This is a genomic window from Erythrobacter sp. SN021 (genome assembly GCF_021864455.1).
This window is the reverse complement of the sequence record NZ_JAKKUW010000001.1, coordinates 510,779-567,877: the sequence shown is the minus strand read 5'-3', so window position 1 is coordinate 567,877 and position 57,099 is coordinate 510,779. Positions and strand designations below refer to the sequence as shown.

The window sequence follows — 57,099 nt, the reverse complement described above, 5'->3', positions numbered from 1 at the left end:
AATGTCACCATTCTGGGCGGTGTTGAGATCGGCGACGATTCCGTCATAGGAGCGGGGTGCGTGGTGACGCGGTCCTTCCCCAAAGGAAGTGTGATCGTGGGCAATCCGGCGCGAATGATAAGAAATCGCTTTGACGACAAGACCGAGCTCGGCCCGATGGCTAAAGACTAACGAAAGACAGGGGTTCCCTCAGAATGACCAAAAAGGCAATCATAACCGGCATTGCCGGCCAGGACGGCGCTTATCTGGCCAAGCTCCTACTCGAAAAAGGATATCGTGTCCTGGGCGGCGATCGGCGTAGCTCCAGGCAGTCCACCCGGCTCGATTACATGGGAATTGCGGACGACGTCGAACGTGTCGACTTCGAACTCAGCGAATTCACCAACATTGCCCGGCTGATTCAGAACGAGCAGCCCGACGAAGTGTACAATCTCGCGGCGCAGAGTTTCGTGGGCACTTCCTGGGAACAGCCGCTGACCACCACGGACGTCAATGCGAATGGCGTACTGCGCTTGCTTGAGGCGATCCGGACTTTCAGCCCCCACACTCGCTTCTATCAGGCGTCGACTTCGGAAATGTTTGGCGCGATCGAAGCTCCGCAGCGTGAATCGACCCCGTTCTATCCGCGCAGCCCCTACGGAGTATCCAAGCTTTTCGCGCACTGGATCACCAAGAACTATCGGGAATCCTTCGACCTTAAGGCGAGTTCGGGGATCCTCTTCAATCATGAGTCCCCCCTGCGCGGACGAGAATTCGTGACCCGCAAGATCTCGCTGGCCATGTCGCGCATCGCTCTCGGGGAACAGGACGTGCTCGAACTCGGCAATCTCGGCGCGCAACGCGACTGGGGGTTTGCGGGCGATTACGTTGAAGGAATGTGGCGCATAATCAATGCTGAGCCGCGAGACGACTATGTTCTCGCTACCGGCGAAACCCATACGATCAGGGAATTCGCCGAGCTTGCGGGGGCTCAACTCGGGATGGAGCTCGCTTGGGAAGGCGAGGGGGTCGATGAAAAGGGTATCGATACCAAGACCGGCAAGACGATTGTCCAGGTCAATCCGAAATTCTTCCGGCCCGCCGAAGTGGACCTCTTGCTGGGCGATGCGAGCCGTGCAGAGAGCGAACTGGGATGGGAGCGCAAAGTCAGCTTCCCGCAACTGGTCGAGATGATGGTGCGCGAAGACTACGACCTGCTCAAGGCCGGTCGGCTTAACCACTGATTGTGGTCGCCGCCGGAGCATGCTCCGGCGGTCCGGAAGGAAGACTAGGGTTCGATGGTGATGCCGACGATAATGGTCGATGGGCATGTGCTCGATGGGTCGCCGCAAGGAAGCGGCGCCTATCTTGCCGGTCTGTATGGGGAATTGTCGCGCGAGGGATTGGCACGAGTGGTGATGTGCTGCCACGACGAAGACAGTCTGGCGCGCTGGTTCCCGGATGCGCCCGGCATCGAGTGGCAGCCGTTGCATTCGACCGGCCGGTTCAAGCGACTGGCCGTGGAGCTGCCACGGCTCCAAGCGAGGCTGAAGCCCGATTTCGCGCATTTCAACTATATCTGCCCGCTTCGAAAGACCGGTCCCTGGATCAATGTGATCCATGACCTGCTCTTCCTCGACCACCCGCAGTACTTTCCTCTGAGCTATCGGCTCAAGAACGCCACCCTGTTTCGCATCAGCGCGATGCGTAGCGAGAAGGTCATTACCAGCTCGCATTATTCACGCGACGCGATACATCGCCACTTCGGGATACCGCTTGAGCGCGTCCATGTCGTGCCGGCGGCGCCCGATGCCTTTGTCGATGCGGCAGACGCGGCGGTTCCCGACCTGACGCCCGGGCGTTTCGCCGTCTATGTCAGCCGTTTCGAGCCGCGTAAGAACCAGCACGCGCTTGTCCAGGCCTTTCACGATCTTCTGGACGAGCTCGATCCGGACCAGTCGCTGGTGCTGGTCGGATCTCCCGCGCTCGAATATCCGGAGCTGGAGGAGGCCTTGGCACTTGCGGGAAATCGTGTGCGCCACCTCTCCAACATCAGCCACGCGCAGCTCACATGGCTCTATCGAAACGCATGCGCGTCGATCTATCCTTCGCACGCGGAGGGCTTCGGCATGCCAATCATCGAAGCGGCTGCGGCCGGAGGTATATCCTACTGCGCCGACAACACGGCGATGTCCGAACTGGTTCCTTACGTCCACGGGAGCTTCGAGGCCGATGATCCGGAGCAAATCCGGGCGGCTGTGAGGCGCGCATTCGACGGGAGCTGCCAAGGTTCGGACGATAAAGTTCGCGAGCGGATGCTGGATACGTTCTCGTGGAAAGCATCCGCGCATGCTCTGATCGAAGCGCTCCGTGCCTGATCGCGTCAAGCACAAGGCTGCCATCCTCGGCACCGTCGGCGTTCCCGCAAATTATGGCGGGTTCGAAACGCTTGCGGAGAACCTGGTGAGCTATCATGAGGAAACTGGCAAAACGCTCGACCTGACGGTCTACTGCTCTTCAAAAGGGGCTGCCTTGCAACCGGCGCGTTATCGAAGTGCAGCGCTGCAATACGTCGGGTTCGATGCGAATGGTGTGCAGTCGATCCCCTATGACATCGTCGGTTTGCTCGACGCCGTGCGAAAGGGGCATGACAGGCTGCTGCTGCTGGGCGTTTCGGGAGCATTGATCCTGCCCTTGCTCAAGCTTTTTTCGCGCGCGCGGGTTATAACCAATGTCGACGGGATCGAGTGGAAACGCGAGAAGTGGAAAGGCCTGGCCAAGCATTATCTCCGTTTTGCCGAGATGATCGCCGTCAAGGCATCGGACGAGGTTATCGCGGACAATCAGGCGATTGCCGACTATTTGAAGGAGGCCTATGACTGCGAGGCGCACGTAATCCCCTACGGCGGAGATCACGCGGTGGAAGCCGATCCCGATCCCCGTGCAGTGGCGGATCTGCCCGCTGGATACGCGTTGGGGCTTTGCCGGATCGAGCCCGAAAACAACATCGCCATGATCCTCGAGGCTTTCGACGGGCTGGGCATGCCGCTGGTTTTTGTCGGCAATTGGGACAAAAGCCGTTACGGTCGTGAACTCAAGCACGAGTATGCCGGGCACCCCACCATCACAATACACGATCCGGTTTACGATCCGCGCGGCCTGCGGGCCATTCGCGACGGGGCGTCGCTATACCTGCACGGTCACTCGGCCGGCGGAACTAATCCAGCGCTGGTTGAAATGATGCACTTCGGGATTCCGATCGCGGCTCATGGCTGTGCCTTCAATCGCTACACAACCGAAGACCGCGCACTCTATTTCAACAGTGCAGAGGAATTGCGTACGCTGGTCTCGCAAATGACTGCTGCAGAGGCCAAGGCAATCGGCGAAACCATGTGCGAGATATCCTCGCGGCGCTATACCTGGGCCACGATCGGACGGGCTTATTTCGAATTGTTGGAGGCATGATGCTGGAAGTCGAGGCCACGCAACTTCCCGATGTTCTCATCCTGAAACCAAGACGGTTTGGCGATGACAGGGGGTGGTTCTGCGAAACCTGGAATGCAGGCCGGATGCGCGAGCACGGACTCGATCTTGCTTTTGTGCAGGATAACCACTCCTTTTCGGCCGATGTCGGGACGCTCCGCGGGCTGCACTACCAGTCGCCACCGCACGCCCAGGACAAGCTTGTTCGCTGCAGCCGCGGGGCAATCCGCGACGTCGTGGTCGACGCTCGCAACGGGTCGCCCACATTCGGGAAGTGGATAGCGATCGAGATTTCGGCGGAAGACGGGCGACAGATACTGGTGCCCAAGGGCTTCCTGCATGGCTTCGTTACGACGACGCCCGATACGGAAGTGCAATACAAGGTGACCGACTTATACGATCCCGAGTGCGACGGATCGGTTGCTTGGGATAGTCTCGATATCGACTGGGGACTCGATGGTTCGCAGCCGATCTTGTCAAACAAGGACGTCGTGGCACCGGACTTCTCAGACTGGCACTCACCCTTCGATTACGAGCAGGCGTCATGAAAATTTTGGTTACCGGCGGTGCCGGCTTTATCGGTTCGGCGGTCATACGTCTTGCCATCGCCCGCGGTAATAGCGTGATCAATGTAGACGCGCTGACCTACGCCGCCTGCCTTGAGAATCTGGCTTCAATCGCCGACGATCCGGCTTATGCCTTCGAACATGCAGATATTCGCGATCGGGAGGCGCTCGACCGGATATTCGCTGAATACTGCCCCGATGTAGTGATGCATCTTGCGGCGGAAAGCCATGTGGACCGTTCGATCGATGGGCCAGGCGAGTTCATGGAAACCAATATTCTCGGCACGTTCAACATGCTCGAAGCCGCGCGGAAATATTGGGTTGAGCAGGGGGAACCCGCTGACTTCCGTTTCCATCACGTCAGTACCGACGAGGTATACGGCTCCTTGCCGGTCGATCCCGAGGTTCAGTTCACCGAAGACACGCCCTACGATCCGCGTAGCCCATACTCGGCCTCCAAAGCCAGTTCGGACCATCTTGTTCGGGCCTGGGCGGAAACTTACGGCCTTCCCGTTCTGGTGACCAATTGTTCGAACAATTACGGCCCGTACCACTTCCCGGAAAAGCTCATTCCTGTAGTCACCATCAATGCGCTTCATGGCAAACCCCTTCCGATATACGGTGACGGGTCGAATGTGCGCGATTGGCTCTATGTTGAAGACCACGCGGACGCATTGCTGCGGGTGTTGGAGAGGGGAGTAGTTGGCCGCACCTACAACATCGGAGGAGAGAACGAATGTTCGAACCTATCCTTGGTTACAACGATCTGCGGAATTCTCGATCGGCTTCGTCCGCGTGAAGACGGCAGGCCTTACGCCGACCTGATCACTTTCGTCGAGGACAGGCCGGGGCACGATGCTCGATATGCTATCGATCCATCCCGCATTCGCGAAGAACTCGGCTGGCGGCCATCGGTAACGATCGAGCAAGGCCTGGAGCGGACTGTACGATGGTACCTCGAAAATGTAGACTGGTGGCGTCCTCTGATGCAACGCCAGGGTGTGGGGCAGCGCCTGGGTTCAGGGAAACCGTAATCTCTATGTCAATCCTCGTTTTCGGCAAGACCGGCCAGGTCGCGCGCGAGCTTCAGGCACGCGCGCCCGTCGTAGCGATAGGGCGCGACGAGGCCGACTTGTCGGATCCGGCAGCTTGCGCTGCGGTAATCGCTTCGCGATCGCCCGGCGCGGTGATCAACGCGGCCGCATACACCGGCGTGGACAAGGCTGAGGAGGAGGAAACCCTTGCTACCCTCGTCAATGGCGAAGCTCCGACGGCCATGGCGAAAGCTTGCGCTGTCCTCGACATTCCGTTCGTCCACATATCTACAGATTATGTATTCGATGGCTCGGGACACCGGCCATGGCAAACGAGCGATCCTCGCCATCCGTCCAATGCATACGGACGCAGCAAGCTGAAGGGCGAACGAGGCGTGGAAGAGGCGGGAGGGCGTTTCGCAGTCCTGCGCACCAGTTGGGTCTTTTCGAGCCACGGGAATAATTTCCTTAAGACAATGGTGCGCCTTTCCGAGACTCGTTCGGAACTAAAGGTGGTCGATGACCAGATCGGCGGACCGACGCCGGCAGCCGATATTGCCGATGCGTGCCTCACGATCGCGCGAGCATTGCAGCAGGATGCCGGAAAGTCGGGCCTGTATCATTTCAGTGGCACGCCCAATGTATCCTGGGCGCACTTCGCCCGTACGATCTTTGACGCCGTGGGCAGGGAAGTGTCGGTTCTCGGGATACCGACCAGTGAATATCCGACGCCAGCGGTGCGGCCGCTGAATTCGCGGCTCGATTGCAGCGCAACCGTGGAGGCGTTCGGCATCGCGCAACCCGACTGGCGTGGGGCAGTCAAACAGATATTGGACGAATTGGAGATTGCACCATGACGATGCAGCGCAAAGGCATCATTCTCGCTGGAGGGTCCGGTACCCGGCTCTATCCCGTAACATTGGGTGTTTCGAAGCAACTCCTTCCAATCTTCGATAAGCCGATGATCTACTATCCGCTCAGCTTACTCATGCTGGCGGGTATCCGCGAAATCGCGGTTATCACGACACCGGAAGATCGGGCGCAATTCATCCGCACTCTCGGCGATGGCAGCCAATGGGGTATAAGCTTGACATTTATCGAGCAACCGAGTCCGGACGGTCTGGCACAGGCGTATCTATTAGCGGAAGAGTTTCTGGATGGCGCCCCGTCTGCCATGGTGCTCGGGGATAACATTTTCTTCGGGCATGGCCTGCCCGACCACCTCTCGGCCGCTAGCGCTCAGACTGACGGCGGCACGGTCTTCGGATACAGGGTGGCCGATCCAGAGCGGTATGGCGTGGTCGATTTTGCCAGTGATGGTTCGGTCCGGTCGATTGTCGAGAAGCCTGAAGTGCCTGCATCCAATTTCGCGGTGACCGGTCTTTATTTTCTGGATGGAAGCGCTCCCCAGCGCGCGGCAAGCGTGAAGCCGTCTGCCCGCGGCGAACTTGAAATCACATCTCTTCTCGAAAGCTACCTCAACGATGGTCTGCTCAAAGTCGGGCTTCTGGGGCGAGGGTACGCTTGGCTCGACACGGGCACTCACGCCAGCTTGCTGGATGCGGGGAACTTTGTGCGCACGATCGAGGAGCGGCAGGGTCTCCAGACCGGCAGCCCCGACGAGATAGCCTACCGTCTGGGGTGGATTTCCGCGCAGCAACTGGCTGAACGGGCGGAGATTTTCGGGAAGAATGCCTATGGCCGCTATCTTGAGGATCTTCTCGGAGAGAGTGTCTCGTCCCAGACTTGAGGCACTACCCGCATGACTAGCGAAGAGCAGAGCTCGGTTGCGGTATTCCGACCCCTTGTCAGAAAACGCCGAATGGGCGATGTCACAGCATCAAACATTCAGGCAGCGGTGAGGGTCTCTTCCATTTTCAGCCACGCTTCAGGTTTGCAAAGCCAGTGAAATTTGGGGATTGGATTGGTAGGCAAGGTGCGGCTGCGAGCAATGAAAAATTACACCTGTGGATAGCAAGATGAGGTTATCGGTCGACTACATACCCAGATCGTCGACGAACTCTAGATCGCGCAGGCCGCGCCAAACGGGATGGGCAACATTGCATGGATAGTGGTAGCGTTCCGGTCCGCCGGACAGGAAAAAAATTTAGTAGCGGTCCAGTGCAAGGTTGGCTCATATTGAGCCTCTTTGCCGCTTTGGTCGCCCTGACCGGCGGTGCGTCAAGATATGACGCGATCCAAATCGTACCGCTGCGAGCATTTTCCGCGCTCTTTTTGATTCCTGCGTTCTACTATCTCACGCTGGAAGGCATGAAGGCACAGCGCGCGTTGTTCCTTCTCTTTGGCTGCTATGCGCTGCTAGTCTTGGTTCAGCTGGTACCTCTTCCACCTGGGTTGTGGCAGGGACTTCCGGATCGAGGCGATCCGGCGCGGTTGGATTCGGTTCTCGGTTTCCAGGACGTTTGGCGCCCCCTCACATTGACCCCGATGCGCAGCTGGAATGCCTTGGGGAGCCTCGTAGTCCCGGCGGCTGGCCTGATGCTTGCAGTTGCCCTACGCGTGTCGGCGCGCGTGATTTTGCGTGTGATCGCAGGGCTTGGTGTCCTGAATGGCGTTCTGGGGCTGCTTCAGATCGCTACAGGGAAGTCCAGTGCCTTCTATTTTTACGAGCTCACCAATAAGGGTTCTCCGGTCGGTATTTTCGCGAACGAGAATCATGCGGCTATCTTCGCCGCCTGTTCACTATTGGTTGTCACGTCGCTCGTCTTGAGGGCGCGTGAAGCGCAGAGTGCGACCTGGGAGCGTTTGGTCTACACGGTCGCTTTCGTCTTTATCCTCCTGACATCTCTGGTCGGTGCTTCGCGTGCCGGCCTCGCCGCCACCTTCGGAGCGATCATCGTCTCGCTTGTTATGCTTTTTCTCTCGCCGCGAACCAATCGAGGTCAGTCGGTGAACGATCCTGTGAGGCGGTGGCTCGATAAGCATCCGGGCCTGGTGTTGGTTGTGCCGGTCGTCGCCATATCACTCACTGCGGGGGCCTTCTTGCTGCTCGACCGTACGCCAGCGTTTCAGGACATGCTTTCACGAGACAGTTTGGCAGATTTGAGGTGGTCCCTATGGCCAGTCATCGCGGCGATGATTGCAACTCACTGGGGACTAGGCACGGGGTTTGGATCTTTCGAGCAAGTCTACAAGATCTATGAGCCATCGGAATTGCTGATGCCACACTACGTGAACCAAGCGCACAATGACTGGGCTCAGTTCGTTATTGAGGGCGGGATTCCCGGAGTGCTGATTCTAATCGCGCTTTTCGTTTGGATGGCCTGCGCAATCGCGAGGATTGCCGCCAAGAATTTGGTGAATGTAAATGCGCTTTTTTGGGTGAGTATTTTCGCTATCATTGGGGTTGCTTCGTTGGTTGATTACCCCCTAAGGACGCCGCTCTTCCAAGTGGTTGCGATTTGGCTTCTCGTGGCACTCTCACGAGACATGCGTGGCCGGAATGGGAGATGATTGAATGCGGCAAAAAACCGTGTGCCTTGATAGCTGTCGTCGTTTCGGAGTTGCGCTGAGGCGCTCATCATGAAGAAAATCAACTCGGTGAAGAAATTCAGAGCGGTCATAAGTGGCCTCGCGCTCGTCCTCGTTTTGTCGGGATGTGCTACGGATCGAAGCTATGGCGGGGCGCCGGATATCGAGATTGCAGAGCTCGAAGAATTGCCAGCGCCAGGTGTTGAAAATCTCTATGTTATCGGTCCGCAACAAAGGTTGGAGGTGGACGTCGTGGGGGCGGAGCGTCTGAGCGGTACCTACCTCACGGACGGTCAGGGACGGATCACCTTCCCGCTCGTAGGCATTCTCGATCTCAATGGCCTTGCGCCCAGCGATGCCGCAGAAATGATCGCTAGAGTTCTCGAGGGGCGGTATCTTCTCAATCCACAAGTAAGAGTGATTCCGTCAGAGCTTCCCCTGCCCACAGTCTCTGTGGGGGGGCAGGTCAATAAGCCGGGGGAGTATCCGGTCCTTGGCCGGCAAACGCTTCTGCGTGTCGTCAACCAAGCGGGGGGTCTCGCGGAATATGCCAAGCTGGACGATGTCCTGGTTCTGCGAACGGTAGATGGTCAGCGCTATATTGGCGCGTATAATATCCAGGCTATTCAGCGCGGAAATTATGGAGATCCCGCCGTCTACTCCAACGATATCGTCATTGTTGGGGATTCGCCAAGTCGAAGGCGTCTGGATAGTATTTTACGATTTGCTCCGCTACTTTCGACTTCTGCCATTTTGATTGATCGGATCGGACGTTGAACACTCTTAATCTTGGTTCGCCCGAGCTTGCCAGGCAAGATGATGGATATGCTCTTACCGACAATGTCGACGGCAACGGTTCGTTTGCTCTCGATGTCGAGCGCTATTGGCACGAGGCCGTCAGCCTAAAGTACTGGCTTGCTGGTATCGTTGCGCTTGGCATTTTGCTGGGCGTTCTCGTTACATTGCTGGCCACGCCCCTCTATCAAGCGAGCGCGCGCCTCGAAGTTTCGCAGGTTACGGCCGATGTGACCAATCTTGATTCTCTCGACGTCGATAGCAAGGTTTCCGAACTCCAATACCTCAATACCCAGTACGAGCTGCTTGTGTCGAATTTCATGGCCAAGCGGGTCGTGGAGGCCGGCAACCTGACTCGCGACGAAGCATTTCGTGATGCGTTCGCACTTGAGGACGGCGCCGATCTTGAGGCGAAGATCGAAGGGATACTGTTCAACAATATAAGTATCAGTCCGATTACACAGTCGAGTCTGGTGGATGTGAAATTCTCCAGTCCTGACCCAGTCGTTTCGGCCGAAATTGCCAATCTGTGGGTCAAGGAGTTCGTGGCGGCAAACTACGAAAAGCGCTTTGGTGCAAACATCGAGGCGAGAGAGTTCCTCCAAAGGCAGATTGCAGAACTTCGGGAGCGCCTGGCTCGATCGGAGCAGGAACTCGTAGAGTATGCAAATGCGAACGGGATTCTTGTACTCAGCGCAGGTGAGCAATCGGGTTCCGAATCGGCAGCCCAGACCTTGATTGGCGCCGATCTGCAGGCGCTCAACACTGCCTTGGCTGCAGCCGTTGCGGATCGTATCAATGCTCAAGCGGCGGTTGTCGGCGGCAATTTTCCCAGTACGGACCCCCGCAACGAATTGCTGACGAACCTGAGCACGGCCGAGGCCGAGCTGGCGGTTCTTCGTTCGAATTTCGGTCCGGATTATCCGCAAGTTCAGGAAAAGCGGGCCGAGGTGAATTCGCTTCGTGCTGCTATTTCGGGAGGTGCACAGGATCTTCTTCGGTCGGCCAGAGTCAGAGAAGCACAACTGCGCGAACAGGTCGAGCAGGCGAAGCAGCGCTTTCTCGGGCAACAGGGTCAGGGAATTCGTTACGGGATCCTGAAGCGCGAAGTCGAGACCAACCGCCAGATCTACGATGCGTTGCTTCAGCGCTTTAAAGAACTGGAAGCATCTGGTGCTGGTGAGAACAACATTCAAATCATCGATTTGGCTGATGAACCGGGCTCGCCATATGCCCCCTCGCTGCTGCTTAACCTTCTGTTCGCGCTCATCGGGAGCGTGGCCCTGGCAATGGCAGTGGTCTATCTGAAGGTTACCCTTAGCCAGACTTTGCAGGATCCCGAAGATGTGCGCAGACGTCTTGGCCTGCCTCTGTTGGGCGCCATTCCTCGCGAGACGAATGGCGACTTGGTCGAGTGCCTCACGGAACGTTCTTCTGAGATCAATGAAGCGTACACGACGGTTCGAACAAATTTGAGCTTCCTGACGCCAAAAGGGGCGCCGCAGGTCCTCATGTTAACTTCCTCGGTGCCTGCAGAAGGAAAGAGCATCTCATCCGCCGGGGTTGCCGCCAGCTTTGCGCAATTGGGGAAGCGTACCTTGTTGATCGATGCCGACCTGCGCAATTCAAAGCTAAGGGACACCCTAAGTCTGCATGGCTATGAGAAAGGCGGGCTGGTTCCTCTATTGGCCAATCAAGAGACTGACATGTCGTCTCAGATTGTCACGCTCGACCAATTTGGCTTCGACTTTTTGCCTATGGGGCGCACTCCGCCGAACCCGGTGGAGCTTTTGGCAGGTGAGAGATTTGCTGAGATTGTAGAGACTGCCAGGGCGACCTACGATCAGGTCCTAATCGACGGGGCTCCAATGTTGGCTTTGGCCGATGCGGTCGAAATGTCGAAAGTTGTGGATGGCGTAATCTTCGTGATCGAGGCAGAGCGGATCAAGCTCAGGGGCATCGAGAATGCGATCAATCGCCTGCGTCGCTCGGGTGCGCAGGTGCTTGGGGCAATAGTTACCAAGGTGAGCCAGAAGAACTCCGCTTATGGTTACGGCTATGGCTACGGTTACGGCTATGGCTACGGGGAAGATAAACGCGAGGAACAGGTTTAAACGACCTGCTCGAGACCATGAAGCCGGCACGCCCACTCCGTCTAATTCTCTCGGCAATAGTCGGTTTGGCGCTTGCGATTGGCCTTGCGGCACAATCTGCGGGTCTTGCCTTGACGCGCAAGGCACCCGCCACTGCATTGTCGCTGTTCCCACTGAACGGTCCGGCTCAGGAAGAACTCGCGACCTTGATCTTCATTTCGGCAGCCGAAGGGGATGACGCCACGCAGCTTGGAGCACCCAGAGCCAAAGATAGGGCACTGGCGGCGTACCGGAGTGAACCCCTTAGCCCGGATGCGCATGCAATCCTTGCGTTGGCCGAACAGAATGAGAAGGTTCGGTCGGACATCGTGAGCCTTGCCGCGGGATTGAATCGAAGGAACTCGAGGCTCCAAGCGGTTGTCCTTCAAGGACAAGTAGCCAACCAGGACTATCCGGGAGCCATCGCGACGTTGGACCGGATTCTGCGTGTCCGACCTTCACGATCCCCCGAGCTGTTTCCGACATTACTGCCAGTCTTTGTAAGAGAAGGGGCAGTCGACGAATTCGCTCGAATTCTCGACGGCACATCGCTGTGGCATGAAGCTTTCTTCCGCTATGCGGTAAGGCAACCTGCGGCACTTTTAAACCTCGTTGAATTGCGCAAGCGAGTCCCATTCCAAGATCAAGAACTGGACCAGACTCTTCTTAGAAATCTCGTGCGCGAAGATGAACTCGATGCCGCCTACGAATTCTACAAGCGATTGGGAGAGGAAGGTCAATCCGGCGAAGACGACGGAGAGCTCGATTGGATTACGACGTATCCGCCTTTCGATTGGAAATTGACCGATCGGGCAGGTCTCCGGGCTCAACCAAGTCGAAATTCAGCGGAGCTGGAAATATCGGCTAAACCCGGTGAAGGAGGCGTCGTGGCTCGACGTTTCATAAAGACTCCCGACGCCCCCTTTGTGTTTAGTGTCGAGCACGAGATCAAGTCGGATCAAGCATTGCAAGATATAGACGTCAGTCTTTATTGTGGCGGTGCGCGCCAATTTATGATCTTCGATCAAAACCTTGCTGATTTGGGTCGCGAATTCGAAGTAAAGAATTTGCCTGCATTCTGCTCGTTCATGGAATTGATCATAGAAGCTAGGGCTTGGTCGGGACGTTCTGCGCTTGATGCGAAAATCAGATCGGTCGGTATCCGCAACTGATTGGTAAGTTCCTATCGCCGATGGGAACCTAGGCAAGGCTGCATTCAGGCTTCATTGCACGTTGTTCTCGATGGAGGACGGAATGCCGATCGGTCTTTGGTCAGCCAATGGGTGCGCGATCAGCCAGCGAGTGGTGTCCCGCCTCGGTCGCGAGTGCATGCGTTTCAGACTTCAGCGTGAAGACGACGCTCTTCGGCGTGTTGTGCCCGGTTACCTATCTCCGTTTGCATAAGAGCCTCCGATCAATTGCCGGCTTATGGCACCCTCCGATATCCAGCCTGGCCCTTTTGAACGGTGTCGGCGTGCCAATTGCCTCAGGTATCAAACCGATTCGAACCATAAAAAAGCCCGCCGATTCGGCGGGCTTTTTGCTGCCTCGAAAGGCTTCGATGGTGGGCGTACCAAGGTTCGAACTTGGGACCCCTACGATGTCAACATAGTGCTCTACCACTGAGCTATACGCCCACACCATCGGGCGCCCCTTCGTGGGGCAGGCGGGCGTTTAGCGGGGCTTGGATAACCACGCAAGACCCTATTGCGGACTTATTGCAAACTCGCGCTCACCCGTTCGTCGAGCACGCGTTCTACTTCCAGCACGAGGTCGCGCAGATGGAAGGGTTTCGACAGCACCTTGGCATGCGGTTGCTCGCGGCTGGCTTTCAGTGTCACGGCTGCGAACCCGGTAATGAACATAACTTTCGTGTGCGGACTTACCTCGTTGCATCGCTGAGCGAGCTCGATGCCATCCATTTCAGGCATTACGATATCCGAAAGCAGCAGATCGTATTGCGCGCCTTCGAGCAAGGGTATCGCGTCGGTTCCACGATCGACCGAATCGACCGAATATCCGGCATTGACGAGCGCACGCTCGAGATAGACGCGCATTGCGTCGTCATCCTCGGCTAGCAAGATTCGCTGAGTCGGTGTTTCCGTCATGGGCTCTATGTACTCCGGGCGTTTTAAAAAAGCATGTATCCGAAACAAGCAGTGTTAACGCGCATGCCGGGCCGAACCTGCTAGATGAGCGTGTGTACCCTGCTGCCGCAGGAAGCGCTGGACCAAGGCGTAGCTTGGCCCGCTACGAAACAAATCCCGACTTGATTAATCGGGGGGCGCAACCGACGATGTGCCGGTGGACGAAGGACAAGCAGGCGCGATGACCGATTTCGAACATTTCGAACATTTGTCGGGCGGTGCGATTCCCGGGCGGCAAGGGCCATCCTACCGGCTGTGGCGGCAAGGGAAGCCGTCCATCCCCATATTGGTTGCAGCGCCCCATGGCGGACGCTCCTACCCGGACGACGTGTTGGCTTGTTTGCGCGATCCCGAGCAAACTCGTCTGCGACTGGAAGACCGCTATATCGATGCAGTGGCGCGACCAGTCGCGCAGGCGACATCTTCCAGCCTGCTTCTGGCCGAAGCTCCACGAGCGATGATCGATCTCAACCGATCGGTCGACGATGTCGACTGGGGCATGGTCCGTGGTGCAAAGCCTGGCCGAGTGCGGCACTCGCTGGCCAATCGCCGGTCGCGTAGCGGCCTCGGTCTGGTTCCGCGGCGTATTCCCGGAATGGGTGAAATCAGGCAGCGTCCCCTGGCCAAGGCGGAACTGGATGCCTGGATCGAGGCAATCTACGTTCCCTATCATGCCGCGCTGGCCGCGGAACTGGAGCGGCTCCGCGACAACTGGGGCGTGGCGCTGCTGGTCGATCTTCACTCCATGCCTCCCCTCAAGAAGGCCCACGCTGAGGACCGACCGGCAGAGTTCGTGATCGGAGACCGATTTTGCGCATCCTGCGATCCCGGGCTCGTCGATCTCGCGATCCGTTACCTCGGCAATCAGGGAAGGAGAGTGGCTCACAATCGTCCCTATTCCGGCGGGTACGTGCTCGACCGCTATGGACAGACGGCTCGGGGTATCCATGCGCTGCAGATCGAAGTCTGTCGCAGCACCTATCTCGATGCCCGGCTCGACCAGCCGAGTGCGCGATTAGGGGCGATAGCGAAGCTGCTTACGGGCCTGGTGGACACCTTGGGGGCCGAGGTCACTTCCATGGGACGCCTGAGCCACATGGTCCAAGCGGCGGAGTAAGAAAAAACCACCCCGCGTCGATAACGCGGGGTGGCCAAGGTTCAGGGAGGAAATGCACTCGCGTGCATTTGCCGGAAGCGCCATGAGGGAAAGCGCAACCGGGCACTGAAGGAAATGGGGCTGGAACGTCTGGGTTTCAAGGTTGACGACACAGGCGCCAAGCCACGGCTCGGCGCAAAAAGGGAGCGGATCGCAGCAGCTTTCCGAATTAGTAGCGAGCCTGGGCGATCAACAAGAGGCCATCACCCGAAACTGACTTGTCGTGGATTGCCGAGGCCAAAGCGCAGTCTCCGGCGCCGAGCGTTTCGCCCTCAAACGAGACTTCTCCGGAAAAGGGAATGAGCAGCGAGGGAGACTGGCCGAGCTTGGGGAGGGGCATAGAACCCTGCGCGCGCCAATAGTGCAGGCGGAAATGCGGGCCATCCACGAGGAGTCCGGCATCGTTCCCCATCCTCGTCCGCAACTGTTCGGGATAGGGGCCCGTCGTGGCGACCTCGACCGCTTGGTCGAGATGCAGGTCGCGCGGACGGCCGTAATCGAACAGGCGGAACGTGATATCGGAATTCTGCTGTATCTCGATCAGGCTGACGCCGCCACCTATCGCATGCACCGTGCCCGCGGGTATATAGAAGACGTCACCCGCCCGGACTTCGTGCCAGACGAGCTTATCCACGATGGTTCCATCGAGAGCTGAAGCGCGCATTTCTTCCGGGGTTATTTCATCGCGAAATCCAACGGCTATGGTCGCGCCGGGTTCGGCATCCAGGATAACCCAGCATTCGCTTTTACCCTTGCTTCCCAACCCCATGCCCTGCGCCTGGCGATCATCGGGATGAGCCTGAACCGACAGTCTTTCGCTGGTGAATATATACTTGACCAGCAACTCGTCGAGTTCATCCGGGGGGGCGAACCACACTTCGCCGATCCGGTTCTGTGACGGATGGGGGAAGGGGGCGGGCAGTCGGTCGACGCCCCAGATTTTGTCGACGAACGTGCTGGGCAGCTTGCGGATCACTGCTTCTTGCACCGACTTGCTTCGCCTACGCGTTGAACCGCGCTGCGTGCCGCGACCAAGACGTCATCGCCGTTGACGACCACCACGATATCGTCGGCCCCGACCAAGGTCACATGAGGGCCGTCACTATCGATCATCGAGCCCCTGGCGCCGATGATCTCGCCAGGTCCGGCGATGACGTTCTCCTGCGAAGGGGAAAGGCGCTTCTGGAATAGAGCATCCCAATTGCCGATGTCGGACCAGCCCATGGACACATCCACCATGGCCGCGTGATCGGTATTCTCCATGATCGCATAGTCCACCGATTCGCCCTCGACGGCGGCGAAAAGGGCATCGTCGGGCCGGATGGTCGTATCGGCGTGCTGCCCCCTATCGAAAGCCTGCTTGGTTCGCGCGGCCATATCCGGCCGATGCCTCGCCAGTTCCTCACGAAATCGCCCCGCCCGAAAAGCGAATATTCCGCCATTCCATGCGTATCCACCGTCCGCAATGAACTGGAGGGCCGTCTGGAGGTCCGGCTTCTCTACGAATCGCTCGACCCTGAAACCGTCTCCGACGGCCTCGCCGCGGCGAATATATCCATAACCGGTTTCCGGTGCGGTCGCCTGAATACCGAACGAAACCAACCAGTCTTCAGCGGCCAATCCCGCGGCGGCGCGGGCGGCGGCTTCGAAGGCTCGCGCATCCACTATGTGATGATCGCTTGGGCACACCAACATGATATCGTCCGCATCGAGCGCGAGCGCCGCGAGAGCTATCGCCGGTGCCGTGTTCCGGCCGACCGGTTCGACGATAAATTTCGCGTCCGGGGCAATTTCGGACGCTTGCTGCTGCGCGAATTGCAGGTGTTTGTCGCCCACCACGATCACGGGTCTTGCGAACAGTTTCCGGTCGGAGCACCGCGCCAATGTGGACTGATACAGCGTTTCATCGCCCAGCAGGGGAATAAAGGGTTTCGGTTTCGCGGCACGGCTTCTTGGCCACAGCCTGGTGCCGCTGCCACCGCACAAAACGACTGGAACGATAGTCGACAAACTCCAACCCCTCGATTGCCATAACCGGATCGGAAAAGTGCCGTCCTCGCACAAGGACCTTGGCTACTTCTCACATCGTGTCGAGATTTAGGGGGCGGTCCGTCGTCTGGCCAGTTCCTTTTCGAGATCGCTCGAGAAATGTGTCTTCCAATCGGCCAGACCGTCGCCATTCAACTGTCTTGCCCGTTCGATCTTGGGTAGTTCCGCTTCGATGAATTCGACGCGTTCGTCCCATCCATCATGGGTGCGCTTGCGGAAAATCCAGCCACCATGCTTCGGCCCCCAGCTTCGCATGAAGCGGATGGCAGCGCGTGGATCGTAGCCCGCATTGTGCAGCAGCCACGGCATCAACCGGTCGGCGTCGCGTTCCGAAAGGCGTACCAGCCTGCGCTTCCAGCCGATATCTCCGAACGTCTGCGGATGACGAAGGATATTGTGTGCCATCTCATGCGCAATCGCGGCTGCGAAAGACGGTTCGTCATATGCGAAACCCGGAAAATTCTCCCCGACCATAACCCGCTTGCCATCGGCCGCGGCGTTCTTCTTGGAATCGATGAGTTCGAACCGCGTGGGACAGGCATCCACGCCGGCGATCCGGGCGGTTTGCTGCTCGCCGCCCAGAGGCTGGAACGAAATCTCGACCTGTCCAAGGGCGAGTGCTGCGTCCATCGCATCGCGAATGGCGAAGGCGCGCTGCCAGCGTGGGTCCGTTTTGGGCCAATCGCCGAGGATGGATTTTCCGTTTATGGACAGGATCGTATCGTTCTGAGCGATGCCCATCGCAGCAGCCGGTGATCCGGGCGCCACGGCCTGAACGCCAAGGTCGCCTGTCAGTTGGAACTGTGCACGCACGGCGTTCGGATCGCCGTAGCTATCGGCATCGTGAATCAGCAGGCCGGAAACCTTGACGGCCTGGGCACAGAACGGAGCATTGGCCGTGGCCAGTCGATATCCAACCCGGAAGAGGCGTTCCTCGCGGCGTTGGAAAATCTCGAGCGGAGCGGGCTCTCGGGCCGTTTGCTCCGCATCGCCCTCTGCCGCCACTGGGCCGGACAGGGCGAAGGCCGCCGTCGCCACCAAGGTACGAAGCGTACCGAAAAAGGGCGCGCGGCAGGAAGGTCGCCGCGCGCCCGGAATAAAGCGATTAAGCGGTCGGAACACCGGCAGTCGCGGCATCGGGCTGCGGAACCTTGCCCTGCTGGAGTTGGCGACCGAAAATGGTCCGCATCATGTCCATCGAGAATATCTGCGCCCAGATCAGCGGCAGGAGCCCGTTTTCCGTCCATTTGCGGAGCTGATCGCCGCGCAGTTCGCGAAGCTTTTCCTGATTGATCATCTGGAATCCGCGATAGACGAAGGGCTTGTCGTTGCCCTGTTCGGTGATCGCGATTTCGCCTTCCATCAGCAGATCGTGGTCTTTGAGTTCTTTCATGAACTGCTGCGTCCGCTGCCCGGCATGCTCGAACTGCTCACAGAATTCGAGGATTTGCTTGGTTCCTTCGCTCGCCTCACCATTCTCGAACAGCGCCTGACCATCGTCGAATTCACCGACATTGTCGGCGGTGGGGTCGAAACACAGCGAAAGTTCGTCGGCATCGGGCTTCAGTCGGGCCAGCATAAAGGGATACCGGCGCACATAGGCGGGGATGTAAACCTGTTCGGTAACAACGCCCTCATCGTCGACGAAGGTGTTGACGCCATCGTTCAGCCCCATCAGCGCAAGGGGAACAGGGTCCGAACCGGTCGAAAAAACGATCGGCATATCGCGCTGAGCCTGGACGAATTCGTCGACGGTCAGGGGAACGGCGTGCTGCTTCGCCAGCCATGGGGCCTTGGCCATCGGACGCGTGCGATAATTCGCGTGGTCCTTGCTGTTGAGGGGCATCAGGTCTTTGAAGAACAGGGGCAGATTGGGCTGCGGCGCGCTGGCCATGGATCTCTCCGAAATTCGATTGAATTGAGCGGCAGGCCCGATGGACATCCGCACGAAGCGGGCGCTTTACGGCGTTGCGGCCCCTGGTGCAAGCGGCACGAGCTTACCCGGATTGAGTATCCCCTGCGGATCCATTGCTCGCTTGATGACACGCATCAGACCAAGCGCCACGGGATCGCCCAGACGGCCAAGTTCGTCGCGTTTCATCTGTCCGATACCGTGCTCTGCGCTTATCGAACCGCCGAATTCGGTCACTAGATCGTGAACATAGGCGCTTATCGCCTTGCCTTCCGCATTTTCCCATGCGCCGCGAATGGCGTCGGCGGGGGCGAGAACGTGATAGTGAATATTCCCGTCACCGAGATGGCCGAAGCCAACCGCGCGTGTTCCGGGAAACCGGTTCTCGATCCGCGGCGTGGCTGTTTCGATGAATTCGGGCATCCGGGCCACCGGAACCGAGATATCGTGCTGCATTGCCGGGCCTATCGCGCGTTCTGCCGGAGAGATACTTTCGCGCAGATGCCAGAAGGCTTCGGCCTGCGCTTCATTGGCGGCCACCACGGCATTTTCGGCTAGACCGCGTTCCATTGCGGTTTCGAACATCTGTTCCACGATCTGGTCCAGGTGCTCCGATTCGCGATCTTCGGTGACTACCTCGATCAGCGCATGCCAGGCGTGGTTCTCGGCCAGCGGAGCGCGGGCATCGGGCAGATACGCCACCACCGATTCGAGGCAATGTGCGGGCAGAACCTCGAATCCTTCGAGCGCCGATCCCGCCGTGTTCTCGCAATGACGCAGCAGATCGCGCGCTGCCGAGATGCTTTTCAAGCCGGCCCAGACGACGCGCCGGTCCGCAATTGCCGGCAGCAATCGAAGCGTCGCACCGGTCACAATACCCAGGGTTCCTTCCGAGCCGATCAGCAATTGCTTGAGATCGAAACCCCGATTGTCCTTCTTGAGCGGGACGAGGCCGGAGAATATTTGCCCGTCCGCCATCACCGCTTCGATGCCGAGCACCTGGGCACGCATGGTCCCATGGCGCAAGACCTGGGTTCCACCCGCATTGGTCGAAATCAGGCCGCCAATGGTTGCCGATCCCTTGCCGCCAAGGGTGAGGGGAAAGCGCAGCCCTTGCGCCGATGCTGCCTCATGCAGCGTCTGCAAGACAACGCCTGCATCACAGGTAAGCTGGGCCGCATCGACATCGAGATCGCGGATGGTGTTCATCCGGCGCAACGACAGGAGTATGCTCGTTCCGCTTGCGTCGGGAGTAGCGCCGCCCGACATACCGCTATTGCCCCCTTGCGGCACGATCGGCACGTGATGTTCGGCGCAAAGTTGGACGAATTGACTGACTTGCGCGGTTGTCGCGGGTGAAGCGAGCCCCATGGCGGCGCCGGTATAGCGTCCGCGCCAGTCGGTCAGCCAGGGATCGACCAGTTCCGGATCGGTGGTGAAGCCGCGTGGTCCAAGAAGGTCGATGGCGGCACTGCGGAAGAGGGCTGAGTCGGTCATTTGCGGTATTCCTGCCACAGCTTACCGCCCCGACGCCACCACTTGCCAATCGGAGACAAACAATTAAGCCCGTATTCAAGCGTGGGGGCGCAAATGGTACGCATATGATTTCCCGCACGTAATGAACTGCGGTCGAGGAGCGTTCCAAACAAGGCCCATGCCCTTTCCGTCCCCCCTCATTGCCATGCTGGTCGCATTGGGCTCGCCCCAGGGCCTTGAGGACCGTGCGGGCGTCCCTCACGCGGATGTTGCGCGGCACGGTCGTCCTGACGTCGAGGCGCTCTCGGCATCGGGCGTGGTTTTGCCAGGGTTCGAGGACGGTCGTAAGGTGCCGGTTTCCCGCCAGGTACGGATAGAGCGCCGCGTCATTCTGAGGATCAGCCCGCAGCCCGGTAACACGCGCCGCGACCTGCTCGCGCAACTTCCACCTCGGGCGGCTGCGCCTCGCCTTGTGGAGCGCCCGCACGGAAAATGCCTCGATGCCAGCGAAATCGTCGGAGTTTCGGACCGGGGTAGCCGATTGGTCATCTATCTCCGCGATCGGCAGATCATCACTGCGAAGCTTGAGAAGGCCTGCAGTCCGCGGGATTTCTACCTCGGCTTCTATGTCGAACGCAGCGATGACGGGAAATTGTGCGTCGATCGCGATCGCTTGATGTCCCGCGCCGGGGCCAGGTGCCGGATATCGAAATTCAATCGCCTCGTGACCTCCAACCGGGATCGCTGAGACGGCCTGCGTGCCGTTTCCTTGACTTTTCCGGCATTTCCGGCAAAGGGCGCGACGAGCCGATATTGCGGACGCGCAGGTTAGGGTCGGCCATTATTCCAGGGACAGTTTCGAACCGCATGACTTTCGCCGATCTCGGCCTTTCCGAAGACTTGCTCAAGGCAGTAAGCGAAGCCGGCTATACGCAGCCGACCGACATCCAGCGCGAAGCGATTCCGCCGGTGCTGATGATGAAGGACATCATCGGTATCGCGCAAACCGGAACGGGCAAGACGGCCAGTTTCGTGCTGCCCATGATCGACATCATGGCCAGCGGGCGCCGCCGCGCGCTGATGCCGCGCTCGCTCATACTCGCACCTACCCGCGAGCTTGCGGCGCAGGTTGCCGAGAATTTCGAGAAATATGGCAAGAATCACGATCTCAAGCTCGCGCTGCTGATCGGCGGCGTGCAGATGGGCGATCAGGTCAAGGCGCTAAACGATGGGGTCGATGTCCTGATTGCCACGCCGGGCCGCCTGATGGACCTGTTCGAGCGCGGAAAGATCCTGCTCAATGGCTGCGAACTGCTCGTCATCGACGAAGCCGACCGGATGCTCGACATGGGGTTCATTCCCGATATCGAATTCATCTGCTCCAAGCTTCCCGAAGCGCGGCAGACCATGCTTTTTTCGGCAACCATGCCCCCGCCGATCGAAAAACTGGCGAAGAAGTTTCTCAGGAACCCGAATCGGATCGAAGTCAGCCGGGCTGCCACCACGAACAAGGACATCACGACCTTCAAGGTTCCGGTACAGAGCCGCCAGAAGCGCGAGACCCTGCGCTGGCTGCTCAACCACGACCATGTGGAAACCGCGATCGTTTTCGCCAATCGCAAAACCACCGTGCGCGAGCTCAATAAGAGCCTCCAGCGGCACGGCTTCCGCAGCGGTGAGATTCACGGTGACATGGATCAGTCGAACCGGTTGAAGGAACTGGATCGTTTCAAAGCGGGCGACATCAATATTCTGGTGGCTTCCGATGTCGCCGCGCGGGGGCTCGACATCAAAGGTGTCAGTCACGTCTTCAATTTCGACACCCCCTGGCATCCCGACGATTATGTCCATCGCATCGGTCGTACGGGCAGGGCAGGGGCCAAGGGCCGCGCCTTCACATTCGTCGCGAAAGAAGACGCGGAAGCAATTTCCAATGTCGAGACGCTGACCGGAGCCACAATCAAGGTTTTCGGCAAGGACGATGTCAGGGTCGATCTGGTGGAGCAGGAAGCGAAACGGGAAGACGAACCCAAGCGCCGCCCCGAGCCGCGCGAAGAGGCTGTATCTCCTCGCGAGAAGCCCGCACGCAGAACGAAGCCCAAGGGCGAACCGCGCAAGCGCCGCGATGACGATGATGCGCCGGTCGCAGCGGGCGAATGGAACGGGCCTAAGCCGGCCTTCCTCGATATTTCCGCAACCTGAGTTCGTATCGCTCACGGCGCGGGCGCATATGCCCTGCGTCCGTTGCTTCTAGTCGGCCAGCTTCACGAAACTGTCGAGCACCCGTTTCTCGCCCGCCTTTTCGAATTCGATCGTCAGCTTGTTGCCTTCCTGGCCGGTGACGCATCCATAACCGAACTTGTCGTGAAACACGCGCGCGCCGATGGCGATATCACTGCGCGGCTTGGCAGCGAAGCTGGCGGCGCTGCGCCCGGGCTCGGCCAGGCGTTTGGGTGTCGCGTCATAACCGGTGGATAGCGCACGCTGCCAGCCAGGACCGCGTGCTCCGGAGCGGTCGGGACGATTCGACGAAACATGGGCAAAGGGGTCTTCGGTCTCGGTCCAGTTGGCGCGCCACAAAGAGGCGCCGCCGGTCATGGTAGTCTCGCTCGTGATCTGCTCTTCGGGCAGTTCCTCGATGAAACGGCTGGGAATCGAGCTGGTCCATTGCCCGTAGATGCGCCTGTTCGCCGCATGCAGGATCGTGCAGCGGCGTTTGGCGCGCGTGATCGCGACATAGGCGAGGCGGCGTTCTTCCTCGAGGCTGGCGAGCCCGCCTTCGTCGATGGACCGCTGGCTGGGGAAAACGCCTTCTTCCCAGCCGGGCAGGAAAACGTGGTCGAATTCCAGCCCCTTGGCCGCGTGCATGGTCATGATAGTGACCTTTTCGCCATCGTCGGCGCGGTCGTTATCCATCACCAGGCTGACATGTTCGAGGAAATCGCCGAGCGTCTCGTATTCTTCCATCGCACGGGCGAGTTCGGTGAGGTTTTCGAGCCGGCCTGCGCTTTCGGGGCTGCGGTCCTTCTGGAGCATTTCATCGTAACCGCTTTCGGCGAGGACGGTGCGCAGCAACTCCGAGGGGGTGACTGTCTCCGCCATCTCGCGCCAATGCACGAACTGTCCGAGCAGGCCGACAAGGCTGTTCCTTGCCCGCGTCGGTAGCTCGTCGGTTTCGCACAGATCGAGGCTGGCGGCTGCGAGCGGAGCTTGCATACGGCGAGCATGACGGCGCATCGCCTCCAGCGTCTTCGCCCCGAGGCCGCGTTTGGGCTGATTGTAAATGCGTTCGAACGCTAGGTCGTCGGCGGGCTGGGCAATGGTGCGCAGATACGCCAGCGCATCGCGGATTTCGGCCCGTTCGTAGAAGCGGAAACCACCAACGATCCTGTAGTTGAGCCCGATCTGGATGAAGCGGTCCTCGAATTCGCGCGTCTGGTATTGCGCCCGCACGAGAATCGCGACCTCGTCCAGCGGCGCACCTTCCGATTCGAGCCGTTCGATTTCCTCGCCGATGCGGCGCGCTTCTTCGGGAGCATCCCATATGCCGATGATGCGCACCTTCTCGCCCGCCGGCAGTTCGGTCCACAAGGTCTTGCCGAGCCGTTCGCTATTGGCGTCGATCAGGCCCGAGGCGGCAGCGAGAATCTGAGGTGTGGAGCGGTAATTCTGCTCCAGTTTGATCACCGCCGCGCCCGGAAAATCCTTTTCGAACTTGAGGATATTGGCGACTTCTGCGCCGCGCCATGAATAGATCGACTGGTCGTCGTCCCCCACCACGCAGATATTCTTGCGGGTCTGGGCAAGCAGGCGCAGCCACAGATACTGGACCTGGTTGGTGTCCTGATATTCGTCGACGAGAATGTATTTGAAGCGCTGCTGGTACTGGCTGAGCACGTCGTGATGCTGGCGGAAAATGTTCAGCATGTGCAGCAGCAGGTCGCCGAAATCGCAGGCGTTGAGCGTTTTCAGCCGGTCCTGATAGAGCTTGTAGAACTGCGTGCCACGGCCATTGGCATAGGCTTCGTTCTCCACCGCATCGAGATCGCCTGGATTGAGGCCGCGATTCTTCCAGCGGTCGATCAGCCCGGCGAGCTGGCGCGCAGGCCAGCGCTTTTCGTCGAGATCGTTTTCCCGAATCAGTTGCTTGAGAAGGCGCAACTGGTCGTCGGTGTCGATGATGGTGTAGTTGCTTTCGAGCCCCACAAGTTCGGCATGGCGGCGCAACATTCGCGCGCCGATCGAATGGAAAGTGCCGAGCCAGGGCATCCCTTGGACTGCATCGCCGATGTGACGTCCCACACGCTCGCGCATTTCGCGCGCCGCTTTATTGGTAAAGGTGACGCAGAGGATTTCACTGGGCCATGCGCGGCGTGTTGCGATCAGGTGGGCCAGCCTTGCGGTAAGCGCCGCAGTCTTGCCTGTGCCGGCGCCAGCGAGCATCAGGACTGGCCCCTCCGTGGTGAGAACGGCTTCTCTCTGAGGCTCGTTCAAACGCTCCGCATAGGTGGGAATCCGGGCATTTTCCGGTGCGGTTGCAGGGGCAATTTCGGAAGTCATAGTCTGAGTGAACAGGTAGGGAACACCTGTGCGGCGCGCAAGAGGCGCCTCGGAACCCTCCACCCCGCTCTTGCGTATTTATGCGCGTAGGAAACCGAAATGGAGAGTTCTCCGATGCACAAATTGATGGCCGCAGGCGCTGCCGCGCTTGCTTTCACCGCTGCCCCCGCCGTTGCGCAAAACGCCAATGCGAACGAAACGGCTACCACGGCTACTACCGCTGCCGCGAACGCCAATACGCAGGCCCCGCGTTTCGTTGCCCGCGAGGTAGCGCAGACCACCCCGCCAAGCTATAAGTCTGCTTCTGGTGACAACCTTCCGGTGTGCAGCGCCAAACAGCAGGACGGCTGCATCAATAGCTGGGCGAAGAACAAAACGGGCAATCGCCCGCTGGAATACTGGCCTGGTAAGCCCGCCAGCGAAATCCCGGGTAAGCTGCCCGCGAAAAAGCCGGGCAGATAATCCAGCAAGCTTTCGGCTCGCGCTCCTTTCCTGGAAAGTATGAGCGCGGCGCTTGGAGGGGGCGGGGCTGCCATGGCGGCCTCGCCCTTTTCCTTTTTTGGCCTTTGCCGAGCTATCCTGCTTTCATCCCGGCGCGAAATCGTCACGTCTGACGCTCAGGCGTTTGCGGGGCGGGATGGGGATGTCCCCGTCCTATTGCTTGCTTTTCCCATGGCCTGCATCGTCCGTTCATCCCGATGGGGCGGGTAACAGGGTCGCGTTCGTCGCGCATGTTCGGTTCCAAGGAGAATCCCATGCGTAAGACATTTTGGTATATCGTCGGTGGCCAACTCGCCACCATCAGCATTCCGGCCATGGCGCAGGATGTGGGGGCCGATCCGGCTCATGGTGTCCAAAGCCATCCCATGCCTGAGCAAGCCCAAAATACCGATCAGACACCGGCCCATTCGGCCGCCATGGAGGCGTGGCCGGTCGAGCGCAAAGCGGCCTACGATGGCTGGACTGCCGATGCGCAAGAGTATTTCTGGACGCTCATGCCCGAGCGGCAGGAACTCTTTTTCCGCTTGAGGGATGCCGACCGGCGCGTCTTGGTCGCGATGGATGAAGCTGATCGCACCAAAGCTTGGTCGACAATCGAGAGCCGCGCTGCGGCCAAACCTGTGGATCAGGATATGTCCGCGCCCGAACCGGCGCCGGAACCGATGGAAGAAACGGACACGCCCGAAAGTCCCGAGCCCAGGGGTCGCAGCTAAGGGCGCGTCAAGCCGCGTCGGGATCCAGGCGCAATAGCCATAGGCGTGCCTTCCCGACGCGGCGTTCCGCAACGCAGTGCAGGGATTTGACCTGCACTGCATCCTTCGCGCCGGTCTCCAATGCGATCCAGGTAGAACGCTCGATCCAACCGAGACGAAGCAACCGGTCGAGTGCCACGGCTCCCGCGCTGGTACCGTATGGAGGGTCGAGCAGGATGAGATCGTGCGCCCGCTTGGCTGGCGCCAGCGCCATGACCGAGGCTTGCTGAACGGTCGACCGGGTGCGCGCGTCGAGCTTTTCGATGTTGGCTTTGATCGCTTTGATCGCGGTGCTTTCCTGTTCGACGAACAGGCAGGAGGCTGCCCCGCGAGACAGCGCTTCGAGACCCAGCGCGCCTGAGCCTGCGAACAGGTCGACCACCGAAAGGCCTTCGAAGCTCCCCAAGCGGCTGTTGAGCATGTTGAACAGCGTCTCGCGGGTACGGTCCGCGGTCGGCCGGGTCAGTTCGCCCGATGGTGCGGCCAGCTTGCGGCCGCGCCATTCGCCAGCGACGATCCTCATTCTCGGCCACCGCGCGCCAGTTCGCGCTTGAACCCCATCACATCGCCGCGCTTCAACTCGGTCGCCTGCCCGCGCGGCAGGTCGCCGATATGGAAGGGGCCGTAGCCGATACGCAGCAAACGGTTCACCTCGAGGCCGAGATGTTCGAGCACACGGCGGACCTCGCGGTTCTTGCCTTCGCGCAAAGTCAATTCGATCCATCGGTTGCGACCCGAACCCCGTTCGAGATTCGCTTCGATGCGGCCATAGCGGATGCCGTCGATTTCCACCCCTTCGATCAATTCGTCGAGTTGGGCCTGCGTTACGTCTCCGAATGCACGGGCACGGTATGTGCGCGGTACACCTGAAGAGGGCAGTTCCATGGCCCGCTTCATTTCGCCATCATTGGTGAGCAGCAGCAGGCCTTCGGTGTTGTAGTCGAGCCGACCTACCGGCATCACGCGCCCGGCATCGTTGGGCAAAGCGTTGCGCAAGGCGGCGTAGATCGTCGTGCGGCCTTTGGGGTCGTGTTCGGTGGTGAGCATGCCAGCAGGCTTGTGAAATGCGAACAGGCGTGTTTCTTCCGGCTTTCCGACTGGTTTGCCATCAACCGTAACGCCGTTGAGGCTGGTTAGTTTGACCGCCGGCGTGTCCAGCACCTTGCCGCCGATCGCCACGCGTCCATCGGCAATCATGCGCTCGACCTCGCGCCGACTGGCAACGCCTGCACGGGCCAGCAACTTGGCGATCCGGTCGCCTTCCTCGGGTAATCGCTTATCGGCCATGGGGCCGCAGCTAGGCGCTCAACCTGCCGCCCGCAAGGCTTCTTCGACTGTCTCGTGATAGCGACGGATGCCGCCTTCCATGGTGCCGAGGGTGAGATGGGGTATCGCCCCCGTCGCAAGCCCTTGTTGGCCGAGTTCGGCTGCGCGGAAGTCTTCGCTCGCGAAGACCCCGCCGTCCAGGAGCGCCCAACTGCGTTCCCAATGGTCGCGCGCCTTTTCGGTGGCGGGATGTTCCGGAATCAACATGAAATCTTCGACTAACGTGCGGTCATGGGCCTGGGGCATCATAACCATGACGTTTATGTAGTCGGGGCTGGGAATGACCAATGCACCGGGAAGCATTTGATAGGCATAGGTCACCACCCTTCGCAGCGCGGCCATGTCGGTCAGGTCGACGCTCTCCATATCCTCAAGCCGCCCAACCGCACTGCGCGCATGGGGGCCGATCATATCGCCGCTGGTGGCCCCGTCCTTGAAGAACGGTCCGATGGTCTTCGCGTGGAGCCGCGTCACATGGTAACTTTCCAGGAAAGCATCCATGATCAGCTTCCAATTTCCGGCGACTTCGTGGGTCTTGCGGCGGAACAGGACCTGATCGCTCATGCCCAACGCATCGAAATCCGCGCCGATCTCTTCGGCGAAGGAGAAGTCGGTATGGCCCTCTTTCGGGCAGAACCAGATCAGCCCGCCGGTTTCCCTGCTGGGCAGCTCGACAAGGCCATAATCTCCTTTGTCGAGGCCAGGGAAGGTATCGGCACGGGGGAGCGCGAGCAGGCGCCCGTCCACCGCATAAGTCCACGCGTGATAGGGGCAAACGAGTTTCTTGCCGCACTGCACCTCATGGCCTTCGACCAGCCGTGTGCCGCGATGACGGCAGACATTCAGGAAAACATGCGCCAGCCCCTGCGCATCGCGCGTGATCAGTAGGGGGCGGCCCGTTGCATCGTGCGGTACTGCCATGCCCGGATCGGGCAGAAGCGCCGAAGGACACAGGATCTGCGGCAGCCGATCATAGATCGCGGCTTTCTCGCGCGCCCAGTATTCAGGATCGGTATAGACGTGCGTTGGCACGGTACTGGCTTCGGCGGCGTCACGCTTCCGACCCTCGGCGATGTCCCGCGCCAGCGCGAGCATGCCATCGGTCGGACGGTGGGTAGATTGTTTGGTGTCGACAGCGCTCATGACGCCTGTTCCTCGCTCTCTCTCCCGGCTAGTGTCGCAAAAAACCGGCGCAAACGGAAGGACGCTAGGGAATGGCAGACGCAGCGGTCGCGACGAAGAAAAAACCTGGCTGGCGTACGCTTGTCCGTTCGTTAAAAAACCCCAAGAGCGGCTATATGGCCCTGTTCGGCTTTGCGCAGGGATTGCCGCCCGCATTGTTTCTCGGAACGCTCTATGCCTGGCTCAGCGAGGCAGAGATCGATCTGGAGACCATGGGCGTGTTCTCGCTGGTCGGGCTGGCTTATGCTTTCCAGTTCCTCTGGTCGCCGCTGCTCGACAAGGTCGATATTCCCGGTCTTCGGAAGCTGGGCAAGCGCAAGCAGTGGATCGCGCCCATGCAGCTGATCGTGGGCATCGCCTTGTTGGTAATGAGTTTCCTCGATCCCAAGTCGGCACTCGGCTGGTTCAGCCTGTTGGCGGCCATCGGAGCTTTCGCCAGCGCGACGCAGGATATCGCCATCAACGCATGGCGCATCGATGTGGCGGACGAGGAGGCGACGCTCGACATCCTTTCCACCATCACCCAGATGGGCTTTCGCCTCGCAGCGCTGATCGGAGGCGCTTTGGGCCTTATCATCGCAGAGAGGATCGGCTGGCCGCAGACCTATGTGATCATGGGCGCGATCATGCTGGCCATCGGCATTGCCGGCCTGTTCGCGCCGGATGCGAACGTTGCCAAGCGATCCGCAGCATTGGTGGCGGCCAATGAGGAAGAGGTGGCCGAGCTATACAATATGGGCGAGATCACCGAGAAGGTACGTAATCGTGCGCTCTTGGCGGTCGGCCTGCTGTGGGCGTGGGCGATCGGCACGGTCGTGGTCTTTATGGTGCGATCCATGACGGCGGCCCCCGGCGCGCGCCCGGATGTGACCCAGTTCACCACCACTTACGGTCCGCTTATCGTCATCGCTACAGTGGTTCTCCCGGCGTTCATCGCCGCATGGGTCGCCAAGCAGAAGCGCGATGGCACCAATGTAATTACCGCCGCCCCCGGGGTCGGGGCAGGGCACACGGTCAAGTTCACCGACCATCTCTACCGCGCGCTCGTGCTGCCTTTGGTCGAGTTCGTCGGGCGTATGGGCTGGTCGCTCGTGTTGATCCTGGCGCTAGTGCTGACCTACCGTATCTGCGATTCGATTTGGGGTGTCTTCGCCTATCCTTTCTATCTCGGGGAGCTGAACTACACCGGGGACGAAGTGGCCTTTGCCTCCAAGTTCTTCGGCGTATTTGCCATCATCCTCGGCCTGGCACTGGGCGGCTGGATCATCACCGTCATGGGCAGGATGTTCACGCTCACACTGGGGGCGGCGCTGGCTGCCGCCACAAACTTGCTTTACGCGGATCTCGCCATTGGCGGCGGGACGATGCAGGCGGCCAGTGACGCCATTGGCTTCACCGCCTTGGTGAACTTCATTGCGGGCGTGTTCCAGATGCCGGAATCCGAAGGGCTGGCGCGGCTGACCTTCACGATCTTCTGGGAAAACCTTGCTATCGGGATCGCGGGGGCGGCCTATATCGCCTGGCTGTCGAGCATCGTGGCGAAGCGCTATGCTGCGGTGCAATATGCCCTGCTCGCCAGCCTCACCCTGCTCGTCGGGACGCTTGGCCGAGGCGCTCTCGGGCAGATGATCGAGGATCGTGGATATTACTTCGTCTTCATCTTCACCGCGCTGATCGGCATCGTCGCGGTGGTGTTGTGCATTCTGGAATGGATCCGCGAGAGCAGGTCCAAATTGGCGGCCGGGATCGTCGCGCCCGAGGCGGGGGAAGCCCTGCCTGCGGAGTGACTTGCGTAGTCCAGCGAGCTGCGCGGCAAGTTCGCGGTAACCATTGATCTCTAGAATCGATTCCCATGACAGAGGGTGCGCAGAACGCTGATATGGATGACCGCCAATATGCGCGATTGGTTCTCGGAGTGCCCGCCACCCTTGAGACGCTCGACGCGCGCTTGAGGGTCGAGATCGTCGACATCTCGCAAGGTGGCGCGCACGTCCTCCTGCCGAACGACGACGCTTTCGCGAAGGACTGTCTGCTTGTCTGGCTGCGTTTCGAAGCCTTTGGCACCGTCATCTGGCGCAAGGGTGCCCATATCGGCATCGTCTTCGAAAAGCCGTTGTCGCACACGACGATTTTCGAAACGCGCAAGAATGCCGCGTCGATTCTCGAGCAGGAGGCTGCCAAGATCGAAAACGAGGCCAGAAGCTGGGCGCAGGGGGCCAGGCGCCTTTAGGACACCATCTCGTGGTTCAGCCGTAGCACTTCTCCCGCCAGGTACAGCGAGCCCGCGATGAGAACCGGATAATCATCCGCCGCGATGGCGCGTAGCGCATTCTCGATACCAGCGGCGGCACGGGCCTCCGGACCGAATGCGTCCACCGGATGGCTATCATGGCCGGGCACGGGGACCACCTGAAGCGTCCGAATCCGGCCTTCCAGGGGATCCAGCAGTGCGCGCGGGTCCTTATTGGCCAGCATCCCCAGAACGAGATGGAACTGCCCGTCCAGGGAGCCCGCGATCGCTTCGCCCGCACTGCGATTGTGGCCCCCGTCCAGAAGGATAGGCCGTTCTGCGACCAGCGCGGTCAGCGGCCCCTGCGAAAGGGCGTGCAGGCGGCCCGGCCAGATCGTTTTCTGCATCCCTGAGCACAGGGATTGCTCGGTGATCGGCAAGCTTTTCTGATGGCGCAGCATAGCTGCGGCCAGGCCCGCATTGCGATATTGATGCGCGCCGGGAAGAGACATTTGAGGCAGTTCGAAGCGACCCTCCCGGTCGCGATAATGCCCGCCCTGCAACGTATCGACAAACCAGTCCCGACCCGCCTCGAACAGAGGTGCCGACACCTTATCCGCCTGCTCCCGGATCGCGGCAAGCGCTTCCGCTGGATAGCCGCCCGCGACCACCAAAGGGACGCCGGATTTCGCGATCCCGCCCTTCTCGAAGGCGATGCGCGCCATGGGGGCGATGGGTACTCCCTCCTCGGGCGCGAGGAGGAACCGTTCGTGATCGATCCCAAGCGCTGCAATGCCGCAGGCGAGGAGGACATCGGGACCCAGCACGTTGGTCGCATCGAACCTCCCGCCGAGGCCGACTTCGACCACACAGGCATCGGCGGGAATGCGCGCGAATTCGGTGAATGCGGCGGCAATCGTAATCTCGAAGAAGCTCGGATTGAGATCCTCGCCCATATTGAGCACTTCGCATAGCAAATCCGCCAGCCGATCGTCCTCGATCAGTTCGCCTGCAAGCCGAATGCGTTCGTTATAGCGCACCAAATGCGGGCTTGTGGTAACATGGACCGCATACCCTTCCGCTTCCAGCATTGCGCGCAGAAAGGCGCAGGTCGATCCCTTGCCGTTGGTCCCGGCGACATGGAACACCGGCGGCAATTCGTGATGTGGATTGCCGAGCCGGTCGAGCAGCGTGCCAATGGTCTCCAGGCCAAGCCGCCCGTCGGGCACGGAGAGCGTCGCCAGCCGGTCGAGCTGGGTTTGGACGGCGGGATGATCGGAGCGGGCGAAGTCCCGCATGATGCGGCTCAGGCAGCCTCGGCAGGGGCGAGATAGTCGAGCAAGGTCGACAGCGTATCCTTAAGGTCGTGGCGGTGCACCACCATGTCGACCATGCCGTGCTTGTGCAAATACTCGGCACGCTGGAAACCGTCGGGCAGTTGCTCGCGGATCGTGTCCTGGATAACGCGCTGGCCGGCAAAGCCGATAAGCGCGCCCGGTTCGGCTATGTGGACATCGCCTAACATGGCGTAGCTGGCGGTGACACCGCCCGTAGTGGGGTCGGTCAGCACGACGATGTAGGGCAGACCCGCTTCCTTCAGGCGGCGCGTCATCACCGTAGCCTTGGGCATCTGCATCAGGCTGAGAATGCCTTCCTGCATCCGTGCGCCGCCCGCTGCGGTCACCACGATATAGGGGCAGTGGCGCGTCAGCGCGCGTTCGGCGCCCTGACAGAAGGCGGTGCCCACCGCCATGCCCATCGAACCGCCCATGAAACCGAAATCCTGCACGCCCACGACCGCGGATTTGCCCTCGATCGCACCGGAGCCGACGAGGAAGGCATCCTTATGCGGGCTCTTGGCGCGCGCTTTCTTGAGCCGGTCGGTGTATTTCGACGTATCGCGGAACTTGAGCGGGTCTTCCTTCACATTGGGAATGGGGAGCACCTCATAACCCTCGTCGAGAAGTTGGCGCAGGCGCTCGTCCGCACCGATGCGGCCATGATGGTCGCAGCGCGGGCAAACGAAGGCGTTCTCTTCATATTCCTGCGCGAACACCATCTGCTGGCAGCTAGGGCACTTGACCCACAGGTCCTTGTCGGTGCTGCGCTTGGACAGCGAGGTGATCGAATTGCGTACGCGAGTGAACCAGTTCATGGGTGGGCCTTAAACGGAGTTGGCCGGAGCTAAAAGCCCCCTCTTCTTCAGAGGAGGGGGTTGGGGGGTGGTGAAGAACCCAGGCCGGATCCGGCAGGCGCATGCCGCAGGCACAACCCTACTACGACTAGTGCCCGCTGCGCAGACGCAAGTCTCGTTGCCCGTCCTCTGAAGGAGAGGGGCGTTATCGGGCAGTCCGCATCGCCTGCGAAAGTGCCGAAGTCAGCTCGCGCAGCTTCGCGGGGGCGGTCGTGCCATGCTCGGCGACCAGATCGACCAGCGCCGAGCCCACGACCACGCCATCGGCCACACGCGCGATCTCCGCCGCCTGCTGGGGCGTGCGCACGCCGAAGCCGACCGCGACGGGAATGTCGGTCGCCTTCTTGATCCGGCTGACGTTGGCCTCGATCGACTCGATGGCGGCCTGCTGCATGCCGGTGATGCCAGCGACCGCGACGTAATAGAGGAACCCCTGCGAGCCATCGACCACGGCGGGCAGGCGCCGGTCGTCGGTGGTCGGCGTGGCGAGGCGGATGGGGGCGATGCCATGCGCGCGAAGATGCGGGCCAAGCGCATCGTCTTCCTCCGGCGGGATATCGACGCAGATCACGCCGTCGACGCCGGCATCCTTCGCTGCGGAAGCGAACCAGTCCGGCCCGCGCCGGATCATCGGATTGGCATAGCCCATCAGCACGAGAGGCACCTTGGGATGGCGCTTACGGAACTCGGCCGCGATGCGCAGCACATCGGCGGTGGTCGTTCCCGCCCCGAGCGAGCGAATATTGGCCTGCTGGATCGCCGGGCCATCGGCCATGGGATCGGTGAAGGGCATTCCCAGCTCGATGACATCCGCGCCGCCTTCGACCAGCGCGTCGAGATTGGCTGCGGTATCGCCGTCGCCCGCGGTGAGGAAGCAGACGAGTGCGGGGTGAGGCTTGGCGAAGGCGTTGGAGAGGCGCGTCATCGAATGGCCCCCTCACCTTTAGGGGAGGGGGTTGGGGGAGGGGGCGTCATCCGATCGATAATCACGCCCAGTCGATGAAGGACTCCCTCCATATTCGACATTACGTCCGAATTCGAAAACCTGACCACTGCATATCCCTGTTCTTCCAAATAACGCGTCCGCATAACGTCGTAGTTTTCGCTGCCAGCGTGCGTATCACCGTCAAGCTCAATCACCAGCTTTGGCTCATTCGCAGCAAAATCGGCGATGAATTTCCCGATGACCTTCTGTCTGCGAAACTTGATCGCGCGAAACCGCGTCGCTCTCAGTTCATTCCACATGCGAGCCTCGGGCTCGGGCATGCTCTTGCGCATGTTCTGCGCGTGTTTCAGCGAGTTGGCGTCTCTCATTCCCCTCTCCCAACCCTCTCCCCTGAAGGGGAGAGGGCTAGATATTCACTCCCAGCCGCTCGGCTACGGTGAAGATGTCCTTGTCGCCGCGTCCGCAGAGGTTCGCGAGAATCACGCTGTCCTTGGGCATCTCCTTCGCGCGCTTGGCCACCGCCGCGATGGCGTGGCTGGGTTCGAGCGCGGGGATGATGCCCTCGGTGCGGCAAAGAAGCTGGAAGGCTTCGAGCGCTTCCTCGTCTGTAATCGCGGTGTATTCGACGCGGCCGGTGTCCTTCAGCCAGGCATGTTCGGGGCCGATGCCGGGATAGTCGAGCCCGGCGCTGATCGAGTGGCCCTCGGTGATCTGGCCGTCCTCGTCCTGCAGCAGGTAAGTCTTGTTGCCATGGAGTACGCCGGGGAAGCCCCCGAGCAGGCTGGCGGCGTGTTCATCGCCATCGAGGCCGTGGCCCGCTGCTTCGACCCCGAGCATCTTCACGTCCGCATCGTCGAGGAACGGGTGGAACAGGCCGAGCGCGTTGGAACCGCCGCCGATCGCCGCCACCAGCAGGTCGGGCAGGCGGCCGATGCGGTCCTGCATCTGCTGGCGCGCCTCCTTGCCGATTACGCTCTGGAAATCGCGCACCAGCTCGGGATAGGGATGCGGGCCTGCCGCCGTGCCGATGATGTAGAAAGTGTCGTGGACGTTCGCGACCCAATCGCGCAGCCCTTCGTTCATCGCATCCTTCAGCGTGCCTCGGCCGCTGGTCACGGGGACGACTTCGGCTCCCAATAGCTTCATGCGGAAGACGTTGGGCGATTGCCGCCGCACGTCTTCCGCGCCCATATAGACCACGCAGGGCAGGCCGAAGCGCGCGCAGACCGTGGCGGTGGCGACACCGTGCTGGCCCGCGCCGGTTTCCGCGATAATGCGCGTCTTGCCCATGCGGATCGCGAGCAGGATCTGCCCGATGCAATTGTTGATCTTGTGAGCGCCGGTGTGATTGAGCTCGTCGCGCTTGAACCACACTTGCGCACCGCCCAGCGCCTCGGTCAGCCGCTCAGCGAAATAGAGCGGAGAAGGACGGCCGACATAGTGTTCCAGCAGATCGTCGAATTCGCGCTGGAATTCGGGATCGGCCTGCGCCGCGCGATACTCGCGCTCCAGATCGAGTACGAGCGGCATGAGCGTTTCGGCCACGAAGCGCCCGCCATAATCGCCGAAATGCCCGCGTTCGTCTGGCTGGTTGCGAAAGGAATTGGGTGTGGAATCGGTCATTGCGATCCCCATGCCGCCCTGTCATCGCGAAGTCGAGACAAGTTAGATTGCGTTCGTGGTACCCTGCCTTGGCCCCTATGAACGGACTATGCAGCGCGGACGGCTTTGCAGAAGGCCGAAATCTTGTCTGAGTCCTTCACCCCTGCCGCACTTTCTACTCCGCTCGAGGTGTCGACAAGGGGGGCTCCGGTACGAGAAATGGCTTCGGCGACATTCGCGGGGCTCAGGCCGCCCGCAAGCCCCCAGCCGATCTCGCCGCGATAGGGGGCGACGAGTGACCAGTCGAAACGCAGCCCCATTCCTCCTGGAAGGGCCGCATCTTTGGGGGTCTTCGCATCGAAAAGGATGAGGTCGGCGATTTCGCGATACCGATCCGCCGAAGCCACATCCTCTGCATTCGCCACCGGCAATGCCTTCCACACGGAAAGGCGGAACCGCTCTTTCACCTGTGCCACGCGCTGCGGCGTTTCGTTGCCATGTAACTGAACGGCGTCCAGCCGACCGGCGCGAACAGCTTCGGCAATGGTCCCGTCATCCGCATCGACGAACAGGCCAACCCGGCCGATCGCCGCACCCGCCCGCCCCGCCAGCGCTGCCGCGGCGCGGGCATCGATATGGCGGGGGGAGGGGGGAAAGAACACAAAGCCGGCGAAGTCAGCCCGTGCGGCAATTGCGGCGTCGAGCGCGTCAGGGCTGGAAATTCCGCAGATCTTGATCGCGGTGGCCATGTGGCGACCTCTCTAAAGCGTCGCCTCGATCGCGCGCGCTGCCTGTGCCGGGTCGTCGGCGCGGCTGATCGGGCGACCGATCACGAGCACGCTCGCCCCATGGTCACGCGCCTGGCGCGGCGTGACGACACGCTTCTGATCGCCAACCGCGCTGCCCGCCGGGCGCAGACCGGGAACGACGAAGAAACCGTCCTTCCATTGGTCGTGAACCGATTTGATCTCTTGACCCGAGCAGACGATCCCGTCGAGACCGGCGTCTTTCGAGAGTTCGGCAAGGCGCATGACATGATCGTGTGCGCTGCCCTCTACTCCGGTCCGCTCGAGGTCCCGCTGGTCCATACTGGTCAGCATCGTGACACCGACCACCTTGGTGTGCTCTGCTGCCGCGGCCTTGGCATCTTCAAGCATTGCGCGGCCACCGCTGGCATGAACGGTGACGATGGACGGCTCAAGCACATGGATGGCCTGCATCGCCCCGGCGACCGTGTTGGGAATGTCGTAGAACTTGAGATCGAGAAAGATCGGCAGCCCCACCTGAGCGATCAGATGGACGCCGTGCGCCCCATGCGCGCAGAAGAACTCGAGCCCGAGCTTGATACCGCCAACGTGGCCCTTGACCTTCTTGGCGAGAGCGACGCCGTCCTCGAGCCGGGTGACATCGAGGGCAAGGTAAATCGGATTGGTCATGCCGGTTTCGAAGGCTCAGGATCGACAGGATTGTTCGGCGCGGATGCGGAAGTCTGGCCCTGTGCGTCCGGTGCTCCGGGCACAGGCGCGTCCTTCGCAACGGGCGCAGGCGCGGGCGTGGCCAGTCGGTTCGTCGCCGTTTCGAGCGCGCTGATGCGCCGTGCCGCGCGCCATTTGCTCGCCCGGTGCAGCAACCACATCGGAACCAAACCCAGCAGGAAGGCGACGATGACCAAGGCAGGCAATTTGGTTTCGAGCACGAGATTGGACCAGATCTGCACCTCGACAGGCTTCCAGTTGAAGAAGCTGAAAGCCAGCAAGGCGAAGAGCAGCAAGGCCCAGACGATGGTGCGCACGATCTGCATATGAGGCTTCCCCTTATGTCCGTTGAGCCAATGCTAGGCCGCGCGAGCGCGTGCGTCTAGCCGAAGACCCGCGCGAAGATCGTATCCACGTGCTTGAAGTGGTATTCGAGGTCGAATTTCTCCTCGAGCTGCTGTTCCGACAGCGCCGCCGTCACCTCTTCGTCCTGCTTGAGCAGGTCGAGCAGCATCAGCTTGCCATCCGATTCCCAGACTTTCATCGCATTGCGTTGCACCAGGCGGTAGGCGTCCTCGCGGCTGACACCGTTCTGAGTCAGAGCCAGCAATACGCGCTGCGAATGGATAAGGCCGCCCATGCGATCCATGTTCGCTTGCATACGATCGGGATAGACCAGCAGCTTGTCGATCACGCTGGTGAGGCGCGCGAGCGCGAAGTCGAGCGTGATGCAGGCATCGGGGCCTATGAAACGCTCTACAGAAGAGTGCGAAATATCGCGCTCGTGCCACAGCGCCACGTTTTCCAAAGCAGGCAGGGCATAGGCGCGGATCATGCGCGCCTGGCCGGTGAGGTTTTCGGTCAGGATCGGGTTGCGCTTATGCGGCATCGCGCTCGACCCCTTCTGGCCGGGCGAGAAATATTCCTCCGCTTCAAGAACTTCAGTGCGCTGCAAGTGGCGCACTTCGACAGCGAGACGTTCGATCGAACCGGCAATCACGGCCAGGGTCGAAAAGAACATGGCATGGCGGTCGCGCGGGATGACCTGCGTCGAAACCGGTTCGACCGATAGGCCCAGCTTGTCCGCGACGTGCTGCTCGACCAGCGGGTCGATATTGGCGAAAGTGCCGACAGCGCCGGAAATCGCGCAAGTGGCGATTTCCTCGCGCGCGGCGATCAGGCGCTTTTTGCACCGGTCGAATTCGGCATAGGCCTGCGCCAGCTTGAGGCCGAAGGTGACCGGTTCCGCATGGATGCCGTGGCTGCGGCCGATGGTCGGCGTGTATTTGTGCTCTTCGGCGCGGTGCCGGATCGCGGTGAGCAGCGCATCCAAGTCCGCCAGCAGGATGTCCGCCGAACGCGCGAGCTGTACCGCCAGCGTCGTATCGAGCACATCGCTGGAGGTCATGCCCTGATGCATGAAACGGGCCTCGTCGCCGACATTATCCGCAACCCAGGTCAGGAAGGCGATCACATCGTGCTTGGTCACCGCTTCGATGGCATCGATCGCTTCGACATCGATTGCGGGATCGGTTGCCCACCAGTCCCACAGAGCCTTTGCGGCACTTTCCGGCACGACGCCCAGTTCGCCGAGCTTCTCCGTCGCATGGGCCTCGATCTCGAACCAGATGCGATACTTCGCCTCCGGCTCCCACAGGGCGGACATTTCGGGACGGGCGTAACGGGGGACCATGGGGAGCTCCGGCTAAGAGAGGAACGAGCCAGCCCGCTAAGGATGTGCGGTGCGAAAAGCAAGGCAGTGACGGAACGAGGGGCACGAGTGTTTCGACCCGCGACCGAGCGAAGCGATTTGTTTTGTCGACAAGCCGTTGGCAAACAATACAGTTCCAAATAAAGTCGAAATTCAGCAATCAAACAGGGTCTTCTGCATGCGTCGCCAAATAGCTGCCGTTTCGTTTATTGCCTTATCGGCATCCTCCGCTTTTGCTGGTGAGACCGTTCTCTACGAGGCTACTCCTGCATGGGTGGAAGCCGCGACGATCGACGACACGTCGCGCGCTTCCGGTTCCCCGATCATCTTGATCGATGAGCAGTCGAGAATCGAAGATGGTCAGCTGTGGACGTATCGGGAAACGGCGATCGCGCTCGATTCACCCGAGGCGCTGACTCAACTGGGGACCCTCGCCGCATCCTGGATGCCCGACAAGGGAGATCTGCGTGTGCACCGCGCCGAGCTGATGCGCGACGGGCAGAACATCGACTTATTGGCCGGAGATCAACGGTTCGAGGTCTTGCGGCGCGAAGCAAAGCTCGAATCGCGGATGCTCGACGGAATGCTGACTGCGACCATGCCGGTCGCCGGTGCACGAATCGGCGATGTATTGCGGCTCGCCTATTCGACTACGGTGCAGGATCAGGCTATGGGTGATCATGTTCAATGGTTTGCGGCCCTGATCGCCAAGCCGTTTCCGCTGGCGGATGGCCGGGTTCGTGTTTCCTGGCCGCGGGACCTTCCGGTGAGTCGCGTGCGGCTCGGGGACGCGGAGGTGCCTGAACCTAAGCTCGTCGATGGGTTCTATATCTGGGAAGCCGACCTGCCGGTGGCCAAGCCCACCGAAATGCCGTCGGACGCGCCAGATCGGTACTTGGCCGGCAATCTCATGCAGTTGGGAACCTATGCAGATTGGCGGGACGTGTCGCGCCAGATGGCCTCGCATTACGACGTCGCCGGGACGGTGGGCAGCGGAGCGCTGGCAGACGAGATCGCGCGCATAGCCGGGGCGAGCGACGATCCGCTCGAGCGCGCGGCAATGGCTTTGCGCGTCGTGCAGGACGAAATCAGCTATCTTTCCAATGGTCTCGACGGTGGAAATTACCTTCCGCAAATGCCCCAGGAAACGTGGGAAAAGCGGTACGGTGATTGCAAGGCCAAATCGGTCTTGCTGCTGGCCATGTTGCGCGAACTCGAGGTGCCTTCCGAGGTTGTCCTGGTGCGGTCGAAAGGGGGCGATATCTTGCCTGACCTTGCCCCTATTCCGGGCAACTTCGACCATATGATCGTGCGTGCGGAAATCGCCGGTCAGAGCTATTGGCTGGATGGTACGGGATCGGGCACGCGGGCCGATACGATTGATACGATCCCGCGATTTCACTACGCGCTGCCCTTGCGGAACGAAGGCGCATCTCTGATGGCGCTCGGATCGCGCCCGCAATCGACGCCCGATCGCATCGTGCGGATCAGCCTGGATCAACGTGCCGGCGTCGTCTTGCCGGCATTGGTCGATGTCGAAGTCGAGTTCCGCGGCGTAGCGGGCGCACCGTGGCGAGTGATCGCCGAACAGAACGATGAAACCGTGATTGAGGATGCCGTGTCATCGGGGCTGCATTCGGTTATCGGCGACATGGCACTGTACCAACCCTCGGTCCGGTACGATGCGGATACGGGTGTCGCAACGATCAGTGCCCGGGGTATTCGCACGACTTCGTGGCGCAGGGATCGTTCGATTTACGAACTCGACATACCCTCGGAAGCGGCCCGGATGGTGAACTTCGATGCCGACCGTGCACGCGCGGCGTGGAAGGGCATACCTTTGCGGCTCAACGGACCGCTCTTTTATCGCAGCGAGTTCGAAATACTGCTTCCCGAAGGCGACGAGAATTTTCGGATCGACGGGGCTGGTAAGGCGACGCAAACCATCGGTGGGGTGGAACTGGCGTCAGATGCGCAGATCGAGGATGCGCGCTTCACGCTGATGCAAACCATGCGCAGTGTTGCCGACGAGCTACCGGCCACCGATCTATCCGCCGCGCGCCGGGAATTGGTTAGATTCGATCGCGCGCTTCCGGTGCTGAAATCCACCGGGGACGTGCAACAGGCGTGGGAATATACCGGGCCGCAGCGCAAACGGCTGACGGCGCTGGAGGCGGCCTATGCGCGGCTAATCGCCGAGGCGGAACCGGACGAGTCTCGACAGTTGCTCAATCGCGCGAACTTCCGTTCGGGCGTTTTCGATTTCGCAGGGGCGCTCGAAGACATCAATGCGGCACTCCAAATCGAGGCGACCAGCGCTCTCTACGGAGACCGTTCCTTCCTTCATCGCCAAATGGGCGATCTCGAAACCGCGCTTGCCGATTTGCAAATGTACGAGGAGCTCAGCGGGAAGGGCGAGACCTACCACAGCCAAATCGAACTGCTCGCGCTGTTGGGGCGGACGGACGAGGGCTTGCAGTTGGCCGAGGAGTATCGTGCGCTAACCGACGACCCGGTCTCTGCGGAAACTGCCATGGCGACTGCGCTTGGATGGTCGGGCGAAGCCGAAGAAGGGCTTCGTCTGCTCGAAGACCTGTTGGTTCGCCGTCCGGGCGATGGTCCACTGCTGAATGCGATCTGCTGGCACGCGGCCACATTCGATATCGTGAACCCGGACAGAATGAAGACCTGTGTAGGGGCGGTCGAGAAAAGCGAGTACGCTCCCGGCGTGCTCGACAGCCGCGCTTTCGCCCATCTGCGTCTTGGTGATCTTGATGCGGCACTGGCCGATCTGAACTCGGTCCTGGTGGCCAGCCCCGGTTTAGCCGAGTCGCGTCTCTTGCGTGGTGTGGTCAGAGTGATGCAGGGTGATGATGCTGGCCAGGAGGATATCGACCTGGCACTGTCCATCAGGCCGTCCCTGGCTGAAACCTACGCGGCGTGGGGCCTGAAATTTTAGGCCCTGCCGGGCTTTAGATCAGCCCTTTCGCGCGCAAGGACACGTTGCCTTGACGCCCGATTATGATGTGGTCGTGCACGGTCACACCTAGCAGACGCCCCGCCTCTGCGATGCGCGACGTGATGGCGATGTCCGCCCGGCTGGGTTCGGGGCTGCCGCTGGGGTGATTGTGCACGAGAATCAGCGCGGTCGCGCCGATGTCGAACGCCTTGCGAATGATTTCGCGCGGGTGGATTGCGGCTTCGTCGATCGACCCTTCACCCAGCAGATGATCGAGGATCAGTCGATTCTGCGCATTGAGATAGAGGACGCGGACCCGTTCATGATTGAGGTGCGCCATGTCGATCGCGAGATAATCGAGCAGGGCCTGCCAACTGCCGAGCACCGGCTTGTCCTGTACCGCGCCGCGGGCCATGCGTTTTGCCGCGAGGTTGACTGCGTATAGCGCAGCGGCGCTCGCTTCGCCCAAGCCTTTTACCTGTTGGAGCGCCCGAGGGTCGGCCGCCAAAACGGCTGACAGCGAGCCGAAATGCGCGATCAACAATTTGGCGAGCGGTTTTGTGTCGCCTTGGCGAATGGCGGAAAACAGCAAGAATTCGAGCAATTCGTAGTCGGCGAGGGCCTCGGCTCCGCCCGACAGCAATCGCTGACGGAGCCGATCGCGATGGCCTTTACCAGCATGTTCTGCCGATTTTTTTCGATTCCCCGGCAACCATTCCCCCATGCACGGCGTTTCCGGCACTTGCATTGCCTTTGGAGAGCACAAGGCGCAAGTGTGGGTTCGATGGAGCGGGACGCAAACGACAATCCTTTGGCGGTAGAAGACGATCTCGTCCGCCGCGCACGCTGGCAGCAGAAGCGCTGGGCCATACCTGGCATTCTGCTCGCCTTGCTCGTGGCCGCTGGCATAGCGGCCTGGTTTTCTCGCGAGAGTATCGTCGATGATATCATCCGCGATCAGCTCGACGCCAATGGCATTCCGGCCACCTACACGATCGATCGGGTAGGCGGGCAGACGCAGATATTTTCCGATGTTGTCCTAGGCGATCCCGATGAGCCCGATTTCACGGCCAAACGTGTCATCGTCAGCCTGCGCCACCGGTTTGGCACTCCGGAAATCGGCGGCGTCACGCTGGTGGAGCCGCGGATCTACGGTGCTTTTCGTAACGGGGAGCTCACTTTCGGAGCCCTCGACAGCCTGCTTTTCGGACCCAGCGAGGAACCGGCCGGTCTGCCGAACCTGAACCTTACAATCCGCGACGGGCGCGGGCTGGTGGAAACCGATTACGGTCCGATCGGGCTCAGCCTCGCCGGATCGGGACTGGTCAGCCATGGCTGGGAAGGGGCGCTGGCCGTGATCGCTCCCGAATTGGTCGTGGAGGGTTGCGAAACGGGGCGCGTGAGCGCCTATGGCAAGCTCACCACCGTTTCGGGAGAGCCGCAATTCTCCGGCCCGCTCCGGCTCGCATCGCTCATCTGCGAGGAACGGTCTCTCAAGCTGGCGAATTATGCGATGGACCTCACCGTTGCGGCGGATACGCGGCTGTCCAATCCTTCGATCGAGGCGCGGCTCGAGGGTGGCGAAACGCGGATAGCGGAAAATTCTGCATCGGCGATGCTCGGTACTGTGCGCGCACAGATGCGTGATCGGTTGACCACCGCGCGCTTCTCGCTCGCGGCGCGCGGAGTCGATACGCCGCAAGCATTGGCCGCCGTCTTGACTGCCGAAGGGCAGTTTCGCGCGAGCGACGGTTTCGAGCGCCTCCAGCTCGATGGCGAGTTGGAGGGTAATGGTCTGCGGCTGGGCCGCGAACTGATCGCCACGGTGGAATCGCTCGCAAAGACAGGCGACGGGACGTTCATCGCTCCGCTCACCCGTAAACTGGCGAGAGCGCTGCAGGCGGAAACCCGCGGTAGCGCGCTGAATGCGGAGGTACGGCTGCGCCTTGACCCGAACGGCTATTCGCTCCTGACGCCAAGAGCCGAACTGCGCGGCGGGAGCGGTGCCCGGCTCATCTCCCTATCCCGGGTCGAGATTGCCGCCCAAGGCGATGAGATGCCCCGTGTCGCGGGCAATATCGCCACCGGCGGCACGAATATGCCGCGCGTGTCCGGACGGATGGAGCGGAGCGAATCGGGAGGATCGATCTTTCGCCTGGCGATGGAACGGTATGAGGCGGGTGATGCAGCGCTCAGCGTGCCGCAGGTCGTGATCGCGCAAGGCGCGGGCGGGGCGCTGGGCTTTTCCGGCAGGGTGCTGGCGAGCGGCACGCTCCCTGGCGGTTCGGCCACGAACCTGCTGCTTCCCGTCGAAGGGCGATACGATAGCGGGCGTTTGTCGATGTGGCGCAAATGCGTGGACCTGCGATTCGATCGTCTGGAACTGGCCAATCTGTCCTTCGAAAAGCGGGGCTTCACACTATGCCCGCCCCGTGGGCGCCCGATCTTGCAGAACGATGCTGGCGGGATGCGGATCGCGGCAGGAGCGCCATCGCTCGATCTGGAAGGCCATCTCGGGGAGACGCCCATTCGGCTCGCTTCCGGCCCGGTCGGCTTCGCTTATCCCGGTGTCGTGACCGCGCGCTCGATAGACGTCGCGCTGGGGCCACCGGATGCACCCAGCCGGTTCCGCGTGTCCGGCCTCGAAGGACGTCTCGGCGAGGATATATCGGGTACTTTCACCGATGCCGATATCCTGCTGGCTGCGGTTCCGATGAATCTTGAACAGACCAGCGGGAAATGGCGTTTTGCGGGCGGCGAACTGTCGATCGACGGGGCCGAGTTCACTCTGGTCGATCGTGAAAATCCGCCGCGCTTCGAACCGCTCGTCGCACGCGAGGCGAGCTTGACGCTGATCGATAACGTAATCGACGCGCGTGCACGGATGCGCAATCCGGCGAGCGACCGGCTCGTCACGATCGTCGATATCCGCCACAATCTGGAGAGCAGCCGAGGGCATGCCACTATCGATGTCCCGGGATTGCAGTTTGACGACCGTCTTCAGCCGGGCCAGCTTTCGCAGCTGACCTTCGGCGTCATCGCCAATGCAAAAGGTATCGTCACCGGACAGGGGCGTATCGACTGGGCGTCTGACGGGACGATTACCAGCTCGGGTGCCTTCTCCAGCGACGATCTCGATTTCGCTGCCGCTTTTGGTCCGGTCGAGGGGGCCAGCGGCACTGTGGAATTCACCGACTTGCTGAACCTCACGACCGCGCCGGGCCAGAAGATTCGCGTCGCTTCGGTCAATCCCGGGATCGAAGTCCTGGACGGCGAGGTCGAGTTCGAATTGCGCAATGGCGAATTGCTGGCGGTCTCGGGTGGGAGCTGGCCCTTCATGGGTGGGCAGCTAATCCTGCGCGAGGTCGACCTCAATCTCGGCATAAGCGAAGAGCGGCGGTACATTTTCGAGATTGTCGGACTGGATGCCGCGACCTTTGTAGCCGAGATGGAGTTCGAAAATCTGTCCGCCAGCGGGTTGTTCGATGGGACAGTACCGATCGTGTTCGATGCCGATGGCAATGGCCGGATCGACACCGGGGTTCTGATCTCCCGACCGCCGGGAGGCAATATATCCTATGTCGGCGAACTGAGTTACGAGGACCTCTCGCCGATCGCCAATTTCGCTTTCGATGCCCTGAAGAGCCTCGATTACTCGCAGATGCGCGTCATCATGGAAGGCCCGCTGACCGGCGAAATCGTGACTCGCGTGCGTTTCGACGGCGTCAAGCAGGGCGATCGCGCCAAGTCCAATTTCATTACCAAGCGATTGGCCGCGCTGCCCTTGCAGTTCCGTATCAATATCAAGGCGCAGTTCTACCAATTGCTGACCAGTCTCAAGTCGCTCTACGATCCCGCCTCGGTGCGCGATCCGCGCGAACTGGGGCTCCTGTCGGACGATGGCACGCGATTTTTGCGCCGCTCGATCACCGGCGAAGAGGCCGAACCCGATATCGACCCGGGGGATATCGTCCCCGATGAACCCACCATTCAGGAGCAGGAAAGCGAGTGAGGGCTATGAATCATGCCAAATTGACCGGAAGGATGGCTGGCGCCACGCTTGCCGCGGCCGCGCTCGGCGGGTGCATCACTGTCAATGCGCCCGAAGAGCCGATCGTGATCGAGCTGAACGTCAACATCCGCCAGGAGGTGATTTACCGGCTGGCCGAGGATGCGGGCAATACGATTGAGGATAACGCGGATATTTTCTGATGGGTGATACAATGAACAGACTCACGAAATCGATGCTGGCGGCTGCGGCTGTCGCCACGGCGCTCGGCGGATTTGTCGCACCTGCATATGCCCAGCGCGACCCGGCCTATGCTGCCGCGCGTGCCGCTGGCCAGGTGGGCGAGAAGATGGATGGCTATCTCGGTGTCGTCGGTTCCGAAACTCCGGAGCTCAAGCGGATCGTGAACGATATCAACATCAAGCGTCGCGCGGTCTATTCCGAACGCGCGCAGGCCAACAACGCCACGCTCGAGGAATATGCGCTGACGGCGGGTTGCCAGGCGATCCTCGCGACCAAGCCAGGTGAAAAGTACCAGGCGCCCGACGGCAGCTGGCAGACGCGCGGTGCAGGCGCGCCGATGCGCGATCCGCGCTGTCCATAAGCCCCGGGCGCGCCAAAAGTCAGAAGCCTCTTGGCCCTTCCATGGGGTCGGGAGGCTTTTTTGCGTCATAGAGGCTGTTTCGGTACGTCCCTCTTGTTGACTCGCCACGACCCCCCTTCTAAGGGGGCGGCGCCCTCGGCGGGCAAGTCCGTGCCCGTGCCGCGCAACCCCCTGAAAAGGAGCAAGGCATGAGCGACGACGAACCCGCACGGGAACCAATCGAGGAGGATGCGCGGATCGATGCGCTGGAGAAGCGGCTTGCAGCCGCCCGTCAGCGTGAAGATGAGCGTAACCGTCCCAAGGCTTCCGGGGCCGATGCGAATTATCGCAGCGGCAACCGTGTGCTGGCGGACCTCCTTGGCGGGCTTCTTGGTGGTGCGGTAATCGGCTATGCCATCGGGCATTTCACCGATACCAATCCCTGGGGTCTGTTGGTCGGCCTGTTCCTCGGAATTGTGGTCGCCTTCAGGAACATTATCCGTGCGGCAAACCAGCGCCCCGACGAGTGATCCCGAGAAGGGGTTTTCGGGGCGTTAGTTACAGGATCTAGGGACGAGACAGACGTGGCAGCCGAGCAGGCCAAAGTCGATCCGATGTACCAGTTCACCATCGAACCGCTCGCCGGTTCGAGCGGTTGGGAACTGGCTGGGTACAATATCGCCTTCACCAACAGCGCGTTGTGGATGCTGATCACCACAGTGGTGCTCTTCCTCTTCGTGCTGGGCGGCATGAAGCGCGAGCTGGTGCCCGGGCGCTGGCAGATGATGGTGGAGTCCTTCACCGGCTTCATCGACAACATGCTGGAAGCCAATATCGGCAAGGCTGGTCGCAAATACGTGCCCTATGTCTTCAGCCTGTTCATGTTCATCCTGTTCGCCAACCTCCTCGGCCTGCTGCCGCTGGGCATTTTCGGGTTGCACCCGTTTACCTTCACCAGCCATTTCACCGTTACCGGCGTGCTTGCGATCATCAGCTTCTCTATCGTGCTGCTGGTCGGCTTCTGGAAGCACGGCCTCCATTTCTTCAGCCTGTTCGTGCCGCATGGTACGCCTTTGCCGATGGTCCCGGTGATCGCGCCGATCGAGTTCATCTCGTTCATGGTGCGCCCGTTCAGCCTCGGCCTGCGTCTCTTCGTCGCCATGATGGCTGGCCACGTACTGCTCGAAGTGCTGTCGAGCTTCGTGATCGACGGCACCAATGCCGGCGCCACTTTCGGCCTTATGGTCGGCCTGCCGAGCTTTATCCTGATGATCGGTATCTGCGCTCTCGAGCTGCTCGTGGCCGGCATTCAAGCCTACGTCTTCGCTCTTCTGACGTCGCTGTATATCAACGACGCCGAGAACCTTCACTAAGTCCTCAATTTACACGTTTTTCCAAAGGAGTTTGTCATGGAAATGGAAGCTGCAAAGCTCATCGGCGCTGGTCTCGCTGCAATCGGTGCCGGTATGGCCGCGATCGGCGTGGGTAACGTCTTCGGTTCGTTCCTCGAAAGCGCTCTGCGCAACCCGGGTGCGGCAGACGGCCAGCAGGGCCGCCTGTTCATCGGCTTCGCCGCCGCCGAGCTTCTCGGTCTGCTGGCGTTCGTCGTCGCGATGATCCTGATCTTCGTCGCTTAATCGACGGACATGGATTTGAGCCGGTCGGGATCGTCCCGGCCGGCCCACGAATTTTCGTACCCGCCTTTCGAGAGCTGCAATGCCACAGATAGCACAGCTTGCCGAAACATGGTCCAGTCAGGTCTTCTGGCTGCTGGTCTTTTTCGGCATCACTTTCTTCGTCATCGGCAAGGGCATGGTGCCCAAGGTGATGGAAACCGTCGCCCAGCGTGACGGCCAGATCGCCGCCGACCTCGCCGCCGCCAAGGCCGCGCGGGACGCCGCCGACGAGCAGGAAGAGGCCTGGCGCGTGCGCGAGAACGAGAACCGCGCCGCCGCGCAGGCGATCGTCGCCAAGGCTAAGGACGAGGCTGCGGCCAAGTCCGAAACCAAGCTGAAAGCGGCGCAGACGCGGCTCGACAAAAAGCTGTCCGAGGCGGAAACCCGCATTGCCGAGGCGCGCGCCGCGGCACTGACCGAAGTGGAAGCGGTCGCGGTCGAAGCCGCGCAGGACATCGTCAAGACGCTTGCAGGCGTGAAGGTGACCAAGCCGACCGCTTCGAAGGCGGTGAAGGAGGCGATGGCCAATGGCTAATCCCACATCCCAGCTTCCCGAAGTGATCGCCACCGAAGCCGCGCAGGCCACTGTCGAGATCGACGCCGGGGCAGGCAAGCATGTCGAACCCGAACTGTGGGGCCTGGCGCCCTTCCAGATCGTCTCCATCTCGATGTTGGTTCTGCTGCTGATCGCTTTCTTCGGCGCCAAGGTTCACAAGACCATTGGCGGTGGACTCGATGGCAAGATCGCCGCGATCAAGGAACAGCTCGACGAAGCCAAGCAATTGCGCGCCGAAGCCGAAGCTCTGCGGCAGGAATATGCCGACAAGATCGCCGGTGCCGAGAAGGACGCGGAAGCCATGCTTGCCAATGCGCAGCATGAAGCCGACGCCCTGCTCGAAAAGGCGGAGGCCGACAGCAAGGCGATGGTCGAGCGCCGCAAGCGCATGGCCGAAGACAAGATCGCCGCTGCCGAGCGTGAAGCGGTCGAAGACGTGCGCAACCGTGCCGTCAACGCCGCTACCACGGCGAGCCGCAAGCTGATTGCCGAAAAGCACGACGCCGAAGCCGATCAGGCCCTGGCCGACAAGGTGATCGCCGGGATCTGACCGGCGATTATCGGAAGAACAATCGCGAGGGCGGTCCTGTGGGGCCGCCCTTTTCGATTCAGGGCTCGAGCACGAGTTTCCCGATGATCTCGCCGCGCCGCATGGCGTCGAACGCCTCCCGCCATTGATCGAGGGGGAGGGTCCGGTCCACGTGCGGCACGATCTTTCCTTCTGCCGCAAGCCGGTCGACTTCCGCGGCGACGCGCGTCCCGCGTTCGGGAAAGCGCCGCGCATATTCGCCCGCGCGTACGCCGACGACCGAAAATCCCTTGATCAGCGGGATGTTGACCGCGATTTCGGGAATGCGGCCCGATACGAAGCCGATCACCAGCAGCTTGCCGCCAAAGGTGACGCAGCGCGTGCTCTCGTCGAATACGTCGCCGCCAACCGGATCGTAGACGAGGTCGCACAGCTTCCCGTGGGTAAGGTCCGAGATGTCCTCGCGAAACCGGCCGGTGTTGAGGATCGCCGCATCGGGCTGCGCGATTCTGCGTATAGGTTCGATCTTGTCCTCGCGATGCGTTGCCGCGATGACCTTCGCGCCGAGCGCGCGGGCGAGATCGCAGGCGGCCAGGCCCACGCCGCCGCTCGCGCCATGAATCAGGACGCTCTGCCCCGCCTCCAGCCCACCGATCTCGATCAACGCGACATAGGCCGTGTGATAGGCCGCCCCCATCGCCGCTGCGGTGCTGTAATCGAGGCCATCGGGGATCTTGCGCAATGTGGACGCTGACAGCGCGACATATTCGGCAAAGGCACCGGTCTTTGCCCCGCCACGTACTCTGTCGCCCGGCAAGAAGCCGCTATCCGCGGGCGCCTCGATCACTTCGCCTGCCATTTCGAGGCCGGAGACGAAGGGCAGATCGGGTTTGAACTGGTATTCCCCGCGTGTCATCAGCAGGTCGGGGTAATTAAGTGAAGCCGCGCGCACACGCACCAGCACTTCACCGTCGGGTCGCTCGATTTCGGCCAGCTCGACGCCCGACAGGTCGGGCGACAGCGCGCGAACCAGGAGGGCCTTCATCGGGTCAGAAATGGTCCTTGGCAGTGCGCAGCGCGGCGAATGTCTCCGCAGGACTGGTGCCACCCCACCGATCGCGCAGATCGGCATCGTCGGCGCGCAGGAAGGGGTTGGTTGCCAGTTCACGCGAGAGCACTGTCGGTACGGTCGGTTCGCTCTTGGCGCGCTTCTCGTCGATGCGCGCGGCATAGAGCCGCAGTTCGGCATTGTCAGGGTCGGCATGAAGCGCGAACTTGGCGTTCGCCTGCGTATATTCATGTGCGCAATAGAGCAGCGTGTTTTCGGGCAAATTCCGAATGCGATCGAGGCTGTTCCAATACTGTTCCGGCTCGCCTTCGAACATCCGGCCGCAACCGAGCGCGAAGACGCTGTCGCCCACGAAAGCCATATCTGCCTCGGCGATATGATACGCGATATGGCCATTGGTATGGCCGGAAACGTCGATCACGCGCGCCTGCCACTTGCCCAGCGACGCGCTGTCGCCATTGCCCACGACGCGGTCGATAGGACTGAGCTTCTCGACTTCCCTGGGCGCGACCACCGTTGCGCCGGTCGCCTCTACGATGGCCTTGTTCCCGCCCGCATGATCGGGATGCCAATGCGTGTTCCAGATCTGCGTGATTTCCCAGCCCTTGGCCTTGGCCTGCCTGAGGTATTCCGAGCCGTCGGGCGTATCGATGGCCGCAGTCTCGCCGCTATCGGGATCGTGGAGGAGGAATCCGTAATTGTCGGACAGGCAGGGGAACTGATGGACTTCGAGCATGGCGGGCAAGGTAAGCGCTGCCGCGCCAAAGGGAAAGGCCCGCCTGCCGGAGTGGCAAGCGGGCCTTCCTTTATCGTCTGGATCCCCGCCTGCGCGGGGATGACGGGTGCGGTAAGCGCCCGCTTCGCAGGCACCAACCTGTTACCGTTAGTCTTCCTTCTTCTTCAGCGCTTCGCCGAGGATGTCGCCGAGCGATGCGCCCGAATCCGACGAACCGAACTGTGCCACCGCTTCCTTCTCTTCGGCGATCTGACGCGCCTTGATCGAGAAGTTCGGCTTCTTGGAGCGATCGAAGCCGGTGACCATCGCGTCGACCTTGCCGCCGACCTGGAAGCGGTCGGGGCGTTGTTCGTCGCGGTCGCGGCCGAGGTCGCTACGCTTGATGAAGCCGGTCGCGCCGTCTTCGCCAACCTGCACTTCGAGGCCGCCATCGCGGACTTCGAGGACGGTGACGGTGACGGTTTCGCCCTTGCGGAGCGTGCCCGAAGCGCCCGCTTCGGTCGGTGCGCCCTTTTCGAGCTGCTTCATGCCGAGGCTGATGCGCTCCTTGTCGGTGTCGACGTCGAGCACGACGGCTTCGACCTGCTCGCCCTTGCGGTGCAGGGCGAGCGCGTCTTCGCCCGAGATGCCCCAGGCGATGTCCGACATGTGGACCATGCCGTCCACGTCGCCATCGAGGCCGATGAAGAGACCGAATTCGGTGGCGTTCTTGACTTCGCCTTCGACCTTCGAGCCAACCGGGTGCTTCTCGGCGAACTCTTCCCACGGGTTACGCTGGGCCTGCTTGAGGCCGAGGCTGATGCGACGCTTCTCGCTGTCGACTTCGAGGACCATGACTTCGACTTCCTGCGAGGTCGAGACGATCTTGCCGGGGTGGACGTTCTTCTTGGTCCAGCTCATTTCCGAAACGTGGACCAGGCCTTCGATGCCCGGTTCGATTTCGACGAATGCGCCGTATTCGGTGATGTTGGTCACGGTGCCCGTCAGCTTCATACCAACCGGGTACTTGGCCGAAACGCCGTCCCACGGATCCGATTCCAGCTGCTTCATGCCGAGGCTGATGCGCTGGGTTTCTTCGTTGATGCGGATGATCTGGACGGTCACGGTCGCGCCGATTTCGATCATTTCGCTGGGGTGGTTGACGCGCTTGTAGCTCATGTCGGTGACGTGGAGCAGGCCGTCGATACCGCCGAGGTCGACGAATGCGCCGTAATCGGTGATGTTCTTGACCACGCCGTCGATCACCTGGCCTTCGGCCAGCTTGTCGATCAGCTCGCTGCGCTGTTCGGCGCGGGTTTCTTCGAGAACCGCACGGCGCGAGACGACGATGTTACCGCGGCGGCGGTCCATCTTGAGGATCTGGAAGGGCTGGGCCATGTCCATCAGCGGGGTGACGTCGCGCACGGGGCGAATGTCGACCTGGCTGCCGGGCAGGAAGGCCACGGCACCGTCGAGATCGACGGTGAAGCCGCCCTTAACGCGGCCGAAGATGCGGCCTTCGACGCGCTTGCCTTCGCCAAACTCGCTTTCGAGCTTGTCCCAGGCGGCTTCGCGGCGGGCGCGGTCGCGGCTGAGCATCGCTTCGCCTTCCGCGTTTTCGACGCGGTCGACATAGACTTCGACTTCGTCACCGACGCCGGGCGCGGTTTCGTTTTCGGAGCGCTGGAATTCCTTGAGGTCGACGCGGCCTTCGCTTTTCAGGCCGACATCGATGTGCGCCATGCCGTTTTCGATGGCGGTGACGGTGCCCTTGACGACGCGGCCTTCGAAGCCGCCGTCATCTGCGCCGCCGAGTTGCTCGTCGAGCATCGCGGCGAAATCGTCGCGAGTGGGGTTGGCTGCAGTTGCCATAGTTGAGTAGTCCTAACGTTCGTTTTGCTACCGGCCACCGGTTTTACCGGGGTCTTTACCCGTCTGCCTGCGCACCATTGCACGGGCCGTACGGGGCAAGAGGGCCGACGTCTTCGCGAGGCCGGATGCCGCCGCGAAGGTTCTTCAATCGGAGATTGGGAGAACGGCCGCGCGCCTAGTCGAAACGGTGCCAAAAGGCAAGCGGTTTGCACGGACGCCGGGCAAAGCCATGGCTTGTATGCTGCACGGTAAAGGGGGGTTGGAGCATTGCCAATTCCGGAGCGGAAAACGACGGGGTTCGATAGTTTTCGCGGTTGGGCAACAGCATCTACCAGATCATGCCCGTGGCAAAGCGCCGCCGGAACGAGTCTCCCGTTCCGGCGCTAGGCCCCCTTGTAGAGCATGGCCACATCGCATCGTTCGTACCGTGCGGCGTAGGCGTCCAAAATCCCGCGATCGTGTTCGAAGCCGAGCTTTTCGTAGAGGTGTATTGCCGGTGCACACTTGCTGTTGGTGAGCAGATACAGCTTCTGCGCGCCGAGTTCGCGCGCGCGATCGATCATTCCGGCGAGCAGGAATTCCCCCGCCTTCAGCCCGCGCGCGCATTCGCGCACGCCCATCTTGGTCAGTTCGAAAGTGCCCGGGCCGGTCTTGAGCAGTGCGCAGGTCCCAACGATGCCAAGCCCCGCCGCTTCAACGAAGAGGATGTCGCCTCCGGGATCGATTATCCGTTCCTGCGGATGTTCGAGGATTTCGCGGTCGGCCTTTTCCATCGCGAACATGCTCTCGATCCATTCGCGGTTGATGTCGTGGAACTCGCGGGCGAGGGCGGGCGTGTACTCGCGCAGGGTAAGCGTTTGCGGGCCGGTTCGTGCTGCGCGTTCCGCGATCGAGGCTTCGGCCAGAGCGTCTTCAATGATCGCCAGATGGTGGAGAAAATCGCCCTCGACGCGGGCAAGAATTTCCTCGGCTGCCGCGCCGACCCGCGGCCATACCTCGGTCGCGATGCGCAGCGCCATGCTCTGCCCCCGTTCGGTGAGCGCGATCATGCGGCTACGCTGATCGGCGCAGGCCTCGTCCGTGGCAAGGCCCAGCTTTTTCAGGTGCCCAACCGTGCGCGTCATGCCAGGCTGGCTGGTCCCGCTCGCCTCGGCCAGCTGGCCGACGGTCTTGGGGCCGGTTCTCAGCGCCGCCATCGCCGTCATGTGGCCGGGCTGCAACGGAACCCCGGCATCGGTCAGGACGCTGGCCGCGCCCGCCTGCATGCGTTCACCGAGCCGCTTTAGCCTGCTGCCCAGAAAGGCTGGCCCCATCTGGGCGACGACATCGATCATGCGAATCTCCATAACCAGGTACATAACATGATATGGAGATGAGGGATCGCTGGCAACCGGGATGGATTTGGTTGCCGGACACCGGCCTCAGGAGATGGCTTGTTTCACTGCCTCGATCGCTGCGGCAATCGCTTCTTCCTTTCCGAGCGCGCTGGTGTCGATCACCATGGCATCCTCGGCCGGGACCAACGGCGCCACCGCGCGATTGCGGTCGCGTTCGTCGCGGCGGCGCAGATCGTCGCGGATCTCCAACAGAGTGACCCCGGCCCCGCGCTCGCGCATTTCGAGGAAACGGCGCTGGGCGCGCGCTTCGACGCTGGCGGTGACGAAAAGTTTTGCGTCGGCTTCGGGTGCGATGACGGTTCCGATATCGCGTCCGTCCAGCACAGCTCCGCCTTCCTGGGTCGCAAAAGCCCGTTGCCGCTCGAACAGCGCCTGGCGCAGTGCTGGATGCACCGAAACGCGGCTGGCGAGCCCGCCGGTTTCTTCATCGCGCAGTTGCGGATCGTCCAGCAGGCTGTCGGGAAAGCTGGACGCCGCCAGCGCATCTCCGCCATCGTCGGGATCGCCCCCGTCGAGAAATACCTGTCGCCCGGCCGCGCGATAGAGCAATCCGGTATCGAGATGGGGCAGCCCAAAATGCCGGGCAAGCGCCTTGGCAATGGTGCCTTTCCCACTGGCGGTTGGTCCGTCGACGGCGATAATCATGCTTTCGTTCTCCGCGCGCGAAGCGCTTTTCCCAGGCCCCAGATGGCGATTGCCGCCCAGAACCCTTCGAGCACGAGGCTCGGCCAGTTGGTGTGGACCAGCAGCGATACGGTGAGCAGCGCGGCGCCGGTTAGGTTCGTGCCATGAAGAACGAAGGGGTTCGGTTCGTCGTTCCACGTCAGATAGGCATAGGCGCCGATGATGCAGCCCATGCCGACGAAACCAACAAGGGTGTAAATGTCGAGATCGATCACGAGGACGCCGTAGCCAGGAGGGCAGCGAAATTGGGAAAGCTGGTTGCGATGGGTTCGGTGCTGTCTATTTCTACCCCTTTACGGCTGACGAGACCGGCGATCGCCATGCTCATCGCGATACGATGATCGAGATGCGTGGCGATTGTGCCACCGCCGGGCAGAGGCTCGCCATGCGAACCTTCGATGATGAGTCCGTCATCCGTTTCTTCCAGCGTTACGCCAACCTCTTGCAGTGCCGTGGCCATAGCGGAGAGGCGGTCGCTTTCCTTGACGCGCAGTTCTTCCAGGCCGCTGGTCGTGGTGGTGCCTTCGGCCATTGCGGCCGCGACGAAGAGGATAGGAAATTCGTCGATCATGCTCGGCGCGATGGCGGGATCGACCTCGATCCCCCTGAGGTGCGAGTGTTTCACATGCAGATCGGCGACCGGCTCCCCGCCGACTTCACGTCCGTCCAGCTTTTCGATATCGGCACCCATCAGCTCGAGCGCGCGGAAAATGCCATCGCGGGTCGGATTGAGGCCGACATTCTCGATCACGAGGTCGCTGCCCGGTACTACGCTGGCCGCCACGGCGAAGAAGGCGGCGGAGGACGGGTCGCCCGGTACGGCGATGTCGCAGGGGCGCAGCTCGGCGGGACCGTGAATGCGGATGACCCGCTCGCCATCGGCCTCCTCGACTGTCAGTGCGGCGCCGAATCCGCGTAGCATACGCTCGGTATGATCGCGCGTCGGCACCGGCTCGATCACCGTAGTCGTGCCCGGTGTGTTCAGGCCGGCAAGCAGTACCGCGCTTTTCACCTGCGCGCTGGCCACAGGCAGGCGGTAGGTGATCGGCACGGCGGGCTGCATGCCCTCCATCGTCAGCGGCAACGTGCCGCCGGGGGAGGGGGTAAAGCTTGCGCCCATGGTCGAAAGCGGGTCGATAACCCGGTTCATCGGGCGTTTCGACAGGCTGGCATCGCCAGTGAAGGTCGCGGTGATTCCGTGGCTTGCGATCACGCCCATGAGGAGCCGTGTCGAAGTACCCGAATTGCCCATGTCGAGCGCCCGGTCGGGCTGCAATAGGCCGCCGACACCCACGCCGTGCACCACCCACTCATCGCCGTCACGTTCGATGTGGACGCCCATTGCGCGCAGGGCGGCTGCGGTGGCGAGCACATCTTCCCCCTCGAGCAGGCCCGAAATGCGGGTGCGGCCCACGGCCAGCGCGCCGAACATCAATGAACGGTGGCTGATCGATTTGTCGCCCGGAACGCGGATGCGTCCGGTCAGCGGGGGAGAGGGCATGAAGCGGTGGGTGGTCAATCGAGAGTCCCGTAATTGGCGATGGATACGGCTGCGGCGCTTTGACAGTGCACATGCGTTCTGGCAAGGCGCGCGCGCTGTTGATTCCTGCCCAGCGGGAACCCATCAAGACAATTGCGTATTCACGACCCTGCGGCGCTTCGCCGGGGGCGACAGACTCTAAGGATTACACATGGTCAAACCGGAATGGGGCACCAAGCGGACCTGCCCGAACTGTGGCACCCGCTTCTACGATCTGAACAAGGACGATCCGGTCACCTGCATCGAATGCGGGGAAGAATGGACACCGGAACCGGTGCTCAAGTCGAAGCAGCCGATCATCGCCGAGGAAGAGAAGAAGGACAAGAAGGGCGAAGCCGATAGCGATCTGGGCGGCGACGACGACGATGACGATCTGGATATCGACATCGACGAGGACGATGATTCGCCCGATAACGAAGTCGATCTGGGCGGTGACGACGACCTTGGAGTAGAGACCAAGTCCAAGGGTGACGACGACGATTCCGACGATAGCTAATTTTGCTGTTGCATTGCGGGAGGGCTGCTTATATTGGGCGCCTCCCGCAAGGGTGACGCACCTCCCAGGATGCGTCGATTTGAAAATGGCACGGGGCCTTAGCTCAGCTGGGAGAGCGCTACAATGGCATTGTAGAGGTCAGCGGTTCGATCCCGCTAGGCTCCACCATTTCGGTTTCACCGTCTGTCGGCCCGTGTTGGGCTGCAAATGGCGGGTCCGTCCGCTTCCGGTGCTCACGACCTGATGGTCGCTGCGCTCCGGTTCTCCGGCCCCACCATTTTCGCCGTCAACACGAACCGGCATCCGGCGAAACC

The 57,099-nt window shown here is 61.1% G+C and carries 56 protein-coding genes and 2 tRNA genes (1 of these 58 running past the window's edge); 30 read left to right on the top strand and 28 right to left on the bottom strand.

From position 1 onward, the window contains the following. From L5849_RS02755 to L5849_RS02700, 12 genes are all read left to right on the top strand, one after another. Positions 1–171, top strand: the 3' portion of a protein-coding gene (locus L5849_RS02755; protein WP_236924298.1) for a DapH/DapD/GlmU-related protein. The gene continues 639 nt to the left of window position 1, outside the view; the window shows 171 of its 810 coding nt (coding positions 640–810); the start codon falls outside the window, past its left edge; its stop codon occupies positions 169–171. Between the two features lie 23 nt (positions 172–194). Then, positions 195–1,223, top strand: coding sequence for a GDP-mannose 4,6-dehydratase (gene gmd, locus L5849_RS02750; RefSeq protein ID WP_236924296.1), 1,029 nt, complete (start codon positions 195–197; stop codon positions 1,221–1,223). Positions 1,224–1,277: 54 nt separating this feature from the next. Then, positions 1,278–2,357, top strand: coding sequence for a glycosyltransferase family 1 protein (locus tag L5849_RS02745; RefSeq protein WP_236924295.1), 1,080 nt, complete (start codon positions 1,278–1,280; stop codon positions 2,355–2,357). Further along, the gene (locus tag L5849_RS02740; RefSeq protein ID WP_236924293.1) at positions 2,350–3,444 is read left to right on the top strand and encodes a DUF1972 domain-containing protein; all 1,095 of its coding nucleotides are present in this window, start codon (positions 2,350–2,352) and stop codon (positions 3,442–3,444) included. The genes L5849_RS02745 and L5849_RS02740 overlap by 8 nt, the downstream gene beginning before the upstream one ends. Further along, a complete protein-coding gene (gene rfbC / locus L5849_RS02735) occupies positions 3,444–4,010 on the top strand; it encodes a dTDP-4-dehydrorhamnose 3,5-epimerase (RefSeq protein ID WP_236924291.1) in 567 nt (188 codons plus the stop codon). The genes L5849_RS02740 and rfbC overlap by 1 nt, the downstream gene beginning before the upstream one ends. Beyond that, positions 4,007–5,062, top strand: a complete 1,056-nt coding sequence (rfbB, locus tag L5849_RS02730) for a dTDP-glucose 4,6-dehydratase (protein WP_236924289.1) — start codon at positions 4,007–4,009, stop codon at positions 5,060–5,062. The genes rfbC and rfbB overlap by 4 nt, the downstream gene beginning before the upstream one ends. Positions 5,063–5,067: 5 nt before the next feature. Continuing rightward, complete coding sequence (rfbD, locus tag L5849_RS02725; protein WP_236924288.1) at positions 5,068–5,919, top strand: dTDP-4-dehydrorhamnose reductase; 852 nt, start codon at positions 5,068–5,070, stop codon at positions 5,917–5,919. Next, complete coding sequence (gene rfbA / locus L5849_RS02720) at positions 5,916–6,812, top strand: glucose-1-phosphate thymidylyltransferase RfbA (RefSeq protein ID WP_368735714.1); 897 nt, start codon at positions 5,916–5,918, stop codon at positions 6,810–6,812. The genes rfbD and rfbA overlap by 4 nt, the downstream gene beginning before the upstream one ends. Before the next feature lie 389 nt (positions 6,813–7,201). Continuing rightward, a complete protein-coding gene (locus L5849_RS02715) occupies positions 7,202–8,536 on the top strand; it encodes an O-antigen ligase (RefSeq protein ID WP_236924286.1) in 1,335 nt (444 codons plus the stop codon). A 69-nt stretch (positions 8,537–8,605) separates the two neighbouring features. Beyond that, positions 8,606–9,331, top strand: coding sequence for a polysaccharide biosynthesis/export family protein (locus L5849_RS02710; RefSeq protein WP_236924284.1), 726 nt, complete (start codon positions 8,606–8,608; stop codon positions 9,329–9,331). Next, entirely contained in the window at positions 9,328–11,463 is a 2,136-nt protein-coding gene (locus tag L5849_RS02705) for a polysaccharide biosynthesis tyrosine autokinase (RefSeq protein WP_236924282.1), read from the top strand. Before L5849_RS02710 ends, L5849_RS02705 begins: the two co-directional genes overlap by 4 nt. A 17-nt stretch (positions 11,464–11,480) precedes the next feature. After that, positions 11,481–12,653, top strand: a complete 1,173-nt coding sequence (locus L5849_RS02700; protein ID WP_236924281.1) for a hypothetical protein — start codon at positions 11,481–11,483, stop codon at positions 12,651–12,653. Between the two features lie 390 nt (positions 12,654–13,043). On the opposite strand, the gene L5849_RS02695 is transcribed toward L5849_RS02700, so the two are convergent. Then, a tRNA-Val gene (locus L5849_RS02695) sits at positions 13,044–13,118 on the bottom strand. Between the two features lie 78 nt (positions 13,119–13,196). Beyond that, on the bottom strand, positions 13,197–13,589 hold the full coding sequence (gene cpdR / locus L5849_RS02690; protein WP_115417009.1) for a cell cycle two-component system response regulator CpdR: 393 nt from the start codon (positions 13,587–13,589) through the stop codon (positions 13,197–13,199). A 220-nt stretch (positions 13,590–13,809) separates the two neighbouring features. On the opposite strand from cpdR, the gene L5849_RS02685 reads away from it, so the two are divergent. After that, positions 13,810–14,745 carry an N-formylglutamate amidohydrolase gene (locus L5849_RS02685; protein ID WP_236924279.1) on the top strand — a complete coding sequence of 312 codons (936 nt, stop codon included), beginning with the start codon at positions 13,810–13,812 and terminating at the stop codon, positions 14,743–14,745. 208 nt (positions 14,746–14,953) lie between these two features. Here the strand turns inward: L5849_RS02685 and L5849_RS02680 are convergent, their stop codons facing one another. The 5 genes from L5849_RS02680 to L5849_RS02660 all read right to left on the bottom strand — a co-directional run bounded on the left by L5849_RS02680 (position 14,954) and on the right by L5849_RS02660 (position 20,242). Then, entirely contained in the window at positions 14,954–15,772 is an 819-nt protein-coding gene (locus L5849_RS02680) for a class I mannose-6-phosphate isomerase (protein ID WP_236924278.1), read from the bottom strand. Next, positions 15,757–16,794 (bottom strand): mannose-1-phosphate guanylyltransferase, encoded by a 1,038-nt coding sequence (locus L5849_RS02675; protein WP_236924276.1) that lies wholly within the window; start codon positions 16,792–16,794, stop codon positions 15,757–15,759. The genes L5849_RS02680 and L5849_RS02675 overlap by 16 nt, the downstream gene beginning before the upstream one ends. An 87-nt stretch (positions 16,795–16,881) precedes the next feature. Beyond that, positions 16,882–17,970, bottom strand: a complete 1,089-nt coding sequence (locus L5849_RS02670; RefSeq protein ID WP_236924275.1) for a PDZ domain-containing protein — start codon at positions 17,968–17,970, stop codon at positions 16,882–16,884. Next, a complete protein-coding gene (locus L5849_RS02665; protein WP_115417005.1) occupies positions 17,939–18,727 on the bottom strand; it encodes a SapC family protein in 789 nt (262 codons plus the stop codon). The genes L5849_RS02670 and L5849_RS02665 overlap by 32 nt, the downstream gene beginning before the upstream one ends. Before the next feature lie 66 nt (positions 18,728–18,793). Further along, complete coding sequence (locus L5849_RS02660) at positions 18,794–20,242, bottom strand: FAD-binding oxidoreductase (protein WP_236924273.1); 1,449 nt, start codon at positions 20,240–20,242, stop codon at positions 18,794–18,796. A 157-nt stretch (positions 20,243–20,399) separates the two neighbouring features. Here L5849_RS02660 and L5849_RS02655 point away from each other — a divergent pair, with 157 nt between their 5' ends. Together L5849_RS02655 and L5849_RS02650 are read left to right on the top strand one after the other, a co-directional pair. Further along, complete coding sequence (locus L5849_RS02655; protein WP_236924272.1) at positions 20,400–20,969, top strand: hypothetical protein; 570 nt, start codon at positions 20,400–20,402, stop codon at positions 20,967–20,969. Positions 20,970–21,088: 119 nt separating this feature from the next. Then, on the top strand, positions 21,089–22,423 hold the full coding sequence (locus tag L5849_RS02650; protein ID WP_236924270.1) for a DEAD/DEAH box helicase: 1,335 nt from the start codon (positions 21,089–21,091) through the stop codon (positions 22,421–22,423). 48 nt (positions 22,424–22,471) lie between these two features. Here L5849_RS02650 and L5849_RS02645 read toward each other — a convergent pair whose 3' ends face one another. Next, positions 22,472–24,781, bottom strand: coding sequence for an ATP-dependent helicase (locus L5849_RS02645; RefSeq protein WP_255703743.1), 2,310 nt, complete (start codon positions 24,779–24,781; stop codon positions 22,472–22,474). Between the two features lie 114 nt (positions 24,782–24,895). Between L5849_RS02645 and L5849_RS02640 the strand changes: the two genes are divergently transcribed. Both L5849_RS02640 and L5849_RS02635 read left to right on the top strand, forming a co-directional pair. Next, complete coding sequence (locus tag L5849_RS02640) at positions 24,896–25,243, top strand: hypothetical protein (protein WP_115417001.1); 348 nt, start codon at positions 24,896–24,898, stop codon at positions 25,241–25,243. Between the two features lie 293 nt (positions 25,244–25,536). Beyond that, a complete protein-coding gene (locus tag L5849_RS02635) occupies positions 25,537–25,995 on the top strand; it encodes a hypothetical protein (RefSeq protein ID WP_236924266.1) in 459 nt (152 codons plus the stop codon). Positions 25,996–26,002: 7 nt separating this feature from the next. Here L5849_RS02635 and rsmD read toward each other — a convergent pair whose 3' ends face one another. Genes rsmD through L5849_RS02620 form a run of 3 tightly spaced genes read right to left on the bottom strand, consistent with a single transcriptional unit; the run spans position 26,003 to position 28,503 of the window. Then, the gene (gene rsmD / locus L5849_RS02630) at positions 26,003–26,557 is read right to left on the bottom strand and encodes a 16S rRNA (guanine(966)-N(2))-methyltransferase RsmD (RefSeq protein WP_236924265.1); all 555 of its coding nucleotides are present in this window, start codon (positions 26,555–26,557) and stop codon (positions 26,003–26,005) included. Continuing rightward, positions 26,554–27,321: a pseudouridine synthase gene (locus L5849_RS02625; RefSeq protein ID WP_236924263.1), complete on the bottom strand. Its 768-nt coding sequence runs from the start codon at positions 27,319–27,321 to the stop codon at positions 26,554–26,556. The genes rsmD and L5849_RS02625 overlap by 4 nt, the downstream gene beginning before the upstream one ends. Before the next feature lie 18 nt (positions 27,322–27,339). Beyond that, complete coding sequence (locus L5849_RS02620; RefSeq protein WP_236924262.1) at positions 27,340–28,503, bottom strand: aromatic ring-hydroxylating dioxygenase subunit alpha; 1,164 nt, start codon at positions 28,501–28,503, stop codon at positions 27,340–27,342. Positions 28,504–28,574: 71 nt separating this feature from the next. On the opposite strand from L5849_RS02620, the gene L5849_RS02615 reads away from it, so the two are divergent. Both L5849_RS02615 and L5849_RS02610 read left to right on the top strand, forming a co-directional pair. Next, a complete protein-coding gene (locus L5849_RS02615) occupies positions 28,575–30,329 on the top strand; it encodes an MFS transporter (RefSeq protein WP_236924261.1) in 1,755 nt (584 codons plus the stop codon). A gap of 92 nt (positions 30,330–30,421) precedes the next feature. Continuing rightward, entirely contained in the window at positions 30,422–30,772 is a 351-nt protein-coding gene (locus tag L5849_RS02610; protein WP_236924259.1) for a PilZ domain-containing protein, read from the top strand. Here the strand turns inward: L5849_RS02610 and L5849_RS02605 are convergent. From L5849_RS02605 to purB, 9 genes are all read right to left on the bottom strand, one after another. After that, on the bottom strand, positions 30,769–32,070 hold the full coding sequence (locus L5849_RS02605) for a folylpolyglutamate synthase/dihydrofolate synthase family protein (protein WP_236924258.1): 1,302 nt from the start codon (positions 32,068–32,070) through the stop codon (positions 30,769–30,771). The genes L5849_RS02610 and L5849_RS02605 overlap by 4 nt on opposite strands. An 8-nt stretch (positions 32,071–32,078) precedes the next feature. Continuing rightward, complete coding sequence (gene accD, locus L5849_RS02600) at positions 32,079–32,927, bottom strand: acetyl-CoA carboxylase, carboxyltransferase subunit beta (protein ID WP_236924256.1); 849 nt, start codon at positions 32,925–32,927, stop codon at positions 32,079–32,081. Positions 32,928–33,111: 184 nt separating this feature from the next. Then, complete coding sequence (gene trpA / locus L5849_RS02595) at positions 33,112–33,891, bottom strand: tryptophan synthase subunit alpha (RefSeq protein ID WP_236924255.1); 780 nt, start codon at positions 33,889–33,891, stop codon at positions 33,112–33,114. Beyond that, entirely contained in the window at positions 33,888–34,280 is a 393-nt protein-coding gene (locus L5849_RS02590) for an endonuclease domain-containing protein (RefSeq protein ID WP_236924253.1), read from the bottom strand. The genes trpA and L5849_RS02590 overlap by 4 nt, the downstream gene beginning before the upstream one ends. Positions 34,281–34,317: 37 nt before the next feature. Continuing rightward, positions 34,318–35,535, bottom strand: coding sequence for a tryptophan synthase subunit beta (gene trpB / locus L5849_RS02585; RefSeq protein WP_236924251.1), 1,218 nt, complete (start codon positions 35,533–35,535; stop codon positions 34,318–34,320). Between the two features lie 86 nt (positions 35,536–35,621). Further along, entirely contained in the window at positions 35,622–36,263 is a 642-nt protein-coding gene (locus L5849_RS02580) for a phosphoribosylanthranilate isomerase (RefSeq protein ID WP_236924249.1), read from the bottom strand. 12 nt (positions 36,264–36,275) lie between these two features. Further along, complete coding sequence (gene pyrF / locus L5849_RS02575) at positions 36,276–36,950, bottom strand: orotidine-5'-phosphate decarboxylase (RefSeq protein ID WP_236924248.1); 675 nt, start codon at positions 36,948–36,950, stop codon at positions 36,276–36,278. Then, entirely contained in the window at positions 36,947–37,315 is a 369-nt protein-coding gene (locus L5849_RS02570; protein WP_236924246.1) for a DUF1049 domain-containing protein, read from the bottom strand. Before L5849_RS02570 ends, pyrF begins: the two co-directional genes overlap by 4 nt. 56 nt (positions 37,316–37,371) lie before the next feature. Then, positions 37,372–38,682 (bottom strand): adenylosuccinate lyase, encoded by a 1,311-nt coding sequence (gene purB, locus L5849_RS02565; protein WP_236924244.1) that lies wholly within the window; start codon positions 38,680–38,682, stop codon positions 37,372–37,374. Between the two features lie 196 nt (positions 38,683–38,878). On the opposite strand from purB, the gene L5849_RS02560 reads away from it, so the two are divergent. After that, complete coding sequence (locus L5849_RS02560; RefSeq protein ID WP_236924242.1) at positions 38,879–41,659, top strand: DUF3857 domain-containing protein; 2,781 nt, start codon at positions 38,879–38,881, stop codon at positions 41,657–41,659. 13 nt (positions 41,660–41,672) lie between these two features. Here the strand turns inward: L5849_RS02560 and radC are convergent, their stop codons facing one another. Continuing rightward, on the bottom strand, positions 41,673–42,371 hold the full coding sequence (gene radC / locus L5849_RS02555; RefSeq protein ID WP_370459098.1) for a DNA repair protein RadC: 699 nt from the start codon (positions 42,369–42,371) through the stop codon (positions 41,673–41,675). Positions 42,372–42,443: 72 nt separating this feature from the next. Here radC and L5849_RS02550 point away from each other — a divergent pair, with 72 nt between their 5' ends. From L5849_RS02550 to L5849_RS02515, 8 genes are all read left to right on the top strand, one after another. Beyond that, entirely contained in the window at positions 42,444–45,671 is a 3,228-nt protein-coding gene (locus L5849_RS02550; protein ID WP_236924241.1) for a YdbH domain-containing protein, read from the top strand. Between the two features lie 5 nt (positions 45,672–45,676). Continuing rightward, positions 45,677–45,871, top strand: a complete 195-nt coding sequence (locus L5849_RS02545; protein WP_236924239.1) for a YnbE family lipoprotein — start codon at positions 45,677–45,679, stop codon at positions 45,869–45,871. Between the two features lie 11 nt (positions 45,872–45,882). After that, a complete protein-coding gene (locus tag L5849_RS02540; RefSeq protein WP_370459096.1) occupies positions 45,883–46,272 on the top strand; it encodes a YdbL family protein in 390 nt (129 codons plus the stop codon). A 188-nt stretch (positions 46,273–46,460) separates the two neighbouring features. Beyond that, positions 46,461–46,781 carry an AtpZ/AtpI family protein gene (locus L5849_RS02535; RefSeq protein WP_115416985.1) on the top strand — a complete coding sequence of 107 codons (321 nt, stop codon included), beginning with the start codon at positions 46,461–46,463 and terminating at the stop codon, positions 46,779–46,781. 54 nt (positions 46,782–46,835) lie between these two features. Continuing rightward, positions 46,836–47,624 (top strand): F0F1 ATP synthase subunit A, encoded by a 789-nt coding sequence (locus tag L5849_RS02530; RefSeq protein WP_267899695.1) that lies wholly within the window; start codon positions 46,836–46,838, stop codon positions 47,622–47,624. 36 nt (positions 47,625–47,660) lie between these two features. Continuing rightward, positions 47,661–47,888: a F0F1 ATP synthase subunit C gene (locus tag L5849_RS02525; protein WP_006832363.1), complete on the top strand. Its 228-nt coding sequence runs from the start codon at positions 47,661–47,663 to the stop codon at positions 47,886–47,888. A gap of 79 nt (positions 47,889–47,967) precedes the next feature. Further along, the gene (locus L5849_RS02520) at positions 47,968–48,462 is read left to right on the top strand and encodes an ATPase (RefSeq protein ID WP_236924238.1); all 495 of its coding nucleotides are present in this window, start codon (positions 47,968–47,970) and stop codon (positions 48,460–48,462) included. Then, positions 48,455–49,033 carry a hypothetical protein gene (locus tag L5849_RS02515; protein WP_115416983.1) on the top strand — a complete coding sequence of 193 codons (579 nt, stop codon included), beginning with the start codon at positions 48,455–48,457 and terminating at the stop codon, positions 49,031–49,033. The genes L5849_RS02520 and L5849_RS02515 overlap by 8 nt, the downstream gene beginning before the upstream one ends. A gap of 58 nt (positions 49,034–49,091) precedes the next feature. On the opposite strand, the gene L5849_RS02510 is transcribed toward L5849_RS02515, so the two are convergent. From L5849_RS02510 to aroA, 7 genes are all read right to left on the bottom strand, one after another. After that, positions 49,092–50,057, bottom strand: a complete 966-nt coding sequence (locus L5849_RS02510; protein ID WP_236924236.1) for an NADPH:quinone oxidoreductase family protein — start codon at positions 50,055–50,057, stop codon at positions 49,092–49,094. A 4-nt stretch (positions 50,058–50,061) separates the two neighbouring features. Further along, complete coding sequence (gene gloB, locus L5849_RS02505; protein WP_236924234.1) at positions 50,062–50,817, bottom strand: hydroxyacylglutathione hydrolase; 756 nt, start codon at positions 50,815–50,817, stop codon at positions 50,062–50,064. 147 nt (positions 50,818–50,964) lie between these two features. After that, a complete protein-coding gene (gene rpsA, locus L5849_RS02500) occupies positions 50,965–52,668 on the bottom strand; it encodes a 30S ribosomal protein S1 (protein ID WP_115416980.1) in 1,704 nt (567 codons plus the stop codon). 383 nt (positions 52,669–53,051) lie between these two features. Further along, the gene (locus L5849_RS02495; protein WP_236924232.1) at positions 53,052–54,002 is read right to left on the bottom strand and encodes a GNAT family N-acetyltransferase; all 951 of its coding nucleotides are present in this window, start codon (positions 54,000–54,002) and stop codon (positions 53,052–53,054) included. 87 nt (positions 54,003–54,089) lie between these two features. After that, positions 54,090–54,710, bottom strand: coding sequence for a d(CMP) kinase (locus L5849_RS02490; RefSeq protein ID WP_236924230.1), 621 nt, complete (start codon positions 54,708–54,710; stop codon positions 54,090–54,092). Then, complete coding sequence (locus tag L5849_RS02485; RefSeq protein ID WP_115417913.1) at positions 54,707–54,922, bottom strand: permease; 216 nt, start codon at positions 54,920–54,922, stop codon at positions 54,707–54,709. The genes L5849_RS02490 and L5849_RS02485 overlap by 4 nt, the downstream gene beginning before the upstream one ends. A gap of 38 nt (positions 54,923–54,960) precedes the next feature. Further along, positions 54,961–56,250 (bottom strand): 3-phosphoshikimate 1-carboxyvinyltransferase, encoded by a 1,290-nt coding sequence (aroA, locus tag L5849_RS02480; protein WP_236924611.1) that lies wholly within the window; start codon positions 56,248–56,250, stop codon positions 54,961–54,963. 190 nt (positions 56,251–56,440) lie between these two features. Here aroA and L5849_RS02475 point away from each other — a divergent pair, with 190 nt between their 5' ends. Further along, a complete protein-coding gene (locus L5849_RS02475) occupies positions 56,441–56,785 on the top strand; it encodes a TIGR02300 family protein (RefSeq protein WP_115416977.1) in 345 nt (114 codons plus the stop codon). Between the two features lie 92 nt (positions 56,786–56,877). Next, a tRNA-Ala gene (locus L5849_RS02470) sits at positions 56,878–56,953 on the top strand. Positions 56,954–57,099: the final 146 nt, after the last annotated feature.

Coding starts and splice junctions, on each gene's coding strand:
- L5849_RS02525 (WP_006832363.1), top strand. CDS start 47,661: ATGGAAATGGAAGCTGCAAAGCTCATCGGCGCTGGTCTCGCTGCAATC.
- L5849_RS02570 (WP_236924246.1), bottom strand. CDS start 37,315: ATGCAGATCGTGCGCACCATCGTCTGGGCCTTGCTGCTCTTCGCCTTG.
- L5849_RS02710 (WP_236924284.1), top strand. CDS start 8,606: ATGAAGAAAATCAACTCGGTGAAGAAATTCAGAGCGGTCATAAGTGGC.
- L5849_RS02685 (WP_236924279.1), top strand. CDS start 13,810: ATGACCGATTTCGAACATTTCGAACATTTGTCGGGCGGTGCGATTCCC.
- purB (WP_236924244.1), bottom strand. CDS start 38,682: ATGGTCCCCCGTTACGCCCGTCCCGAAATGTCCGCCCTGTGGGAGCCG.
- L5849_RS02485 (WP_115417913.1), bottom strand. CDS start 54,922: ATGGGCTGCATCATCGGCGCCTATGCCTATCTGACGTGGAACGACGAA.
- aroA (WP_236924611.1), bottom strand. CDS start 56,250: ATGCCCTCTCCCCCGCTGACCGGACGCATCCGCGTTCCGGGCGACAAA.
- L5849_RS02620 (WP_236924262.1), bottom strand. CDS start 28,503: ATGAGCGCTGTCGACACCAAACAATCTACCCACCGTCCGACCGATGGC.
- L5849_RS02535 (WP_115416985.1), top strand. CDS start 46,461: ATGAGCGACGACGAACCCGCACGGGAACCAATCGAGGAGGATGCGCGG.
- L5849_RS02655 (WP_236924272.1), top strand. CDS start 20,400: ATGCCCTTTCCGTCCCCCCTCATTGCCATGCTGGTCGCATTGGGCTCG.
- L5849_RS02475 (WP_115416977.1), top strand. CDS start 56,441: ATGGTCAAACCGGAATGGGGCACCAAGCGGACCTGCCCGAACTGTGGC.
- L5849_RS02650 (WP_236924270.1), top strand. CDS start 21,089: ATGACTTTCGCCGATCTCGGCCTTTCCGAAGACTTGCTCAAGGCAGTA.
- L5849_RS02580 (WP_236924249.1), bottom strand. CDS start 36,263: ATGGCCACCGCGATCAAGATCTGCGGAATTTCCAGCCCTGACGCGCTC.
- accD (WP_236924256.1), bottom strand. CDS start 32,927: ATGAACTGGTTCACTCGCGTACGCAATTCGATCACCTCGCTGTCCAAG.
- rpsA (WP_115416980.1), bottom strand. CDS start 52,668: ATGGCAACTGCAGCCAACCCCACTCGCGACGATTTCGCCGCGATGCTC.
- L5849_RS02545 (WP_236924239.1), top strand. CDS start 45,677: ATGAATCATGCCAAATTGACCGGAAGGATGGCTGGCGCCACGCTTGCC.
- L5849_RS02590 (WP_236924253.1), bottom strand. CDS start 34,280: ATGAGAGACGCCAACTCGCTGAAACACGCGCAGAACATGCGCAAGAGC.
- L5849_RS02645 (WP_255703743.1), bottom strand. CDS start 24,781: ATGACTTCCGAAATTGCCCCTGCAACCGCACCGGAAAATGCCCGGATT.
- L5849_RS02560 (WP_236924242.1), top strand. CDS start 38,879: ATGCGTCGCCAAATAGCTGCCGTTTCGTTTATTGCCTTATCGGCATCC.
- L5849_RS02700 (WP_236924281.1), top strand. CDS start 11,481: ATGAAGCCGGCACGCCCACTCCGTCTAATTCTCTCGGCAATAGTCGGT.
- rfbA (WP_368735714.1), top strand. CDS start 5,916: ATGACGATGCAGCGCAAAGGCATCATTCTCGCTGGAGGGTCCGGTACC.
- L5849_RS02520 (WP_236924238.1), top strand. CDS start 47,968: ATGCCACAGATAGCACAGCTTGCCGAAACATGGTCCAGTCAGGTCTTC.
- L5849_RS02515 (WP_115416983.1), top strand. CDS start 48,455: ATGGCTAATCCCACATCCCAGCTTCCCGAAGTGATCGCCACCGAAGCC.
- rfbB (WP_236924289.1), top strand. CDS start 4,007: ATGAAAATTTTGGTTACCGGCGGTGCCGGCTTTATCGGTTCGGCGGTC.
- trpA (WP_236924255.1), bottom strand. CDS start 33,891: ATGACGCGCCTCTCCAACGCCTTCGCCAAGCCTCACCCCGCACTCGTC.
- rsmD (WP_236924265.1), bottom strand. CDS start 26,557: ATGAGGATCGTCGCTGGCGAATGGCGCGGCCGCAAGCTGGCCGCACCA.
- L5849_RS02490 (WP_236924230.1), bottom strand. CDS start 54,710: ATGATTATCGCCGTCGACGGACCAACCGCCAGTGGGAAAGGCACCATT.
- L5849_RS02610 (WP_236924259.1), top strand. CDS start 30,422: ATGGATGACCGCCAATATGCGCGATTGGTTCTCGGAGTGCCCGCCACC.
- pyrF (WP_236924248.1), bottom strand. CDS start 36,950: ATGACCAATCCGATTTACCTTGCCCTCGATGTCACCCGGCTCGAGGAC.
- L5849_RS02540 (WP_370459096.1), top strand. CDS start 45,883: ATGAACAGACTCACGAAATCGATGCTGGCGGCTGCGGCTGTCGCCACG.
- L5849_RS02670 (WP_236924275.1), bottom strand. CDS start 17,970: ATGCCGCGACTGCCGGTGTTCCGACCGCTTAATCGCTTTATTCCGGGC.
- gloB (WP_236924234.1), bottom strand. CDS start 50,817: ATGCTCGAAGTCCATCAGTTCCCCTGCCTGTCCGACAATTACGGATTC.
- rfbD (WP_236924288.1), top strand. CDS start 5,068: ATGTCAATCCTCGTTTTCGGCAAGACCGGCCAGGTCGCGCGCGAGCTT.
- L5849_RS02665 (WP_115417005.1), bottom strand. CDS start 18,727: ATGGCCAGCGCGCCGCAGCCCAATCTGCCCCTGTTCTTCAAAGACCTG.
- L5849_RS02615 (WP_236924261.1), top strand. CDS start 28,575: ATGGCAGACGCAGCGGTCGCGACGAAGAAAAAACCTGGCTGGCGTACG.
- L5849_RS02605 (WP_236924258.1), bottom strand. CDS start 32,070: ATGCGGGACTTCGCCCGCTCCGATCATCCCGCCGTCCAAACCCAGCTC.
- L5849_RS02660 (WP_236924273.1), bottom strand. CDS start 20,242: ATGACCGACTCAGCCCTCTTCCGCAGTGCCGCCATCGACCTTCTTGGA.
- L5849_RS02625 (WP_236924263.1), bottom strand. CDS start 27,321: ATGGCCGATAAGCGATTACCCGAGGAAGGCGACCGGATCGCCAAGTTG.
- cpdR (WP_115417009.1), bottom strand. CDS start 13,589: ATGACGGAAACACCGACTCAGCGAATCTTGCTAGCCGAGGATGACGAC.
- L5849_RS02550 (WP_236924241.1), top strand. CDS start 42,444: ATGGAGCGGGACGCAAACGACAATCCTTTGGCGGTAGAAGACGATCTC.
- L5849_RS02640 (WP_115417001.1), top strand. CDS start 24,896: ATGCACAAATTGATGGCCGCAGGCGCTGCCGCGCTTGCTTTCACCGCT.
- L5849_RS02745 (WP_236924295.1), top strand. CDS start 1,278: ATGGTGATGCCGACGATAATGGTCGATGGGCATGTGCTCGATGGGTCG.
- L5849_RS02510 (WP_236924236.1), bottom strand. CDS start 50,057: ATGAAGGCCCTCCTGGTTCGCGCGCTGTCGCCCGACCTGTCGGGCGTC.
- gmd (WP_236924296.1), top strand. CDS start 195: ATGACCAAAAAGGCAATCATAACCGGCATTGCCGGCCAGGACGGCGCT.
- rfbC (WP_236924291.1), top strand. CDS start 3,444: ATGCTGGAAGTCGAGGCCACGCAACTTCCCGATGTTCTCATCCTGAAA.
- L5849_RS02635 (WP_236924266.1), top strand. CDS start 25,537: ATGCGTAAGACATTTTGGTATATCGTCGGTGGCCAACTCGCCACCATC.
- L5849_RS02495 (WP_236924232.1), bottom strand. CDS start 54,002: ATGATCGATGTCGTCGCCCAGATGGGGCCAGCCTTTCTGGGCAGCAGG.
- trpB (WP_236924251.1), bottom strand. CDS start 35,535: ATGACCGATTCCACACCCAATTCCTTTCGCAACCAGCCAGACGAACGC.